42 protein-coding genes, 1 tRNA gene and 1 pseudogene are annotated in these 47,223 nt (G+C 58.4%); 12 read left to right on the plus strand and 32 right to left on the minus strand.

Going from position 1 to position 47,223, the window contains the following annotated elements; all coding sequences use genetic code 11:
• Positions 1–334 precede the first annotated feature (334 nt).
• Together tyrS and ABRP93_RS07960 are read right to left on the minus strand one after the other, a co-directional pair.
• Positions 335–1,621 carry a tyrosine--tRNA ligase gene (gene tyrS, locus ABRP93_RS07955; RefSeq protein ID WP_349887568.1) on the minus strand — a complete coding sequence of 429 codons (1,287 nt, stop codon included), beginning with the start codon at positions 1,619–1,621 and terminating at the stop codon, positions 335–337.
• Positions 1,622–1,690: 69 nt separating this feature from the next.
• Positions 1,691–1,882 (minus strand): Trm112 family protein, encoded by a 192-nt coding sequence (locus tag ABRP93_RS07960; RefSeq protein WP_349887569.1) that lies wholly within the window; start codon positions 1,880–1,882, stop codon positions 1,691–1,693.
• Between the two features lie 245 nt (positions 1,883–2,127).
• Here ABRP93_RS07960 and thiC point away from each other — a divergent pair, with 245 nt between their 5' ends.
• The 6 genes from thiC to ABRP93_RS07990 are packed head-to-tail and all read left to right on the plus strand — an operon-like array spanning position 2,128 to position 8,028.
• Entirely contained in the window at positions 2,128–4,059 is a 1,932-nt protein-coding gene (gene thiC, locus ABRP93_RS07965) for a phosphomethylpyrimidine synthase ThiC (RefSeq protein ID WP_349887570.1), read from the plus strand.
• A complete protein-coding gene (locus ABRP93_RS07970; RefSeq protein WP_349887571.1) occupies positions 4,049–4,729 on the plus strand; it encodes a thiamine phosphate synthase in 681 nt (226 codons plus the stop codon). The genes thiC and ABRP93_RS07970 overlap by 11 nt, the downstream gene beginning before the upstream one ends.
• The gene (thiO, locus tag ABRP93_RS07975) at positions 4,722–5,843 is read left to right on the plus strand and encodes a glycine oxidase ThiO (RefSeq protein WP_349887572.1); all 1,122 of its coding nucleotides are present in this window, start codon (positions 4,722–4,724) and stop codon (positions 5,841–5,843) included. The genes ABRP93_RS07970 and thiO overlap by 8 nt, the downstream gene beginning before the upstream one ends.
• A 24-nt stretch (positions 5,844–5,867) precedes the next feature.
• The gene (thiS, locus tag ABRP93_RS07980) at positions 5,868–6,071 is read left to right on the plus strand and encodes a sulfur carrier protein ThiS (protein ID WP_023026570.1); all 204 of its coding nucleotides are present in this window, start codon (positions 5,868–5,870) and stop codon (positions 6,069–6,071) included.
• Between the two features lie 11 nt (positions 6,072–6,082).
• On the plus strand, positions 6,083–6,865 hold the full coding sequence (locus tag ABRP93_RS07985; RefSeq protein WP_349887573.1) for a thiazole synthase: 783 nt from the start codon (positions 6,083–6,085) through the stop codon (positions 6,863–6,865).
• Positions 6,865–8,028: a ThiF family adenylyltransferase gene (locus tag ABRP93_RS07990; protein ID WP_349887574.1), complete on the plus strand. Its 1,164-nt coding sequence runs from the start codon at positions 6,865–6,867 to the stop codon at positions 8,026–8,028. The genes ABRP93_RS07985 and ABRP93_RS07990 overlap by 1 nt, the downstream gene beginning before the upstream one ends.
• A gap of 57 nt (positions 8,029–8,085) precedes the next feature.
• Here the strand turns inward: ABRP93_RS07990 and argH are convergent, their stop codons facing one another.
• The 17 genes from argH to uvrA form a co-directional block, all read right to left on the minus strand.
• Complete coding sequence (gene argH / locus ABRP93_RS07995; protein WP_349887576.1) at positions 8,086–9,519, minus strand: argininosuccinate lyase; 1,434 nt, start codon at positions 9,517–9,519, stop codon at positions 8,086–8,088.
• 6 nt (positions 9,520–9,525) lie between these two features.
• Positions 9,526–10,746: an argininosuccinate synthase gene (locus ABRP93_RS08000; protein ID WP_349887577.1), complete on the minus strand. Its 1,221-nt coding sequence runs from the start codon at positions 10,744–10,746 to the stop codon at positions 9,526–9,528.
• 78 nt (positions 10,747–10,824) lie between these two features.
• Positions 10,825–11,307: an arginine repressor gene (locus ABRP93_RS08005; RefSeq protein ID WP_349887579.1), complete on the minus strand. Its 483-nt coding sequence runs from the start codon at positions 11,305–11,307 to the stop codon at positions 10,825–10,827.
• A 2-nt stretch (positions 11,308–11,309) separates the two neighbouring features.
• The gene (gene argF, locus ABRP93_RS08010; RefSeq protein WP_349887580.1) at positions 11,310–12,230 is read right to left on the minus strand and encodes an ornithine carbamoyltransferase; all 921 of its coding nucleotides are present in this window, start codon (positions 12,228–12,230) and stop codon (positions 11,310–11,312) included.
• Entirely contained in the window at positions 12,227–13,405 is a 1,179-nt protein-coding gene (locus ABRP93_RS08015; RefSeq protein ID WP_349887581.1) for an acetylornithine transaminase, read from the minus strand. Before ABRP93_RS08015 ends, argF begins: the two co-directional genes overlap by 4 nt.
• Positions 13,402–14,337 (minus strand): acetylglutamate kinase, encoded by a 936-nt coding sequence (argB, locus tag ABRP93_RS08020; protein WP_349887582.1) that lies wholly within the window; start codon positions 14,335–14,337, stop codon positions 13,402–13,404. Before argB ends, ABRP93_RS08015 begins: the two co-directional genes overlap by 4 nt.
• An 8-nt stretch (positions 14,338–14,345) precedes the next feature.
• Positions 14,346–15,515 (minus strand): bifunctional glutamate N-acetyltransferase/amino-acid acetyltransferase ArgJ, encoded by a 1,170-nt coding sequence (gene argJ / locus ABRP93_RS08025; protein ID WP_349887596.1) that lies wholly within the window; start codon positions 15,513–15,515, stop codon positions 14,346–14,348.
• 28 nt (positions 15,516–15,543) lie between these two features.
• Complete coding sequence (argC, locus tag ABRP93_RS08030) at positions 15,544–16,587, minus strand: N-acetyl-gamma-glutamyl-phosphate reductase (protein ID WP_023026550.1); 1,044 nt, start codon at positions 16,585–16,587, stop codon at positions 15,544–15,546.
• A gap of 202 nt (positions 16,588–16,789) precedes the next feature.
• On the minus strand, positions 16,790–19,306 hold the full coding sequence (gene pheT, locus ABRP93_RS08035; protein WP_349887583.1) for a phenylalanine--tRNA ligase subunit beta: 2,517 nt from the start codon (positions 19,304–19,306) through the stop codon (positions 16,790–16,792).
• Positions 19,307–19,329: 23 nt separating this feature from the next.
• On the minus strand, positions 19,330–20,376 hold the full coding sequence (pheS, locus tag ABRP93_RS08040) for a phenylalanine--tRNA ligase subunit alpha (protein WP_023026546.1): 1,047 nt from the start codon (positions 20,374–20,376) through the stop codon (positions 19,330–19,332).
• 120 nt (positions 20,377–20,496) lie between these two features.
• On the minus strand, positions 20,497–21,303 hold the full coding sequence (locus tag ABRP93_RS08045; protein WP_349887585.1) for a TrmH family RNA methyltransferase: 807 nt from the start codon (positions 21,301–21,303) through the stop codon (positions 20,497–20,499).
• 95 nt (positions 21,304–21,398) lie between these two features.
• Positions 21,399–21,809 (minus strand): TM2 domain-containing protein, encoded by a 411-nt coding sequence (locus ABRP93_RS08050; protein WP_349887586.1) that lies wholly within the window; start codon positions 21,807–21,809, stop codon positions 21,399–21,401.
• 163 nt (positions 21,810–21,972) lie between these two features.
• A complete protein-coding gene (gene rplT / locus ABRP93_RS08055) occupies positions 21,973–22,356 on the minus strand; it encodes a 50S ribosomal protein L20 (RefSeq protein ID WP_023017886.1) in 384 nt (127 codons plus the stop codon).
• A gap of 56 nt (positions 22,357–22,412) precedes the next feature.
• Entirely contained in the window at positions 22,413–22,607 is a 195-nt protein-coding gene (gene rpmI / locus ABRP93_RS08060) for a 50S ribosomal protein L35 (protein ID WP_239269865.1), read from the minus strand.
• A 35-nt stretch (positions 22,608–22,642) separates the two neighbouring features.
• Entirely contained in the window at positions 22,643–23,164 is a 522-nt protein-coding gene (infC, locus tag ABRP93_RS08065) for a translation initiation factor IF-3 (RefSeq protein WP_081443661.1), read from the minus strand.
• A 270-nt stretch (positions 23,165–23,434) separates the two neighbouring features.
• Positions 23,435–24,250 (minus strand): serine hydrolase, encoded by an 816-nt coding sequence (locus tag ABRP93_RS08070; protein WP_349887588.1) that lies wholly within the window; start codon positions 24,248–24,250, stop codon positions 23,435–23,437.
• A gap of 104 nt (positions 24,251–24,354) precedes the next feature.
• Complete coding sequence (gene uvrA / locus ABRP93_RS08075; protein ID WP_349887589.1) at positions 24,355–27,195, minus strand: excinuclease ABC subunit UvrA; 2,841 nt, start codon at positions 27,193–27,195, stop codon at positions 24,355–24,357.
• Between the two features lie 64 nt (positions 27,196–27,259).
• Between uvrA and ABRP93_RS08080 the strand changes: the two genes are divergently transcribed.
• The 3 genes from ABRP93_RS08080 (at position 27,260) to ABRP93_RS08090 (ending at position 31,356) form a co-directional block, all read left to right on the plus strand.
• A complete protein-coding gene (locus ABRP93_RS08080) occupies positions 27,260–27,862 on the plus strand; it encodes an MBL fold metallo-hydrolase (RefSeq protein ID WP_349853197.1) in 603 nt (200 codons plus the stop codon).
• Between the two features lie 77 nt (positions 27,863–27,939).
• Complete coding sequence (locus ABRP93_RS08085) at positions 27,940–28,956, plus strand: DoxX family protein (RefSeq protein WP_349853196.1); 1,017 nt, start codon at positions 27,940–27,942, stop codon at positions 28,954–28,956.
• A 141-nt stretch (positions 28,957–29,097) separates the two neighbouring features.
• Entirely contained in the window at positions 29,098–31,356 is a 2,259-nt protein-coding gene (locus ABRP93_RS08090; RefSeq protein WP_502879654.1) for a HelD family protein, read from the plus strand.
• An 89-nt stretch (positions 31,357–31,445) separates the two neighbouring features.
• Here ABRP93_RS08090 and ABRP93_RS08095 read toward each other — a convergent pair whose 3' ends face one another.
• The 7 genes from ABRP93_RS08095 to rpsA form a co-directional block, all read right to left on the minus strand.
• Positions 31,446–31,886: a universal stress protein gene (locus tag ABRP93_RS08095; protein WP_005282685.1), complete on the minus strand. Its 441-nt coding sequence runs from the start codon at positions 31,884–31,886 to the stop codon at positions 31,446–31,448.
• An 83-nt stretch (positions 31,887–31,969) separates the two neighbouring features.
• A complete protein-coding gene (locus ABRP93_RS08100) occupies positions 31,970–32,422 on the minus strand; it encodes a universal stress protein (protein ID WP_005280318.1) in 453 nt (150 codons plus the stop codon).
• Positions 32,423–32,571: 149 nt separating this feature from the next.
• Entirely contained in the window at positions 32,572–34,665 is a 2,094-nt protein-coding gene (uvrB, locus tag ABRP93_RS08105; RefSeq protein ID WP_349887591.1) for an excinuclease ABC subunit UvrB, read from the minus strand.
• 39 nt (positions 34,666–34,704) lie between these two features.
• Complete coding sequence (locus ABRP93_RS08110) at positions 34,705–35,067, minus strand: DUF4259 domain-containing protein (RefSeq protein WP_349887592.1); 363 nt, start codon at positions 35,065–35,067, stop codon at positions 34,705–34,707.
• A 75-nt stretch (positions 35,068–35,142) separates the two neighbouring features.
• Positions 35,143–35,745 (minus strand): dephospho-CoA kinase, encoded by a 603-nt coding sequence (gene coaE, locus ABRP93_RS08115; RefSeq protein ID WP_284851541.1) that lies wholly within the window; start codon positions 35,743–35,745, stop codon positions 35,143–35,145.
• A gap of 73 nt (positions 35,746–35,818) precedes the next feature.
• Positions 35,819–37,867, minus strand: coding sequence for a glucose PTS transporter subunit IIA (locus ABRP93_RS08120; RefSeq protein WP_296088574.1), 2,049 nt, complete (start codon positions 37,865–37,867; stop codon positions 35,819–35,821).
• 313 nt (positions 37,868–38,180) lie between these two features.
• Complete coding sequence (rpsA, locus tag ABRP93_RS08125; RefSeq protein ID WP_239269876.1) at positions 38,181–39,644, minus strand: 30S ribosomal protein S1; 1,464 nt, start codon at positions 39,642–39,644, stop codon at positions 38,181–38,183.
• Positions 39,645–39,893: 249 nt separating this feature from the next.
• On the opposite strand from rpsA, the gene ABRP93_RS08130 reads away from it, so the two are divergent.
• A complete protein-coding gene (locus tag ABRP93_RS08130) occupies positions 39,894–40,625 on the plus strand; it encodes a class I SAM-dependent methyltransferase (RefSeq protein WP_349867268.1) in 732 nt (243 codons plus the stop codon).
• Positions 40,626–40,635: 10 nt separating this feature from the next.
• Entirely contained in the window at positions 40,636–41,103 is a 468-nt protein-coding gene (locus ABRP93_RS08135; RefSeq protein WP_237792053.1) for an RDD family protein, read from the plus strand.
• Here ABRP93_RS08135 and ABRP93_RS08140 read toward each other — a convergent pair.
• The 3 genes from ABRP93_RS08140 to polA are packed head-to-tail and all read right to left on the minus strand — an operon-like array spanning position 41,067 to position 45,068.
• Positions 41,067–41,438: a hypothetical protein gene (locus ABRP93_RS08140; RefSeq protein WP_005280309.1), complete on the minus strand. Its 372-nt coding sequence runs from the start codon at positions 41,436–41,438 to the stop codon at positions 41,067–41,069. The two genes, ABRP93_RS08135 and ABRP93_RS08140, sit on opposite strands and share 37 nt — an antisense overlap.
• A 38-nt stretch (positions 41,439–41,476) precedes the next feature.
• Positions 41,477–42,415: a DNA glycosylase AlkZ-like family protein gene (locus ABRP93_RS08145; protein WP_349867266.1), complete on the minus strand. Its 939-nt coding sequence runs from the start codon at positions 42,413–42,415 to the stop codon at positions 41,477–41,479.
• 4 nt (positions 42,416–42,419) lie between these two features.
• Positions 42,420–45,068 carry a DNA polymerase I gene (gene polA / locus ABRP93_RS08150; RefSeq protein WP_349867265.1) on the minus strand — a complete coding sequence of 883 codons (2,649 nt, stop codon included), beginning with the start codon at positions 45,066–45,068 and terminating at the stop codon, positions 42,420–42,422.
• A gap of 144 nt (positions 45,069–45,212) precedes the next feature.
• On the opposite strand from polA, the gene ABRP93_RS08155 reads away from it, so the two are divergent.
• Positions 45,213–45,286 (plus strand) — tRNA-Leu (locus ABRP93_RS08155).
• 146 nt (positions 45,287–45,432) lie between these two features.
• On the opposite strand, the gene ABRP93_RS08160 is transcribed toward ABRP93_RS08155, so the two are convergent.
• The 3 genes and pseudogenes from ABRP93_RS08160 to ABRP93_RS08170 form a co-directional block, all read right to left on the minus strand.
• Positions 45,433–45,876 (minus strand): DDE-type integrase/transposase/recombinase, encoded by a 444-nt coding sequence (locus tag ABRP93_RS08160; RefSeq protein ID WP_349867263.1) that lies wholly within the window; start codon positions 45,874–45,876, stop codon positions 45,433–45,435.
• A 125-nt stretch (positions 45,877–46,001) separates the two neighbouring features.
• Positions 46,002–46,380, minus strand: a pseudogene (locus ABRP93_RS08165) (transposase).
• 273 nt (positions 46,381–46,653) lie between these two features.
• Positions 46,654–47,223: IS3 family transposase (locus ABRP93_RS08170; RefSeq protein ID WP_349887594.1), on the minus strand; the 570-nt coding region annotated here is incomplete at its 5' end.

The following is a 47,223-nucleotide window of genomic DNA, read 5'->3' on the forward strand; positions in this document are numbered from 1 at the left end:
GGCCAACAGACCAATCAACACACAACCATGCACACAAAAATAAAAAATAAGTACATTGGCACACTATTGAGTTCTCAAACAACATCCACACACCACAAGAAAATTAACCAAACGTTAACCTCTCATCGGCGGCTCGTACTAACTTACCCAACAACCTGAACCAAGTCAAATCCTTGAACCAAGCCAGTACAAAAAGTCACTAAAAAGTAACCAACCGGCTACCTCCCGGCGACTTGGATAAACCTACACCCCACTCCAAGAAACACACAAATCCCCTGGCAAAAGCGTAAAACCGCAATTACCAAGGGATCAGTTAACAGCCAGGGCGCCGTCACTAGGAGGGATTCACAACCCGTGCCCCGGCGAAGCGTTTCTTGCCCTTACGCAACACCAGCCAAGAGCCATGCAGCAGGTCTTGGGAAGACGGTGACCACTCGATGTCCTCGATGCGCTGGTTATTCACGTACGCGCCACCTTCACCCACAGTGCGGCGCGCGGCACCCTTGGATTTCTCCAATCCCGACTCAACCAACAAGTCTAGGATGGTGACCTGCGTGCTGACCTCAACCACCTCGGTTTCCTGCAATGCAGAAGACAACGTGGCCTCGTCCAAATCCTGCAGTTCTGCCCTGCCGAACAGCGCCTGGGAAGCCAACTCCACTGCTTCGGTGGCCTGCGCCCCGTGCACGAGGGTGGTCATCTCCCGCGCCAACACGCGTTGCGCCTCACGCTTGTGGGGCTCCTCCTCCACCTTGCGCTCCAGCTCCGCGATTTCGTCCTGGGTGAGGAAGGTAAACCAACGCAGGTAATCGATAACCACGGCATCACCGGCGTTAATGAAGTACTGGTACCAGAAGTACGGGCTGGTCAGCTCCGGATCTAGCCACAGTTTGCCGCCACCGGTGGATTTGCCGAACTTATTGCCCTCGGCATCTGTCACCAGCGGCACCGTCACGCCGTGCACCTTCGCACCGTTTACTCGCCGGTTCAGATCCACACCGGAAACGATGTTACCCCACTGGTCGCCACCTCCAATCTGCAGCACACAGTCGTATTCGTTGTGCAGGTGCACAAAGTCGTTGGCTTGCAGCAGCATGTAGGAAAACTCGGTGTAGGAAATACCGTCGGATTCCAAACGCCGCTTCACGGTATCGCGGTCCAGCATGGTGTTCAGCGAGAAGTTCTTGCCGATATCGCGTAGGTATTCGATGACGTTTATCTGGCTAGTCCAGTCCGCGTTATTCACCATTACCGCCGGGCTGGCAACTTCCCCTGCATCGGTGAAGTCCACGAAAGCCGCAAGTTGGGTCTTGATGGCCTGCATGTTCTCTGCGATCTGCTCTTCTGAGAGCATGGAGCGCTCCCCCACATCGCGTGGATCGCCAATCATTCCCGTCGCGCCACCGGCCAAGGCGATGGGACGGTGGCCGAATTGCTGGAAGCGCTTCAACATGATCAGCGGCACCAAGTGGCCGGCGTGCAGCGAGCTGCCCGTCGGGTCGAAACCGCAGTATAAACTGATTGGATTCTCTGCGGCCTCCCTCAGCGCCTCCAGATCCGTGGACTGGTTAATCAGCCCGCGCCATTGCAGTTCGTCAATGATGTTCGTGGTGTTGCTCATACGAAGGTGTTCCCTTTGCTCCCTATTATTTGTTCTTTTTGGGGTTATTTCTTTGCAGGGCGTGCGGTTCTACTTATCCGCAGCCAATGGGCAATACTCCCCGGGCCAGTCCGTAGCCTCGTCGACTAGCAGGACGGGAATGCCGTCCTGCACCGGATAGGCCTTGTTCAGCCGGGGGTTCACCAAATAGTCACCGTGATCCTCCAGCGGTTGCCTGTCGATGGGGCACACGAGGATCTCTAGGAGCTTCTGATCAATCATGCTGCTTAGTTTAGCCCCTGCCCCAGACATCCCACCGCGTGACTCCCTGGTGTTGCTTGCCGATGCCCCCTTCGGTCAATCACCTAGCCCATAACTTCACTCTCGGGTGGTGTGCGTTACAGTGGAAAGTGCAACCGAACACGGGCGCTCGAGGTATCGAGCTGAGATCGCGCTGTATGCCCGCGCGAGTACCGCTAGAACCTGCCTGGTTAGAACCAGCGAAGGAAGAATGAGGAGAGTCATTTATGACGGATACGTCGGCCCAGCACACCCGCACTACCATCCCGAACGACGAGTACGGTGCGGAAATCCACCCGAAACACAGCTTCGCCCCCATCGAAAAGCAGGTGGAATCCTTCGGCAAGACCTTCACCCTACAGGTGCCGGAGACCGAGGTTCAGCTGGACGATTCCCCTACCGGCCCGAACGCACCGCAGAAGCTCTACCGCACCCGCGGCCCGTGGGCCGAGCCGACCGAAGGCCTAGAGGCCCTGCGCAGCGAGTGGATCGAAGCCCGCGGCGATGTGGAGGCCTACGAGGGGCGTCGTCGCAACCTGTTGGACGACGGTAACCGCGCCCTCAAGCGTGGCGAGGCCAGCGATGAGTGGAAGGGTATAAGCCGCGAGACGCTGCGAGCCAAGGAAGGCAAGCGCGTAACCCAGATGCACTACGCCCGCCAGGGTATTATCACCCCGGAGATGGAATACATCGCACTGCGCGAGCACTGCGATGTAGAAAAGGTGCGCGAGCAGGTTGCCTCCGGTAAGGCAATCATCCCGAATAACATCAACCACCCGGAGTCAGAGCCGATGATCATCGGCAATGCCTTCAACACGAAGATCAACGCCAATATCGGCAACTCCGCCGTGACCTCCTCTATCCGCGAAGAGGTGGACAAGCTACGCTGGGCTACCCGCTGGGGCGCAGATACCGTGATGGATCTATCCACCGGTAACGACATTCACACCACCCGCGAGTGGATCATGCGCAACTCTCCGGTGCCGATCGGTACCGTGCCGATCTACCAGGCACTCGAGAAGGTCGACGGCGTGGCCGAGGACCTGACCTGGGAAATCTTCCGAGATACCGTGATCGAGCAGTGCGAGCAGGGTGTGGACTACATGACGATCCACGCTGGCGTGCGCCTGCCCTTCGTACCGCTGACCACCAAGCGCGTGACCGGCATCGTCTCCCGCGGCGGTTCCATCATGGCCGGCTGGTGCCTGGCCCACCACAAGGAATCCTTCCTCTATGAGAACTTCGACGAGCTGTGTGAGATCTTCGCCAAGTACGACGTCGCGTTCTCACTCGGTGACGGCCTGCGCCCAGGTTCTATCGCCGACGCCAACGACGCAGCCCAGTTCGCCGAGCTAAAGACCATCGGCGAGCTGACCCACCGCGCCTGGGAATACGACGTGCAGGTCATGGTCGAAGGTCCGGGCCACGTGCCGCTCAACATGGTGCAGGTCAATAACGAAAAGGAGCAGGAATGGTGCGGCGGTGCGCCGTTCTACACCCTGGGACCGCTGGTTACCGATATCGCTCCCGGCTACGATCACATCACCTCCGCCATCGGTGCGGCCAATATCGCCATGGGTGGTACCGCGATGCTGTGCTACGTCACCCCGAAGGAGCACCTCGGACTGCCGAATAAGGACGACGTGAAGACCGGCGTGATCACCTACAAGGTCTCGGCGCATGCCGCGGACGTCGCCAAGGGCCACCCCGGCGCCCACGAGTGGGACGATGCGATGAGCAAGGCGCGCTTCGAGTTCCGCTGGCACGACCAGTTCGCCCTGTCCCTGGACCCGGAAACCGCCCAGTCCTACCACGACGAAACCCTGCCCGCGGAGCCGGCAAAGACCGCCCACTTCTGCTCGATGTGTGGACCGAAATTCTGCTCCATGCGCATCAGCCAGGACATCCGCGACGCATTTGGTGAGAAGATCGACGAGGCTCTGGCCACCAACCACGAGCAATCGCTGGTCAAGGACCTCGGCTTGCCGGGCTTTGGCCGCCAGAGTGTGGACGAAGAGGGCGTCTCAAATGCCGAAGGCGAAGAAGAAATGGCCGAGGAGTTCCGCCGCGCGGGTTCCAAGCTGTATCTGAACCGCAGCGAGGCCAAGGAAGTAGCTGAGGACTTGGAAAAGGAAGCAGCGGGACACAGTGCACGGTAACCTACTGGACTTGCGGTGCTACCACGTGACGGGCGCACCGCAGGAAAAGGTCGTACAGGTTGCCGCGGCAGCAGCCGCCGGTGGCGCGGGCGTGATTCAGGTTCGCAGCAAGCCCATCAGCGTGCGCGATTTGACCGCCCTGGCCATCGACGTTGCCGCAGCAGTCGAGGAAGCCAATCCGGCGACGCGTGTGCTTATCGATGACCGAGTCGACGTAGCCGCCGCGCTCATGGGCGAGCACAACATCCACGGCGTGCACATCGGCCAGGACGACCTGGACCCGCGCTTGGCGCGGCGAATCCTTGGCGAGGATGCGATCATCGGGCTGACTACCGGCACCCTTGATCTAGTGCAGGCTGCTAACGAGTACGCCGATGTGATCGACTACATCGGAGCTGGACCGTTCCGCCCCACGCCCACGAAGACCTCCGGCCGCACCCCGCTGGGGTTGGATGGTTATCCCCCACTCGTGAGTGCATCGGCCGTTCCTGTGGTGGCAATTGGAGACGTGCAGGCCGCCGACGCCGAAGCGCTGGCCCAAACCGGTGTGGCTGGAGTGGCGATTGTGCGTGCCTTTATGGACTCCGATGATCCAGCTGCGCTGGCAGCCACGGTTGTCGATGCCTTCGATCGGGCGAACGCGAACGCAGCAAACGGTTCCCATGAATAATACCGAGCACGCCATAATCGGCGCAGGAATCATTGGGCTTACCACCGCATTCGAACTGGTAGATGCGGGCGTGGACCCGCAGAAAATCCTAGTGGTAGATCCCAAGCCCATCAGCGGTGCCACGTTCGTGGCTGGTGGCATGCTGGCTCCGGTTGCGGAGGTGCAATACCGGCAAGAACCGCTGTACCCGCTGATGGTGGCTTCGGGCGAGATGTTCCCTGACCTACTGGCCAGGTTGGCTGGCAAAACCTCAGCGCCGACCGGCCACCGCAGTGAATCCACCCTGGTGGTAGGGGCTGACCGCGCCGATGGCTTACACATCCGCGAGCTGCTGGCGCTACAGCAGAAACACGGCATGGATGCCCACGCGCTGCCACTTCGGCAGGCCCGAAAGCTTGAGCCGGGCTTAAGTCCCCAGCTGGCGGCCGCGGTGGAGATCCCGGGCGACCACCAGATCAACCCGCGCATGTTTAGCGCGTGCCTGCTGGAATACCTGCAGCACGCCGGGGTTCGCTTTCTGTCCACGGCAGCAATGCGCATCGACGGACAAAATGTGCAGCTTGCCGATGCCCGCATGGTCACCGCCGACATGATCTACCTCTGCAACGGGCTGGGCGCCAAGGAGGTGGACGGCTGGTTCGAGGGCGCTAATCCCCTGGCACTTCGGCCGGTGTACGGCGACATGCTGCGGCTGCGGGTGCCTGAAGAGCTAGAGCCAATCACCCGGGTGGTGCGCGCATTCGTGGAGGACCGGCCGGTATATGTCATCCCCCGCACCGATGGCACCATCGCCGTCGGGGCGACCAGCCGCGAAGACAACCGCAAGGGGCCTGCCGTAGACGGTGTGCACACGCTTCTTAGAGATGCCATCCGCGTGGTTCCTGGGCTGGAGGAATGCGAGTTCATTGAAGCGATCGTTGGAGCCCGGCCCGGCACTCCCGATGACCTTCCCTACCTGGGCAAAGTACGCGACGGGCTAGTGGTCTCTACCGGATACTTCCGCCACGGAATCCTCCTGTCCGCCTTCGGGGCTAAGGTAGGTGCCCAGTTGGGGTTGGGCACGTCCCCGGGGTTGGACATCTCGGCCTGCGATCCACTACGCCACGCCCGATAGCCACAAAAGAAAGGAATAAGCACCATGGAATACACGGTTAATGGAGAACCCCGCAGCAACGATGAGCACATCACCGTGGCCGCCATCGTAGAAGCAGAAACTGGCGACGCCGCGCCGAAAGGCGTGGCCGTAGCCGTCAATGGCGATGTTGTCCCAGCCAGCAACTGGTCTTATGAAGTCTCCAACGGCGACGTGCTGGATATCCTCACCGCCGTGCAGGGCGGTTAGGAGCTTTAGCCATGCTTACTATCGCAGATAAACAATTCGATTCGCACCTAGTAATGGGAACCGGCGGTGCCAGCAGCCAGGCTATGTTGGAACAATCCCTGGTTGCCAGCGGTACGCAGCTGACCACCGTGGCCATGCGTCGGCACAGTGCCACAAGCTCCGGTGGGGAGTCCGTCTTCGAGCTCTTACAGCGGTTGAACATTGACGTACTGCCCAACACAGCTGGGTGCCGCACCGCCCGCGATGCCGTTACAACCGCCAAGCTAGCCCGCGAGGCGCTGGGCACCAATTGGGTGAAGGTGGAGGTTATCGCGGATGATCGCACGCTGCTGCCGGACGTGGTGGAGCTCGTAGATGCTTGCGAGTTGCTGGTTGCCGAAGGATTCGTGGTGCTGGCATACACGAGCGACGATCCGGTCATCGCCAAGCGGCTAGAAGACGTTGGCGTGGATGCGGTGATGCCATTGGGCTCGCCCATCGGCACGGGCCTGGGCATCCTGAATCCGCACAATATCGAGCTGATCTGTTCGCGTACCCACGTGCCCGTGCTGCTGGATGCCGGTGTGGGCACGGCCTCCGATGCTGCACTGGCCATGGAGCTGGGGTGCGATGGCGTGCTTCTCGCCAGTGCCATCAACCGCTGCCAGGATCCCCTGGCGATGGCCACCGCAATGAAATTCGCCGTGGAAGGCGGCCGGTTGGCCCGCCAAGCCGGCCGCATTCCAAAGCGACAGCACGCCGTAGCCTCGTCATCGTTCGAGGGGTTGGCTAGCTGGGAAGACAAGGTCCTGTAATGAGCCAACTGCCCCGCGAAGAGTTGCACAGGGTTGCCCGCCAAACGCTGTTGCCTGGCTTCGGCATCGCCCAGCAAGAGGCGCTGCACTCCACCCACGTCTTCGTCATCGGCGCTGGTGGTTTGGGCTGTCCCCTGATGCAGCAGCTGGCTGCAGCCGGCGTGGGTGAGATCTCTGTGATCGACGACGACACGGTGGATCTGAGCAATATCCACCGCCAGATTCTATTTGGCGCCCACGATGTGGGAAGGCCCAAGGTGGACGTCGCAGCCGAAAAGCTCCAGCAACTGCAGCCCGGCATCGTGGTGCATGCGATTCGCGACCGACTTACTGCTGACAATGCCGTGGACTACCTCCGCGGGGTGGACATCCTAGTGGATGGTTCCGACACGTTTACCACCAAGTTCCTAGCAGCCGATGCCGCGGAGATCACGGGCACCCCGCTGGTATGGGGCTCGGTGCTGCGCTTCCGGGGCGACTGCGCAGTGTGGTGGTCTGGGCCCGGCGCCGAGTCGGGCGTGGGCATGCGCGACCTCTATCCCCTGCAACCCGACTCCGATTCCGTGCCCGATTGCGCCACCGCCGGTGTGCTGGGCGTGACCACCAGCGTGGTCGCGGGCCTGATGTCCACCGAGTTGATCCAGTTTGCAACCGGCATGAACCGCGACCGGGTGGGTCTGTTGAGCATCTACGATGCCCTGACTGCCTCCATCACTCACTTCCGCGTGCCCCGCGACCCGGCACGCGAACTAACCACCCAGCTGCAACATGACTACGGTGGTGCTGCCTGTTCCGTGCCGGAGGACGATGATACCGATGCCGAGATATTCGACAAGCTGCGCGATGGGGCCGCGGCCATCGATGTGCGTGAAACCGGTGAGGCCGCCATCGATGATTTCTTTTTTGACGCCACCGCCAAGCATTACCATCTACCGACCTCCGTGTGGCTGGAAGATCCAGAGGCAGCGCGCTGCCTGCTTGATTCCCTGCAGTCCGAGGGACTTAGCGACGCGTGGTTGTACTGCGCCTCCGGCAAGCGCTCGGCCAGCTTCATCTCAGCCTTCGCCGAAGAGGCCGAACGGCGCGGCATTACATTGCACAACGTCGCAGGCGGCATCAGGGGCCAACCCGCAACGTCTCATGGAATGCCATCCTCTCATTGATGAGGGCATTTTTATCTTTTAGATAAGCCAGGGCCCTTGTCTGTCGCCCTTCTAGTTCTACGTGCGCACTGGCTTGGTAGCCCACTTACGCGCCGCGGCGGCATGCTGACGGACGGTTTCGCGCTGTTCAGTAACGCGGACGCCGGCGGTCCCGCCCTTGGTTGTGCGGGAAGCGACCGCACCATCAATGGTCAGGACCTCGCGCACCTCTGGGGTCAGCCGCTTGTCGACGCCCCTAAGTTCCTCATCAGTGAGATCCACCAAGTCCACTCCCCTCTCTTCGGCGATGCGTACGCATGCACCAGAAGCCTCGTGTGCTTCGCGGAAGGGTACGCCTTGGCGCACCATCCACTCTGCTAGGTCGGTGGCCAAGGTAAATCCGCGTGGCGCCAACTCGCGCATCCTGTCCTCATTAAAGGACAAGGTGGACACAAGCCCGGTCATCGATGGCAGCAATAGGTTGAGCTGTGCCACCGAGTCCACGATGGGTTCTTTGTCCTCTTGCAAGTCGCGGTTATAAGCCAGCGGCTGTGCCTTGAGCGTGGATAGCAGCCCAGTGAGGTTGCCAATCAGGCGCCCGGTCTTGCCGCGGGTAAGTTCCGGGATATCCGGGTTCTTCTTTTGCGGCATGATGGATGAGCCCGTCGACCACGCGTCATCCAAGGTGACGTAGCCATATTCCGGGGTGCACCAGTAGATGATCTCTTCTGCCAGCCGGGACATGTCCAGGGCGATCTGCGCCAGCACAAAGGCCGTTTCTGAGGCAAAATCGCGGGACGCGGTGCCATCCAGGGAGTTTTCCGCTGCGGAATCGAACCCGAGCTCTGCGGCGATAGCTTCTGGGTCAAGCTGCAGGGAGGAACCTGCGAGCGCACCCGAGCCATACGGGGATACGGCTAGCCGCTTATCCAGGTCCTGCAGGCGCTGAATATCGCGCAGCAGCGGTTGAGCATGGCCCAATAATTCGTGGGCAAGCAAGATGGGCTGCGCGGCCTGGGAGTGCGTCTTGCCCGGCATGATGGCCTCGGGATGCGCGGCGGCTTGATCCGCTAGGGCATCGACAAGCTCGGAGACTTGCAGGGCCGTATCGCGGATGGCATCGCGCACCCACATGCGAAAGAGGGTGGCAACTTGGTCGTTGCGGGAACGTCCCGCGCGCAGGCGGCCGCCTACCTCGGGCCCGACGATGTCGATGAGGCCGCGCTCCATGGCGCCGTGCACATCTTCATCGGTGGGTGCTGGGACAAATTCGCCCGAAGCTACCTTCTCCCCGAGCTCGGTGAGTCCGGAAAGCATGGTGTCTAGGTCGGCATCGGAAAGCAGCCCTGCCTTGTGCAGCACCTTGGCATGCGCCTTCGAGGCGAGTACGTCGTAAGGAGCAAGGACCCAGTCAAAGTGCGTGGACACCGAGAGGGCGAACATCGCCTCGGAAGGGCCGCCTGAGAACCGGCCGCCCCAGAGCGCGCCTTCGTTAGTCTTGTGTGGTTCCATCGGTGCCTATTTTTCTGCGCTGGTGGGGAAACCGCCGTCGCGGTCACGCTGGTTAGAAATCTGGGTGGACAAGCCGTGCAACTGGACAAAGCCCTTAGCTGCGGTCTGGTCAAAGGTATCGCCGGTGTCATAGGTGGCCAGATCGAAGGAGTACAGCGACTGGCCAGAGCGACGGCCGGTGACGGTCGCGGTACCTGCGTGCAGGCTCAGGCGGATATCGCCAGTGACGTTTTCCTGGGACTCCTCAATGAAGGCATCCAGGGAGCGCTTGAGCGGCGAGTGCCACAGGCCGTCGTAGACCTCCTCGGACCACCGCGCATCCGTCAGGCGCTTGTAGCGCGCCAGCTCGCGCTCCACGGTGACATCCTCCAGCGCCTCGTGGGCCTGAATGAGCACCATGGCGCCCGGTGCCTCGTAAACCTCGCGGGACTTAATGCCCACCAACCGGTCCTCTACCATGTCCAAGCGGCCGATGCCCTGGGCACCAGCGCGGCGGTTGACCTCTTCGATGACCTGCAGCGGGGTCAACTTCTTGCCATCGACTGCAACCGGAACACCCTTCTCAAAAGAAATGATGATCTCATCCGGAGCATTGCCCAGGCCCGGGTCTTCCGTATATGCGTAGAGATCCTTTGTCGGTGGGTTCCACAGATCCTCTAGGAAACCGGTTTCTACCGCACGGCCCCATAAGTTCTGGTCAATGGAAAATGGCGAGGCCGCAGACTGCTCAATCGGAAGGTTAATCTCTTCCGCAAAATCGATGGCCTTATCGCGGGTCCATGCATAATCGCGCGCCGGGGCGACGATCTCTAACGATGGATCCTGGGCACGGAAGGACACCTCGAAGCGCACCTGGTCATTGCCCTTACCGGTACAACCGTGGGAGACGTGCGTTCCGCCGTGCTCCTGCGCGGCTTTCACGAGGTGCTTGGTAATAAGCGGGCGGGAAATGGCAGATACCAGCGGGTACTGCTTCATATACTTGCCATTCGCCTTGATGGTGGGCACGCAGTATTGCTCCGCAAACTCATCTTTGGCATCGATAACGATGGACTCCACCGCACCGCAATCGAGCGCGCGCTGGCGTACGGACTCCATATCCTCGCCGCCCTGACCCAAGTCAAGGGAGACGGCAACAACGTCGCCGCCGGTCATCTTTGCCAGGTATGGAATGGCTACCGAGGTATCGAGGCCACCGGAATAGGCCAAGACTACGCGTGCAGACATGCTAAGACTCCTTCATTGATTGAAAATAATTCGGTTAATTAAATAATATACGAGCGGGTGTGAGAATGCCACTATTCTTTAAATATTCTGCGCCTTCAGCTTTTCCGCCAATTCCGCGCCGGTGACTCCCTCGCGCGCCAGCACAAAAATAGTGTCATCACCAGCGATGCACCCCACTACATCGTGCAGGCCCACACGATCGATAAAGCTGGCGAGATATTGCGCCGCGCCCGCTGGCGTGCGCAACATCGCGATATTCATCGAAGAATCGTGGGAGACCACCAATTCATCCAACATGCGCCGCAGCTTTTCGCGCGGTCCGCCTACTTGGTCTTCGAATTGTTCCAGCTCGCCTGCAACCATATAGTACGAGCGCCCACCGTCTCGCTTGACCTTCTTAGCGCCCAGCTCATCAAGATCCCGCGACAGCGTGGCCTGCGTGATATCGATGCCTTCTGCCAATAAGAGCTCCGATAATTGCACCTGGCTCGTGACGCGGTTGCGATCCAAGATTTCCAAAATCTTTGCCTGCCGGGCATTTCGAGTGCTCGGGGTGCTCATCGCTAGCTGTTCTCCTTATTAATATCGAGCAGCCACACCAGCAGTGCCTTTTGGGCATGCAGGCGATTTTCCGCTTCATCGAATACTCGGGACTGCGGCCCGTCGATGACCTCTGCTGCCACCTCGTTGCCACGATAGGCCGGCAGGCAGTGCAAGAAAATAGCGTCGCCCTTCGCCTTTGCCATCACGTCTTCGGAGACCTGATAAGGCAAAAACGGCGTGCGCCTGTCCTGCCCATCGTTTTCCTGGCCCATAGACACCCAAGTATCCGTTATGACTACATCGGCGCCGGCTACTTCCGCAACGTCATCGGTAACCGTAACGTTACCGCGCTGCCGTGCGCGCTCGACAAATTCGGGACGAGGCTGGAACCCCTCCGGCGAAATGATGGAAATATCCATGCCAGCGGTAGCAAAGCCAATCATATAAGAATTAGCCATATTATTATTGCCGTCCCCAAGGTAGACCGCCTTGCGGCCAGCAAGATCGCCAAGGTTTTCCCGGCAGGTCAGAAGATCGGCCAAAATTTGGCAGGGATGCAGGTCATCAGAAAGAGCATTGACCAGTGGAACCGTCGAAGTCTCCGCCATCTGTTCCAGGTTGTCGTGGGCATATGTGCGCCAGACGATGGCCTCCACGTAGCGGGACAAGACCGCGCCCGTATCCTGGTAGGACTCGCCCTTGCCCATCTGCGTGCCCGAAGAATCAACGGTAATCGCGCTGCCGCCCATATGCGCAATTCCGGTTTCAAAGGAAAAGCGGGTGCGCGTGGACGTCTTATCAAAGAGGACGGCTATCGTCTTTGGTCCCTCCAACGGGCGCCGCGCGAATGGATCGGCCTTGAGCTTAACCGCGAGATCGAGGACTTCTTTTTGTTCCTCCGGGCTAAGGTCATCATCGGCTAAGAAATGGCGCAAGCTCATACTAATTCCTCCACAACGGTGCGTAGCTTTTCTAGGGCAGTATCAATTTCCTGCTGGGAAATGACCAGTGGCGGAGTAAGGCGCAAAACGTTCTCGCTCGGGGCATTGAGGATTATCCCTTGCTCAAATCCACGCTTTACGGCCTCGCGAGCCACCGGCGCATTTAATACAACACCTAGCATAAGACCTCGGCCGCGCACCTCGCTGACCCCGGGAATCTTTTCTACTTGCTGCGCTAAGTGCTCGCCCTTGGCGGAGACCTCATTCAAGAACTTCTCATCGAGTGCATCGAGTACTACATTGGCCGCAGCGCACGCCACGGGGTTTCCGCCAAAGGTGGTCCCGTGGGAACCCGGCTGAAATAAATCCTTGGCGCGACCGCGGGTGATAGTGGCGCCGATGGGCAATCCGGCGCCGAGGCCCTTGGCCATGGTGATGACATCGGGGGAAATTCCCTCAAACTCGTGCGCAAAGAATTGCCCCGTGCGCCCTGCCCCGGCCTGGACCTCATCGACGATGAGCAAAATACCGTGTTCATCGCATAAATCAGCAACGGCCCGCATAAAACCGGCGGGAGCGGGGATAATTCCGGTCTCACCCTGAATCGGCTCGAAAATGATGGCGGCGGTATCCGCGGCGTCTTGCTCCACTAATTGGCGCAGGTAGTCGATATCGCCGTAAGGATAAAATTCCACGCCACTTGGCAGTGGGCGGAATGCCTTTTGCTTATCGGGCTGCCCAGTCATGGCCAAAGAGCCCATTGTGCGCCCGTGAAAACCATGGTGCGCGGCGAGGATGCGCCGCCTACCGGTGAGCCGCGCGAGCTTGAATGCCGCTTCGTTTGCCTCTGAGCCGGAGTTGCAGAAAAACACGCGCGCGTCGCTATCGCCTACCCGCTCAATGAGCTTTGCCCCAGCGTCGAGCACAGGTTGGGTGGCAAAAAGATTGGAGGTATGCACAAGGGTGCGGCTTTGCTTGGCAACGGCATCTGCTACCTCCGCATTGCCATAGCCCAAGGAATTCACGGCGATGCCGGCCAGCAGGTCAATGTAGGTTTTCCCGTTCTCATCGGTAACGGTAGCCCCCTCCCCGGACACCAAGCCGAGTGGCGGCTCACCGTAGGTATTGGCCAGCGTTTCTGACCATCGGCCGGTTAATTTTTCTTGTGCGCTCATGCGATATCGTCCTTCCTGAACACTGTGCCTTCGGGATAATCGTGCTTTTCGTAATCATCGGGCAGGACCATCGTTCCAATGCCGCCTGGGGTTAAAAGCTCAAGGAGTACGGAATGGCCTATTCGGCCGTCGATGACGTGCGCGGCGGATACCCCGCTCTGCACGGCATTGAGGCAGGACTCCATTTTGGGAATCATGCCGGAGCTCAGGCCGGGAAGCAGCCCAGTAAGCTCATCGCTTTCGATTTTGGAGACTAGGGAGTCTTTATTCGGCCAGTCGGTATAAAGGCCTTCCACGTTGGTCAAGATGACAAGGCGTTCTGCTCCCAATGCGCTCGCTAGCGCACCCGCGGCGCTGTCGGCGTTGATGTTATATACCTCGCCATCGGCTCCTGGCGCGATGGTTGAGACCACCGGGATGCGGCCGGCTTCGATGATGTCATTGACGGCTGCCGGGTTGACCTCCACGATATCGCCCACCATCCCGATATCGGTCGCCTCTCCTTCTACTTCCACAAACCGCTTGGTGGCGCGGAAAAGTCCAGCGTCTTCGCCACTTGTGCCCACGGCGTAGGGCCCGTGCGAGTTGATGAGGTTTACTAGTCCACGGCCGACTTGGCCAAAAAGGACCATGCGCACCACATCCACGATTTCGGGCGAGGTGACGCGGAAACCGCCCTTAAACTCGCCTTCGATGCCGAGCTTATCCAGCATGGAATTGATCTGCGGGCCGCCGCCGTGGACGACAACGGGCTTTGCGCCGATGGTGCGCAGAAACACCATATCCGCCGCAAAGGCTTCCTTGAGTTCCTCATCCACCATGGCGTTGCCGCCATACTTGACGACGACGATTTTATCGCGGAAGTGTTGCAACCACGGCAGGGCTTCAGCCAGCACCGTAGCGCGTTCTTGATTATTCAGTCCGGGAAACATTTCTCCTCCTAGGAGCTATACGCCGAGTTGATCTCAACGTAGGAGTAGGACAGGTCCGTCGTGCGGACAAAGGCCGTACCTTCACCGCCGGTGCCGAGATCCACGCGGACATCGATATCTGCCCCGCTCAAGTCCACATCGCGGGCCCCGGGCGCGCCCGTCGAGTGCTCGCATACCGGCTGGTCATTGAAATAGACGGAGATGTTGTCTGGGTCCATGTCTGCATCCGCCATGCCGACGGCGGCCAGTACCCTGCCCCAGTTGGGATCGGAGCCGAACATGGCGCACTTGAATAAGTTATCCCGGCCCAGGGTGCGAGCGGCATTGAGCGCCTGCTCATCGGAGCCCGTGCCTTCAACGGTGATCTTTACGCGCTTTGTCACTCCCTCAGCATCGGCTTGGAGCTGATCCGCAATATCCGCGCAGACCTCTAGGATTGCTTGGTACAACTCTTCTTCGCTGGGCTGTACGCCGGAGGCCCCGGAGGACATGACAATCACGGTGTCATTGGTAGAGGTTGAACCGTCCACGTCCAAGGTATTAAAAGTCTGTGCGCAGGCCTTTTCCAGCGAGCTTTGGAGGACCGCCGCGTCAGCGACGGCATCGGTAGTAATGCAGACCAACATCGTGGCTAGCGACGGCGCCATCATGCCAACGCCCTTGCCCATAGTGCCCACGGACCATCCATCGCCTGCAAAAGCGGATTCCTTGGGGACGGTATCCGTGGTCATAATGGCTGTGGCGGCATCATTGCCGTGCTGTGGAGTCGTACCCACGTGGTGCACGACGTCAGCGATGCCCGCAAGCGCATTCTCCATGGGCAACGGCTCGCCGATAAGCCCGGTAGAACAGATGGCAATATCCTGCACGGCGATATCCGTGCGATGAGATACGGCGTCCACCATTGCGCGCGCATCGGCATCGCCTTGCGCGCCATTGCACGCATTGGCATTGCCGGAGTTGATGACTACGGCGCGCAACTGGCCATCCGCTACCGCCTCGCGGGAGACCTTTACTGGGGAAGCCACCACGCGGTTGCGCGTAAACACCGCCGCCGCATCCGAGCGCGGGCCCTCATTGACGATCAAAGCTAAATCCGATTTTCCGGAAGGCTTGATTCCGGCCTTTACCGCGCCGGCACTGAATCCGGCGGGTCCTGTGATTCCTGGTGTAGTCATCATTTCCTCCTCTGTATTGTGCGCAGCCCTAAGGGGCGACTGCGGCTTGGGGCAATCCCAAAGTTTCTGTCCATCCCAGCGCAAGGTTCATACATTGCACGGCGGCACCGGCGGTACCCTTGCATAAATTGTCTAGCGCCGCGGTAATGATGAGGCGGTGGGAATTTTCATCGACGTGGGCTTGGATATGCACCATGTTCGTGCCCACCACGTTCTGGGTTTCCGGTTGTTGGCCTTCTGGCAGCACGAGGCAGAAGGGCTCTTCGGCATAGAATTCCTCAAATGCGGTGCGCACCTGCTGCTTGCCGATGCCCCCTTTCAGCTCCGCCGTAATCGTCGCCAGAATCCCACGGGGCATGGGCGCAAGCACCGGGGTGAAACTCACAGACACCTCATCGTGGGAAAATGGTTGCAGGTTTTGCACGATTTCTGGGGTATGCCGGTGAGTGCCGCCCGGTTTATACGCCTTCACGTTTCCCATGGTCTCCGCGCCCAATTGCGCGACCGACGCCTTCTTTCCCGCTCCGGAGACGCCGGTAATGGCAATCACGGACAGGGTTGGCTCCACCAGCTCGCGCGCAATGGCGGGCAGTGCCCCCAAGGTAATGGCCGTGGGGAAACATCCCGGCACGGCTACCCGATTTGTACCTCTAAGGTTTGACCTGTTTTCCGGGATTTCCGGGATGCCATACGGCCACTGCCCCGCATAGTTCCCGCCGTAATAGGCTTTCCAGTCGCTCTCCTCGCGGAGCCGAAAGTCGGCGGCGCAATCGATGATCGTGACCTCATCGCCCAATTGCTCCGCGAGCCGCGCCGAGTGTCCATGCGGCAAGCCCAAGAATACGACGTCATGTCCTGCAAGTTCCTCGGGTGTCGTTTCGGCGATAACGCGCTCTGCCAGTTGCGGCAGGTGCGGCATAATTTCTGCGACGCGCTGGCCCACCTGGGAATTTCCCGTCAAGGAACCAATGCGCAGGTCACCGGAGTGATAGGCAGGGTGGGATAGCAGCAAGCGCAGTATCTCTCCGCCAGCGTATCCTGTGGCCCCTGCCACTGCTACTGAAATCGTCATACCCGAAACTATAGCAAGAAATACGCTCCACTGTATGTTATTCAGTGAATTGGATTACTTTTCGCAGCTCACAAGGCGTGAAAATAATAAACATCTGCATGAAATAGCATAACGGCGAAGACCCAAGACCCGAGTGGCTTATGTGCCACCAAAGTCTGGTTCTTCGCCGTTTAATGCAAAGGGCTGGACTACTGGGTCTGCCCTATGCTCGCATTTCTGCGCCGAAGCGCTGCTTGGCCAATTCGGCGGCTGTAGTGCGGTGCTCGTTGACCTCCTCATCGGTCAAGGTACGGTCTGCAGCGCGGAATTGCAGCTGGAAAGCTAAGGATTTTTTGCCCTCGCCCAATTGCTCACCGCGGAAAATATCGAAGAGGTCGACCGACTCGATGAGGTCGCCTGCTCCCTCTTCTACCGTGGCGCGCACCTTTTCCGCTGGGATATCTTCATCTACCACCAGCGCGATATCTTGGTGCAAAGCTGGGAATGCAGACAGCACCGGCGCTGGGAAGCGCTCCGTCAACGGCAGCGCCGTGATATTAAGCTCCATCGCACACGTGCGCGGCGGCAAGTTGAGCGCCTCAAGAATCTGGGGGTGCAATTCGCCGGCGTAGCCCACGATGTCATCTGTTCCTGGCACCTTGATGGCGGCGCACCGGCCTGGGTGCCACGGCAGGTGTTGCGCGGCTTCGACCTCGATATCAAGGCCCGCGGCGCGGGCAACCAGACGTGCGGATTCGATGGCATCCGCATAAGTGTAATCGCGGCCTTCGCCCCACGGGCCCTCGTGTTCCATCTTGCCCGTAGCGACGGTTGCCACGTGCAAGGGCTGATCCGGGAGGGTGCGCAGGAGTTCTTCCACAACTTCATCGCCAGGACGCTGGGCAACGGAAGGCATCGGTGACGATTCTGCGCGCTTGAATGCCACCTGCTGCAGGCCATACAGCGCCAGATCCTTGCGGCCGCGAGCTACGTTGCGGCCCAAAGCCTCAAGCGTTGCGGGAAGCAAGGTCGTGGCCAAGATGGCTTTGTCAGACTCCAACGGGTTCTGCACTGCCACGGTATTGCGGCGGGCATCGTCAGCGGCAAGGCCCCACACATCAAAGGTGTCGTTTGCGATAAACGGCGTGGGCAATACCTCTGCGTAGCCGGCATAGGCCAAACCGTGGCCGATGGCGCGGCGGCGCTTTTGCGCTGGGGTCAAACCTCGACCGCCTGCTGGCGTAGGCAGAACGGTGGGGATATCTTCTAGGCCTTCTAGGCGCAAGACCTCCTCGATGAGGTCAACGTCCATGGAAATATCGGTACGCCAGGTCGCGGGTGTGACCTTAAGTACCAAATCCGATTCTGCTTCGACGGAGCAACCGACTTCTTCGAGGCGGGAGATAACGGTCTCGCGGGAGTACTCCACACCGGCGTATTCGCTCGGCTTTTCCGCACGCAAACGAATAGCCTGTGGCTGAGCAACCTCACCGACGAGGGTGCGACCCTTGTCAATCGTTCCGCCCGCGATGGAGTGCAACAACGCACACGCAATATCGAGGGCCACCTCGACGATGGCCGGATCGACGCCGCGCTCAAACCGGCGCGATGCCTCAGAAGAAAGCTTGTGCCGGCGAGAGGTGCGGGCCACGGTAATGGGATCCCAGATTGCGGACTCGAAGTAGACATCGGTGGTCTGGTCAGAAATCTCTGAGCTCGTGCCGCCCATGACACCGGCCAATGATTGGATGCCGTTGTCATCACAGATCACCACGTCCTCACCAGCGAGTTCGCGAGTGACGTGATCGAGAGTCTCAAACTTCTCGCCTTCGTGTGCATTGCGCACCGTAAGGTCGCCTGCGATTTCATTGGCATCGAAGGCATGCATCGGGGCGCCCAAGAGCAACATGACGTAGTTGGTCACATCCGTTGCCACATTGACGCTGCGCTGACCGCACAGCATGAGTTCGCGTTCCATCCAAAATGGGGTGCGTGCCTGCGGATCGATGCCGGTTACCTTGCGCACGCCAAATCGCTGCGCCTTGGTTTCCTCGCGCAGATCGATGTTGAGAAGCGATCCTTCGGCCTCTGGCACAGCAGAGGTATCGATTCCGGCGACCGCTGGGGCATCGGCGACGTCCTTAAACTCCAGATCGAAGGCCGAGGCGATCTCGCGGCTTAACCCACGCGCGGATAGTGCGTAGCCGCGGTCTGGGGTGATATTCACGTCAAAATCGGTATCGGAAAGGCCGATGACTGGACGGGCGTCTTCGCCCACCATGTCCGCAACTTCCTCTCCCAGCACGATGATGCCGTTTGCCTGCGCACCAAGGCCCAGCTCAGCAGCGGAGCACATCATGCCATTGGAGATGTGATCATAGGTTTCGCGCGCTGCGATTTTGAAGCCGCCGGGCAGCTCTGCGCCGGGCAGGGAAACTACGACGTAGTCGTGCAAGCGGAAGTTACGCGCGCCGCAGATAATGCCCTGCAATTCACCGGTACCATTGGCCTGACCGACGTTGACCTGGCAATACCGAATGGGCTTTTTGAATTGCGTAAGCTCTTCGATTTCTACGACCTGGCCAATGACCAGTGGTCCAGTAGTCTCAGGGATAGGCTCATATCCCTCGGTTTCAAAACCTACACGGACAAAACCAGAATCCATATCGGCAGCGGACACGCTCCAATTCGGATTGGAAGCGCCAAGGATACGGGTAACCCAGTCTTGGGAAATAAGCATGATGTATCTATCCTTTCTGGGTTTTAAGCCTGTACGCCAAAGGGCAAGGTGAAGCGGACATCGCCTTCGACCATGTCGCGCATATCGGTTAGTCCATTGCGGAATTGCAGGGTGCGCTCAAGGCCCATGCCGAACGCGAAACCCGTATATTCTTCCGGATCAACGCCTACCGCGCGCAGCACATTGGGGTTTACCATTCCGCAACCGCCCCATTCAATCCAGCCGGCGCCGCCCTTTTTATTGGGGAACCACACATCTACCTCAGCAGAAGGTTCCGTGAACGGGAAGTAATTAACGCGCATGCGCGTCGTGGTTTCGGGGCCGAAGAGCACCTTGGCCAGGTGCTCAAGCGTTCCGCGCAGATGAGCCATGGTCAGCCCCCTATCCACGGCGAGCCCCTCCACCTGGTGGAAGACCGGGGTGTGAGTAGCGTCCAGCTCGTCCGTACGGAATACGCGCCCCGGACAGGCGATGTACAGGGGCACATCGCGCTCGAGCATCGTGCGCACCTGCACCGGCGAGGTGTGCGTGCGGAGAACTTGCTTGGAGCCTTCCTTGCCCACGTGGAACGTATCCTGCAGGGTGCGCGCTGGGTGATCCGGCTTGAAGTTCAGGGCATCGAAGTTAAAGTACTCTGCCTCGATCTCTGGGCCGTCGGCGATTTCCCACCCCATGCCAACGAAAATATCGGCAATGCGCTCCGATAAGGAGGTAATGGGGTGCAGCGCACCCGTTTGCGCCCGAGTCGTAGGAATGGTCACGTCAACGGTTTCGGCCTTCAGCTGGGCCTCGCGAGCCTGCTGCTCCAATTCGTCCTTGACCTGCGAAAAACGTTTTTCCATCTTGCCGCGGGCCATATTGACGGCCTTGCCGGCGGATTTGCGTTGTTCCTTGGGGATTTGGCCGAGGGATTGGCGGGCTTGCGGGATATACCCGTTTTCGCCTAAGTGCTCGCGGCGGGCAGCGGTGAGATCCTCTAGCGTCTCTGCTGCTTCGAAGGCTGCGATAGCCTTATCGGCCGCGGCCCCGAGGGCCTGTTCGGTCAATTCGATCTGCGGTGTATCGGACACGTACTTCGTACCTTCTTCTCGCGCGAAAACTAACGCGTGCAATCATACTCTGTCACTAGGACACGGACGGTCCCAGGGACCCCTTTTTCATTCGCTACAGCGGATAAACGCGATTGCGGCCTAACTCTGTTCCTGTGCCTTGGCGGATTCGTACAAACAAATACTGGCCGCGGTGGCAAGGTTGAGTGACTCCGCGCGCCCCCGCAGCGGGATGCGCACCCGCATATCGGCCTCTTCAAGCAGCTCGCCCAGCCCGTGGGCTTCATTTCCGAAGAGCCAGGCGGTGGGTTGGGTGAGGTCGGCATCGGCAAGCTCTACTTCCCCATCTGCGGCCGTCGCGACGATTTGCATGCCAGACTTGCGCAATTGGCCGAGAACGTCCTTGATATTGGGATCGCGCGCAACCGGGACGTGGAATAAGGAGCCGGCCGAAGCGCGGGCAACCTTGCTGCCTAAGGGATCCACGGTCTCGCCGGCGAAGATCACGCCGTCGGCGCCCATCGCGTCCGAAGTCCTAATCAACGTCCCCGCGTTCCCGGGCTCCGAGGTAAGTACCGGCACTGAAATCAAATTCGGCTTTCCATTGAGAATCTTTCCTGCAGACCACAAGACCGAGGAACTGCACAGAGCAAAAATTCCCGTCGTTGTCGCGGTATCGGCTAGGTGCTTTGCGGCCTTGTCCGTAATGGGATGGACGTAGACATCCATGTACCCGCAGGCCGTGACAATCTCCGCGAAGCGCTCTGCGGCCTTTTCCGTCACGAATACATCCGTGGCCGCACCTGTAGACACCGCGGCGTCCACGGCATTTTCGCCCTCGATAATGAATTGCTTGGCCTTCTTGCGGTTAGCAGCTCGGTGCAATTTCGCCGCGTTAACAATGCGCGGAGTGCGTTCGGTAAAGGCGGACTCAAAGTCTAAATTCATAGGCTCTACTCTACCTTGGCCCCATTACTGCTCGTTTCGCACCTTAGGCATGACAAAACCCTGCCAGAAATCCGGCAGGGCCTTGGCGCAATCGCTTATTTCTGAAGGGGAACTCCGCGCGCGTCTTTGTCATAATCACCCACACCAAGGAGAATCATGAAGAACTCAACAAGTACCCAGATTCCCAGCACGGCCCAGAAGAGGATGCCCAACAGGAACCAGAAGGTAAACCAGCCGAGGATATTGAGCGACAACTGCACAATGGCATAAGTAGTGCGTCCAGTGTAGAAGTTATGCGCACCGACGCTGCCCAAGAAGAAGCACAGGAGCAAGGTAGCAACCCAAGACTTCTGGTTACCTGCAGCTACATATTGTTGCTGCGGATAGCCCTGCGGCGCATAACCACCGGATTGGAACTCCTGGGAGTAATACGGCCGGTCCTGGCCAGAAAATTGACTCGAACCGGGGTTGCCTTCTGGTTGCTCACGGTTATAAGGGCTCGTCATGACGCGGAGTTCTCCTTGGAAATGCTGGGGTTATAGGTTCATCAATCTAGCACACAGCGTGCACGACTTTGGCGAGCATCAGGCGTTGAAATAGCACGAAACCCACCCCACGCCGGGGATTAACCGGTGATGGAGTGGGCGAGCAGCTGTGTAGCTGAAAAGCTTACGCAGCCTTCGGTGCGTTGACGTCCTCGGGCAGGGCAGCCTTGGCGGTCTCGCACAGTGCGGAGAAAGCCTCGAAGTCGTTGACGGCAAGCTCGGCGAGGATCTTGCGGTCTACCTCGATCTCGGCCAAGCGCAGGCCGTGGATGAGGCGGTTGTAAGTGATGTCGTTCATGCGGGCAGCAGCGTTGATGCGCTGGATCCACAGCTTACGGAACTCAGACTTACGCGCGCGGCGGTCGCGGTAAGCGTAGGTCATAGAGTGCAGCCACTGTTCCTTGGCCTTACGGTACAGGCGGGAACGCTGACCGCGGTAGCCCTTGGCGGACTTCAGGATCGCGCGACGCTTCTTCTTTGCGTTAACTGAGCGCTTTACTCGTGCCACAGTAATACTTCCTTAAATTCTGATTGAGATGGTGGATGTGGGTTGATTGGGCGCTTTTAGGCGCGACCGAGCAGGCGCTTGACGCGCTTGGTGTCTGGCTGGGAGACGGACTCGGTGCCCTTGAGGCGACGGGTGCGCTTGGAAGGCTTGCCCTCCAGCAAGTGGCGGCGGTTTGCCTGCTCGCGGCGCAGCTTGCCGGAACCGGTCACCTTGATGCGCTTTGCGGTGCCCTTGTGGGTCTTCTGCTTCATGAGTATAAGTCCTTAAATCCTACGTGGAATATGGTTTACTTTTTGCCCTTACGAACCGGACCCAAAACCATGGTCATATTGCGACCATCCTGCTTGGGGCGGGACTCAACTACGCCAACCTCAGCGACGTCATCGGCCAACCGCTCCAAAAGCCGGAAACCCAGCTCCGGTCGCGATTGCTCGCGGCCGCGGAACATGATGGTCACCTTGACCTTGGATCCCTTTTCCAGGAAGCGAACTACGTTACTCTTCTTGGTCTCATAATCGTGATCGTCGATCTTCGGACGGAACTTCTGTTCCTTCACCACGGTCTGCTGCTGGTTCTTACGAGATTCGCGAGCCTTTTGGGCCTGCTCATACTTGAACTTGCCGTAGTCCATGATTTTGGCAACTGGGGGCTTAGCCTTTGGAGCAACCTCGACCAAATCCAGGTCAGCTTCATAGGCAAGCTTGCGGGCATCATCGGTGCGGACGATACCCACCTGTTCACCACCGGGTCCGACAAGACGGACCTCGGGTACTCGGATACGCTCATTAATGCGAGCTTCAGCGCTGATTGTGGTTCTCCTCGATTAGGGGTTTTGGGTAATGAGTTCACCTACCGTGGACCACAAACGAATCTAACCCGGTCTGCCACTGGCAGCCGGGAGATCTCACAGAGCCAGACACTAATGTCTGGTTACCTTTACCGTTATCCAACGAGCTTTAAGTTCGCGGCATCGGGTGGGAGAATCTCCGCTTGTGACCCAGGTTCCTGCAAAAGGTACCTTGGGCGGTAGTAGGTATGAGACTAGCAGCCGCTGCCACTCAAGGCAAACCGCGGTGAACTAAGCATCCTCGCAGGTGGAATCGGGCCCTAGATTTTTATCTTCAATGGATTTGTCGATGACCTTGAGGACGTCATCGGCAAGATCATCAATCGCGGCGGAGCCACTTTCATAATCCTCGCCTTCGACGACGACGCTTAGGGCTACCCCTACCCTTTTACCATCCTTTTCATGCACGCCGAATTGCCGGAAGGTGTAGTCATCGCTATTTTCATCGAGTCCCCAGCCGCTTTTTGCCCGGGTGCTTGTGTGTTTGGAGAGGCCAACGTTTTGCCATTCCACGATGTCATTTAAAACCTCATGGACGTATTCGGCTTCCTTGATACAGGGCAATTGCGCTCCAAAATTTGCTTGCTCCTGCAATGGCCAGGTGGAGTACCCAAAACCATCATCGTCAATGGAGGCTTTCGAGCCGTGCTCGCGCAAGAGTTTTTCCACCGCCTCTGAGGCCACACCTTCTTCCCACTGAACCTGCGACCACAATGCGTAAGCGGCGTCATTATCGGACTCTTTGATGGCCAAATCCACCAAGGACGGATCGGCTCCGTCCTGCAGTGCCGCAATGGCGATGGGCACTTTGATGGTGGACCACACGGGGCCTTCGCCTTTGTCTCCTGCAGAGATTTTTTGTTCACCAGCGGAGATGGCTACCCCAACCTTGGCGTCATAGTCCTTGGACACTGTCTTAACAGCGCGGTCTAGGTCGTTGGAGATCGCAGCATTCGCATTATCGCTAGCGCTTGCCGATGCCCCCTCCCCCGCCGTGTCCGTGGCTTGCTCGGGGGACGAGCAGGCCACCATGGCGGCAAGAGGCACCGTGGCCAGTATCGCTCCTAATCTCCGCCGCAGGTTCATTCCCCACAGACTAGCCTAAGTTTTAAAAGGAGGACAATTTTTCACAGAAACTATCCTCTTAGCTTTTAGGACAGCATTTCTTTGAGGTAACCGCCGGTATAGGAGCCTTCCACTTGTGCGACCTTTTCCGGCGTGCCCTGTGCGACCACGGTGCCACCACCGGCGCCACCTTCTGGCCCCATATCCACAATCCAGTCCGCAGCCTTGATGACGTCGAGGTTATGTTCAATGATGAGGACAGAGTTTCCCTTATCTACCAAACCTTGAATCACTAGCATTAACCGGCGAATATCCTCAAAGTGCAGCCCGGTTGTCGGCTCATCCAAGATGTAGATGGTGCGTCCATTGGTGCGTTTTTGCAGCTCCGAGGCGAGCTTCACGCGCTGGGCCTCACCTCCGGATAAGGTAGTGGCAGCTTGGCCGAGGCGGACATAGCCCAAGCCGACATCGACAAGCGTGGCCAAGTAGCGGTGGATGGAAGTAATGGGCTCGAAAAACTCCGCGGCCTCCGAGATGGGCATGTCCAGCACTTCCGCGATGTTTTTCCCTTTGTAGTGGACCTCCAAGGTCTCGCGGTTATAGCGCGCGCCCTCGCAGACCTCACACGGAACATAGACATCCGGCAGGAAGTTCATCTCGATTTTGATGGTGCCATCGCCCTGGCAGGCCTCACACCGCCCGCCTTTGACGTTGAAGGAAAAACGTCCGGCCTTGTAACCGCGCACCTTCGCCTCTTGGGTCTCTGCAAAAAGATTACGAATCTTATCAAAAACACCGGTATAGGTAGCCGGGTTGGAACGCGGGGTGCGGCCAATCGGACTCTGATCCACCTGCACCAGCTTATCCAAGTGCTCGATGCCCTCTACGCGCTTGGCGCGTCCCGGAACCTGCCGGGCGCGGTTGAGGTTATTAGCCAGCGTCTTGGCCAAGATTTCATTGACCACGGTGGACTTGCCTGATCCGGACACACCAGTAATGCACACCAGCACGCCGAGCGGAATCTCGACATTGATTCCCTTCAGGTTGTTTTCCCGTGCCCCAACTACTTTTAAGGTGCGGTCTTTATCAATGTCGCGACGGTGATCGGGAACGGCCAAAACCTTGGAACCGGACAGGTACTGCCCCGTTAGGGACTCTTCTACCGCCTCCACGCCAGCGGGCTCGCCTTGGTAGACCACTTCGCCGCCGTATTCGCCGGCGCGCGGGCCCACATCCACCAGCCAATCAGACGAGCGGATGGTGTCTTCATCGTGTTCCACCACGATGAGCGTATTGCCAATATCGCGCAGGCGCTGCAAGGTTGAAATCAGACGGTGATTATCGCGCTGGTGCAAACCGATGGACGGCTCGTCCAGCACATAGAGCACACCGGCGAGCCCGGATCCAATCTGCGTGGCTAGGCGGATGCGCTGGGCCTCGCCACCGGACAGGGTCGAAGCGCCGCGATCCAGGGTGAGATAGTTAAGTCCCACGTCCAATAAGAAGCGCAGGCGCGCTTGTGTTTCCTTTAGCACCGCCCCGGCGATAATTTCCTCGCGGTGGCCCAAGACCAGCGAATCTAAAAATTCCGAGGCATCCTCGATGGACAGGGCACTCAGTCCCGCGATTGACTGTTCGCCATGCGAGGTCGATGCCAGTCGCACGGCGAGGATTTCCGGCTTCAGCCGCGTTCCCTTACACGTGCTACACGGCACCCGGCGGGTGTATTGCAGCAGCCGATCCTTTTGGGACTGCGAATCCGTGGTATCTAATTTGCGGTGCAGAAAGCCAACGGCTCCTTCAAAAGGCGCGGTCCAATTGCGCTGGCGCCCATAGCGGTTCTTATAGCGCACCCGCACTTCGGTTTCAGTGCCGTAAATCAAGGCATCGCGCTGTTGCTTCGTGAGCTCGCTGACGGGGGTCTGCGGATCAAAGCCCATGGCCTTGCCCAAACCTTCCACGAGTTTGACAAAGTACCGGGAGTTCGGGCTCGAATGCCACGGCTGCACGGCATCGACGGCTGGGGCATCCGGATCCGGAATCAGCAGATCCACGTCCACTTCGAGCTTAGTGCCCAAGCCATCGCAGACCGGGCAGGCGCCAAAGGGGGCGTTAAAGGAAAACGCGCGCGGCTCGTACTCCTCGATGGTAAGTGCATGGCCATTGGGGCAGGCCGCCTTTTCAGAATAAGTATGCGTGAGTTCCTCTTTATCAACGAACTCGATGGTGACGAGGCCATCGGCAAGCCGCAAAGCCGTTTCCACGGAATCGGTCAGGCGTTGCTTCTGGGAGGCTTTGACCTGCAACCGGTCCACCACCACCTCGATGGTGTGCTTAACCTGCTTCTTCAGCTTTGGCGGATCACTTAACTGGTGGGTCTCTCCATCCACGCGCACGCGGGAGTAGCCCTGTGCCGAAAGGTCTTGGAAGAGGTCAACAAACTCGCCCTTGCGCTTGCGCGCTACCGGGGCAAGCACCTGAAACTTCAGCTTTTCTTCCTGCTCCAGCACGGAATCGACGATCTGCTGCGGCGTCTGACGCTCGATGACGGCATCGCACTTGGGGCAGTGCGGCGTGCCGGCGCGCGAGAAGAGCAAGCGGAGGTAGTCGTAGATCTCCGTAATCGTGCCCACGGTAGAGCGCGGGTTATGGTTCGTGGATTTCTGATCGATGGACACCGCCGGCGATAAGCCACCGATGTATTCCACGTTGGGTTTATCCATCTGGCCCAAAAACATCCGGGCATAAGAGCTCAACGATTCCACGTAGCGGCGTTGGCCCTCCGCAAAGATGGTATCGAAGGCCAGCGAGGACTTACCGGAACCCGAAAGCCCAGTAAAAACCACCATTTTATCGCGCGGAATATCGATATCCACGCCCTTGAGATTGTGTTCCCGTGCGCCTCGCACAATCAATCGTTCTGCCACTGCGCTCCAGCCTCCACATCATAGATTTTAATCTCCCCTTGAATGTACCCGTAAGCTGGAATGTATGACTAACGAGCTACATCTTCACCAAATCTCCGTTTCGGAGATGGACAATAACTGTTACCTGCTCACCGCCGGCGATCAAGGCTTGCTTGTCGATGCCGCCGATGACGCCCCCGCCATCCTCGACATGGCGCGCGAGGCCGGCGTTGATATCACCGCCGTTCTCACCACGCATCGCCACTGGGATCACGTGCGGGCTCTCGGCGAGGTTTTGGAGGCAACCAACGCAAAACACTACGCCTCCTTTATAGATTCGCCCGCCATTCCAGAAGACGTGGACGTTGAGCTGCGCGAGGGCGATTCCATCGACTTTGCCGGCATGAAATTGCCGATCATCATCCTGCGTGGCCATACCCCCGGCGGCGTCGCGCTTGTGGCCACCGTTGACGGTGTCACCAACCTCTTTGTGGGAGATTCCGTATTCCCCGGTGGATTGGGCCGAACGACCTCTGAAGGCGACTTTGTGCGGCTATATAAGGACGTCACCAAGCGTGTCTTCGAAGAGTTCCCAGATAACGCCATCATCCGCCCGGGTCATGGCAAGCCCACCACCTTGGGGGAAGAACGCCCCAAGTTGGGTGATTGGTGGGAGCGCCGTTGGTGATCTAGGCGGCTATTTCAGCGTATAATGGTCAATCACACGATTGGTCTAGAACAACGAGCTAAGGAGCTTAAAGGACTATGATTCGCAAGTTTGCCCGCCCCATGCTGGCATCGGTATTTGTATGGGAAGGTGTAGACGACCTGCGCAATGCCTCGGAGCACACCAAGGAAACCGAAGGCTTCCTCAAGACCCTGCGCAAGTTCGTCCCCTCCGGGTACAAGAACCTCATTCCCAATGATCCGGAGCTAGCTACCCGCGCCCTCGGCGGCGCAAAGATCGGTGCAGGTACCACCTTGGCTCTGGGCAAGGCACCGCGCACCTCCGCAGCCGTGCTGGCTGCCGCTACCCTGCCCAACTTGGTGGGCAAGAATAACTTCTGGGCCGCAGATAATAAGAAGGACAAGGAAGACCGTCGCAACGGCTTCATTACCAATACCGCCCTGCTCGGCGCGCTCTTTATCACCACCCAGGACACAGAGGGCAAGCCGTCCCTGCGCTGGCGCGCACAGAAGGCCGGTGAGCGCACCAATAAGAAGATTCAGCAGGCGCTGCCCACCAAGTCTGAGTCCCAGGAAAAGCGCGAGGAGCTTTCCGCTCGCGCCAACGAGCTGTCCAACAAGGCCGGCGACTGGTTCAACGAAACCTCTCAGAAGGCGCAGGCCTACGTGGATGACAACAAGGATGACTGGCAGTCCACCGGTCGCGGCCTGCTGGATACCGCAAAGTCCTATGTTGATGACGCCAAGGACTACGTCGATGACAACAAGGAAGACTGGCAGGATTCCGGCCGCGGCTTCTTGGACAATGCGAAGTCATTCATCGAGGACTCCGTAGATAGCGCCAAGTCTTACGTTGGCGACAACAAGCAGGAATGGCTGAAGTCCGCTGAGTCCAACACTAAGACCGCCCGCAAGGGTGCCGTCAAGGCTGCGAACAAGGCACAAAAGCGTGCCGATGACGCAGCCTCGAAGCTCGACAAAGCAGACTCCAAGCGCGCTGCTAAGAAGGCTTCCAAGCAGGCAGATAAGCTGCAGAAGAAGGCTAATAAGAAGATCGAAGCCGCTATCAAGAAGATTGAAAAGCGCGCTAAGTAATTCGCCTTAACCCTCGCACACGGCCCAGCCCTACGCTGGGCCGTTGTTCTTTGTCACGGCAAGGTCTAAACTCGAACCTCCCCTACGCGGCACGCGGATGCGCGCCCACCCATATTTTCGTGTTTCATTCTGAGGAGTCTTGTGAACTCTGCACCGAAGAATTCTCCAGCCAATCATTCTCCCGCTGATGCAACTTCATCTAGCCGCGCGGAAAACGCTGGAATTTCTGCCATCGAAGCCGAGCAGAACTATGTCGATGGCCTCTTTGACCGCCTCGATGACGAGGTAGCCGCGGCAAACGCGCGCCTAAATGAGGTCCAGGCCGAGGTCGACCCGGCGACTCCCGATGCTGATGCCTTAGTGCGCCGCGAAACGGAATACCACGGCTTGCAGGCCAAATTGGACCGCCTCAACGTCGCACAGATGGGGCTCGTCTTTGGCCGCATCGATATCGATGCCCCCGGCGATAACCCGACGGAAGAAGGACTCGATCGCCGCTATATCGGCCGCATGGGTTTGGATGCGCGCGAAGAAAACTACCGCACCCTGCTGCTGGATTGGCGCGCGCCCATGGCTCGCCCCTTTTACCTCGCCACTACCGCACAACCTGAAGGCGTACACACTCGCCGCCAGATCCGCATGACCGGGCGCACGGTCACTGATGTCAATGACGAGGCCTTAGATGGCCCAGGTGTGCGCGAGGAAGAAGCAGGCGTGGCAAGCGAATCCGCCCTGTATTTTGCCATGCAACGCGCCCGCACGGGACACATGACGTCCATCGTGGAAACCATCCAGCGCGAGCAGGACGAAATCATCCGGGATAATACCCGCGGCGTCATGGTCGTAGAAGGCGGTCCCGGCACCGGTAAAACTGCCGTCGCGCTACACCGCGTTGCCTACCTGCTCTACACCCACCGCGAGCAGCTATCTTCCACCGGTGTACTCATCATTGGACCCAATACCAACTTTTTGGACTATATTTCCCGCGTGCTGCCCGAGCTCGGCGAGACCGGCGTCGTGCTCTCCACCATCGGTGGGCTATTCCCCGGCATCACTCCCACCCATACCGAGGGGCTTGTGGGCCGCGAAATTAAGGGCAGCGCGGCCATGGCGGAAATCCTGAGCGCCGCCGTCAAGGATTATCAGCAGGTGCCAAGTGAGCCCCAGGACATCACCGTAGATGGCCTGACCCTGACCATCACGCCGTCCATGGTGAAGAGGGCGCGCACCCGCGCTCGCCGCTCACGCAAGCCGCATAATCAGGCGCGCGAGGCATTCATCGAGCACTTCGTGGAGGATCTCGCCCAAGAGATGGCCACCAAGGTGGGCACGGATCCCCTGTGCGGGGAAAACCTCCTAAGCCGCGCGGATGTGGACCAATTCCACGATGATCTTGCCGTTGATGAGTCCGTGGTGGGATGCATCGATGATTTTTGGCCCGAGCTCGATCCCTCTGAGGTACTCGCCGCTTTATTGTCTTCCCGCGAACACATTGCCTCGGCTGCCCGTGGCTACGATGAGGAGACCCAAGCCGCCTTGTACCGCGCAGACGGCTACGCCTGGACCGATTCCGATGCCGCGCTTTTGGATGAGTTGGCCGTCCTCATCGGCTTGCCCAATCCTGAGGAGAAGAAGGCAGCCAAGGATGCCGAGTGGCGCGAACAGATCGCGGATGCAGAAGATGCGCTGGATATCCTATCCTCCTCCGAATCCACCGATAACGATGATGACATGTTTGAAGCGGAGATTCTTTCGGCGCACGACGTCATCGACGCGGAGACCCTAGCGCAGCGTCAAGAGGTACGGGATACGCGCACCACCGCGCAGCGCGCGCGGGAGGATCACACGTGGGCGTTTGGCCATATCATCGTGGACGAGGCGCAGGAACTTACCCCGATGGAATGGCGGATGCTCTTCCGCCGCTGCCCGTCCCGGTGGATGACGTTGGTTGGCGATACCTCGCAGACAGGCTCTCCTGCCGGCGTGGATGACTGGGGCGAGGCCTTGGAGCCGTTCATCGCCCAGCGCTTCCGCCACCACCTCCTTACCGTCAATTACCGCACGCCCGAGCCCATTACCGAGCTTGCCAATGGCCTGTTGGCCTCCATCGATCCGGAAGCCACCCCGGCCATAGCCATTCGCGACGGCGTGCCGGTGCGCCGGCTTGCCGATGCCGACTTCACCCCCGGCGTTACCACCGAAGACGATGGCCGCCTGACCGCGGTCATTGATGCTACGAACGCCGAAGCAGTCAAGGGCCTCGAGTTCGACCACGTTATCGTGCTTAACCCGCGCGAGATTGTCGATGCCTCCCCGCAGGGGCTGCAGAACCTGTACGTCTGCATCACCCGGGCCACGCAAACGCTGACCCTAGTGGGAGATACGTCCGGCGTGCTCTAGCCCACTGGGATCACAAAACCCACCGCGCGGCTCCAGTGAAGGACTCGCTGCGGTGGGTAAGGCGAAAGCCGGTCAGGCGAAGGCCTAGATTAATTAACGGTGTGAACAATCATGACGTCACAATCGGACTGACGCGCCACATCCGCTGGCACAGAGCCGAGTAGACGACCGGTCAGGGAATTAATGCCGCGGTTACCAACGATGAGCAGGTCTGCATCATTGTCATTGACAATGGACATCAGGGCTTGCACCGGCGTGCCAGGGCGGACGGCGGTTTCTACCTTGGAAACCCCGTGCTTTTCCGCTTCTTCCTTGCCTGCCTGCAGGTTGGCTTCGGCTTTCTCATCACCAAGAATAGTGACGGAATCCTGACGCAAGGTCTTCGAAGCCTGCTCTTGATTCTCGTAGTAAGCACAACCGATGATCAGCGTGGCATCGAATGCAGCGGCAATCTTGGCTGCTCGCTCCACGGCGAGGAGGGAGGACTTGGAACCGTCAGTACCGACAACAATCGTGCTGTAGTCGCTCATGATGACCTTTCTTTGTGGGTGTGTACCCTAACTATTCTAGTGTGCCAACTTGGCGTTACTGCAAGTCTAACAATGAAAAGTGATTAACGTTTTTCACTCGTATTAACCACCACGACATCCACCTTGGATTTATGGGTAAGTTCCGTCGGCACCGAGCCAAAAACGCGCCCGCGCACGGAATTAACGCCGCGATTGCCCACGACCAAGAGCTCAACGTCGTATTTCTCCGTGACCTCGATTAAGGCGTTGACGGGGTCACCGGGGGTGGTGACCACTTCAATGTTTTCCGCACCTTCGGACTCGGCAATCCGCTGCGCATTCGTGAGGTAGGTATCGGCCATTTCTTCGCTGACCACCGGTAGCCTGGAGCCCTCACCGCTGGGGGCGCCGAGCATGGAGCCAGAATGGTTATAGGCTGCGGAGACGATGATGAGCTTGGCATCGTATGCCCGCGCCATGGATGCAGCCGAGCGCACGGCGCGCAGGGAAGTTTCGGAGCCATCGGTACCGACGGCGATGGTGTGATACGTAAGCATGATTCTCCTTGCTGGTGAATTACTAGGTCGGCACATTGAACCGGCTTTTAGTCGCCCCCAGTATAGTCAGGACGCCGGACCAATAAGCCGATCGTTGCAGTAGTGCGCACTTTTAGGGGGAGCCTGTTACTGAGACACTGCGAGCGGCGTTAAATTCCGGCTTCCTTTAGGCCGCGCAGCTCCTTCTTCAAATCAGCAATCTCATCGCGCAGCCGGCCGGCTAGCTCGAATTTCAACTCGCGCGCGGCAGCGCCCATCTGTGCCTGCAGGTCATTGATGAGCGCCTCAACCTCATCGGTGGCCATGCTGGACACGTCGCGCTTTTCCACCACAGCCGAGGGATCCGACTCCGGCGCCTCTTCCCCATTGTTTTCATAGACCTGATCCAAGATATCGGCGATCTTCTTGCGCAGGGGCTGCGGATCCACGCCGTGTTCCTTGTTATAGGCAATCTGCTTCTCGCGGCGGCGCTCCGTTTCATCGATGGCTTCTTGCATCGAGTCGGTGATTTTATCCGCATACATGATGACCTCGCCCGATACGTTACGCGCGGCGCGGCCAATGGTCTGGATGAGCGATGTTGTCGAGCGCAAGAAGCCTTCCTTATCCGCATCAAGGATGGCCACGAGCGAGACCTCAGGCAAGTCCAAGCCCTCGCGCAAGAGGTTGATGCCCACGAGCACGTCGAATTCGCCCTGGCGCAATTGGCGCAGCAACTCCACGCGCTGCAGCGTATCGATATCCGAGTGCAGGTAGCGGACCTTAATCCCCTGCTCCAAGAGGTAATCCGTCAGGTCTTCTGCCATGCGCTTGGTCAAGGTGGTGACCAGAACGCGCTCCTTAGAGGCAATGCGGCCGCGGACCTCATCAATGAGGTCATCGATCTGGCCCTTGGTCGGTTTCACCGTGACCTTAGGATCGACCAGGCCAGTCGGGCGAATGACCTGCTCGACAAACTCGCCGCCAGAGGAGGTCATTTCGAAATCGCCAGGGGTAGCGGACATATAAACGGTTTGACCAACGCGCTCTTCAAATTCGTCAAAGGTCAGTGGCCGGTTATCCACCGCGGAGGGAAGGCGGAAGCCAAACTCCACCAGGTTTCGCTTGCGCGACATATCGCCTTCGTACATGCCGCCGATCTGTGGCACGGTCACGTGGGACTCATCGATGATGGTAAGAAAGTCCTCCGGGAAATAATCCAAGAGCGTAGCTGGCGCGGACCCAGCCGGGCGGCCATCCACGTGACGGGAGTAGTTCTCAATGCCGGAACAGAATCCCACCTGCTCGATCATCTCTAGGTCATATTCCGTGCGCATGCGCAGCCGTTGCGCTTCTAGGAGCTTGCCGCGGTTTTCTAGATCCTCGAGGCGCTCAGCCAACTCTTCCTTGATATCGGCCACGGCCTTTTCCATGCGCTCTGGGCCGGCCACGTAGTGCGTGGCGGGGAAAATGCGCACTTCATCGACCTGCTCGATAACATCACCTGTCACTGGGTGGATATAGTACAGCGAATCAATATCATCGCCGAAGAACTCGATGCGCACCGCGCGTTCCTCGTACGCCGGAATGATATCGACCGTATCGCCCTTGACGCGGAAGGTACCTCGGGTAAAGCCCACATCGTTGCGCTCATATTGGATATCCACCAAGAGCCGGAGGAAACGGTCCCTGTCGAGCTCCTCGTCGACGGCGATAATCACCGAGCGATCCAAATAGGATTGCGGGGTACCCAAGCCGTAGATACACGAGACCGAGGAGACCACCACGACATCGCGCCGCGAGAGCAGTCCAGAGGTGGCCGAGTGGCGCAGGCGCTCGACGTCCTCATTAATGGAGGAGTCTTTTTCGATATAGGTATCGGTCTGCGCGATATAGGCTTCTGGCTGATAATAATCGTAATAGGAGACGAAGTATTCTACCGCGTTATTGGGCAATAATTGGCGCAGCTCATTGGCCAGCTGTGCGGCCAAGGTTTTATTGGGCGCCATGACGAGCGTGGGTCGCTGCTGCTTTTCAATCAGCCACGCGGCCGTCGCGGATTTACCAGTACCGGTTGCACCCATGAGCACAACGTCGCGCTCGTCGCGGTTGAGGCGCTCATCAAGTTCCTTGATGGCCGCAGGCTGGTCACCAGCGGGTTCATAATCAGAAACGACCTGAAACTTGCCGGGGGTGCGTTCTACCTCGCCGACGACTCGGTGTTCAGAGTTTGGAATAAGGGGATGTTCAGCAGCAAAAGCCATGCCCGCTATTCTACTGCTTGGACGCTCCTGCTAGCCATTTCACGGCAGCGAGGCCTGGGCGGTGTGCAACCACTGGTCCAACTCCCCTGTCGGTTCCCAAAGCGCGTAGACCGACGAGGACTCAGAACACATCGCTTGGTTGATGCGCCGGCGCAGCCACGCCTTAGATTGCGGCGTGTACAGGGACGCTAGATCCGTCGAGGCTACGCCGTCTGGCAGGCCATCGGCAGGCAGCTTCGTCAGCGCCCCTAACGCGATGACCGCTTCGGCTTCATCGGAATCGAGCACTCCAGTGCCGCACGAGCGCTGAAAGTGCCGGAGATCAAAAGAACCATCCCGCAGGCTATCGAGTACGTCTCGCGCCGCGTGATTATCGAATGGTCCAGTGCCCCAAGTTCCCACGCTCAAATAGTGTAGGGGCCAAAAGTAAACGTTAATAGGAAAATGCGTTAACGCTACTTACCAAAAAGGTTAAGGTTAAGAAGACGCCGCTTCGATCTCATCGCAGACCTCAGCCGCGCGCTCTGCCAATTGTTCCTGCGTGCCGTTATTGTCAATGACATGGCTTGCTGCTGCAAGGCGCTTGTCATCAGAAATCTGGGCGTTAATCCTTTTGCGCGCGTCTGCCTCATCGAGTCCGCGGAACTCCACGAGGCGACGCACCCTCTCTTCTGGATCCACGTCAACGACGATGACAAAATCCATATCCCCGTCAAGCCCATTATCAACCAGCAACGGCATGTCATAGACCGTAAAATCAACGCCTTCTTCGCGCGCGGCGGCGAATCGCCGCTGGGTCTCTTCTTGGATGCGCGGGTGGGTAATCGAATTGAGAAGCTCGGTGTGCTCCTTGTCCACGAACGCGCGGCGGGCAAGTTCCTTGCGGTCGAGGCTGCCGTCTTCCTGCAGGATGTCCTCGCCGAATTTCTCCGCTAGCTCGGCCAAGGCCGGTTGGCCAGGCTTGACGATGTCCCGGGCAATACAATCTGCATCCACCACCCGCCAGCCGCGCTGGGCGCACAGCTTCGCTACCGTAGATTTCCCGCTGCCGATTCCCCCGGTTAATCCGATTAGCTTCATAAGACACCAGGGTACGCGAAAAGGAGCCCGGCACGACTGCCTGGGCTCCTTGCTGCGGAATTTAAGAGTGCCTTTAGGACTCGAGTTCTTCTTCCGGCTTTGGATGAACCTGCAAGAGTTCATCGCTTGGGGTGACAGCGCCGGTAGCGCCGCTCACGGAACCAAATTTCTTGGCGTTAGTAACAACGACCGGGGTAATCAGGTTGTAGTCCTTGGACTTGATGAAGTCTGCGTCAAAGCTGATGAGCTTATCGCCAGCGGAAACGCGCTGCTTCTTTTCCACGTGGACATCAAATCCCTCGCCGCCCAGTTCCACGGTGTCTAGGCCAACATGGATGAGCAGCTGTACGCCGTTATCCAGGTTCAGACCGATCGCGTGGCCGGACTTTTGGACGGTGAGCACGGTACCATCGGCAGGCGCGTAGACGGTATTGCCGGTTGGCTTCACGGCAGCGCCCGGCCCAAGCTTGGCGCCGGCAAAGATGGGATCCGGTACCTCAGACAGGTCCACGGCCTCGCCCTCCAGAGGAGAGTCCAGCTTGATGATTGCCTGTTCTGCTTCCTTGGTGGCGATTCCGGTGGCAGCAGCAACCCCTGCAGCCTGTGCATTCTCGGAACCGTCGGACTCATCATCGGATCCGCCGATGATGCGGGACTCGGAGCGGCTAGCAACCTCTTCCACAGTCTCGTTATTTTCGCGGGCGATGCGCTCAAGATCGGCTTGCTTTTCCTCTGCGGTGCGGTAGCCAAACAGCAGCGTGAGGGAGAAGGAGGTGAAGAATGCCACGGCGATGCCGATGATGTAGCCCACCGGCGGGGTCATGGCTGAGGTGGTCAAGATGGAGGTAAAGACGAAGGCGTTAGCGCGGACATCGAAAAGCCCCATGACCGCACCACCAATGGCACAACCCGGCAGCAGGCGGTAGTAGGTGCGGCGGAAGCGGAGCAAGATGCCGTAGAGGGACGGCTCCGAAATACCGCCGAGCATGCCGGCCGCGAATGCACCGACGGAAACCTGGCGCATGGAGTTGTTCTTCTCCTTCATGGAGATGACCATCACGGCGCCGGTGACGCCGAAGCAGGCAAAGTTCCACGCACCCATGGGGCCTTGGATGAAGTCGTAGCCGTAGGTGGTGATGTTTTGAATCATGATCACGTTGAGCGGCCAGTGCAGGCCCATGGGCACCAGGAATGGGTACAGCAGCGGAATGACAATGGCCAAGATGAACGGCGAGAAGTCATTGATCTGGAACAGTACCCAAGAGATGCCATTGCCCACGCCGATGCCGAATGGGCCGAGCAGGAAGGCCGTAGCCGGAATCATGATGAGCAGCGAGAAGAACGGCACGAAGACCATGTGTACGGCGCTCGGGATGATCTTCTTCAAGCCCTTTTCCACCCAGAACAGGCCGATGGCCGCCAAGATCGGTGGGAATACCTGGGAGCCGTAAGAGTTAATCACCAGCGGCAGGCCGAAGACGTTGACGGTATCGCCCTGTTCACCCAGGGACATGAATTCCGGCGTGAGCAAAGCGGCCGGGATGGCGGCCGAGACCCACATATTCGCACCCAGCTTCTGCGCGGCGGTAGCACCCACCATCACCGGCAAGAAGTAGAAGACCGACTGGAACATCGCGTGGGCCAAGCGGTAGCCCTCGGGCTGTTCTTCCAACGGCGCGCGGAAGTCTTGGATGCCAATGGTATCCGCCAGCACCAGCAGCGTGATGATGAGGGAGGCACCAAGCAGCGCCCACAGAATCGGGCGGAAGGTATCAGAGAGGAACTCGAAGCAGTAGTCGATCCAGTCGTACTTACCGCGCACGCCGTCGTAGTTCTTCTTGGATGAGGAGCCCTCCTCATCCGGCGGGTTTACCCCAGGGTCCTTGATGATTTCGCCGTAGTAGTTGGCCACGCCGCCACCCATGACTACTTGGTAGCCATGCGTACCCTGCGTGACGGAACCGAGAACGGCCGTATCGCTTTCCAGCTTTTCCTGATCTACTTTCCCCACATCAGCGAGTTGAAAACGCAGGCGCGTCGCACAGTGCGTCAGCGACGTGATGTTATCGGCGCCGCCCAAGCTATCGATGATGTGTGTGGAAGTGTCCTTCACAGATGCCACTTCAAACTCCTTGCATAAAGACAAAACAATAGTCAGTACTCAACTGGCTATTACGTCACACTTGGATTATAAGTGAGAGGCAACACAAACAAAAGCCCAATTTAGTGGTCTTAAGTGGGGATAGTTGTCTTTTTTGCAGGCGCCTTTGCTTTGCCGCAGGTCAAGAACCCGCAAACGAAAAATACCGGGCAATCGTTTGCATATACTGTCATAAAACTCACAAAGCCGCGTCCTGTCTCCCCGAAGGAGAAGGACGCGGCTAGTGCAGCTGCGTGGAGTTAGGGACTATCTCACCCTAAGCTCCAAAGGCGTCTTAGTTGCCGGCGAGCTTGTCTCGCAGTGCGGCGAGCTGCTCGTCAGAAGCCAAGGATCCGCCGGACTCTGCCTGAGTCTCCGATGCCGGAGCTGCATCGGAGGAGTCAGAAGAGTAGTTGGAGGATGCTTCAGCGGACTCTGCAGCCTCTGCGGCTGCAGCGCGGTTGCGCTCGATCTGAGCGGTGTGCAGGTTGAAGCGGCGCTCGGACTCTGCGTAGCGTGCCTCCCAAGCCTGACGCTGCTCGTCGAAGCCTTCCTTCCACTCGTTGGTGTCCGGGTCGAAGCCTTCTGGGAACACGTAGTTGCCCTGCTCGTCGTAGGAGTCAGCCATGCCGTACTTGGACGGATCGAACTCTTCGGAGTAGTCCTCGTCAGCCTGCTTGACGGACAAGGAAATACGACGACGCTCGAGGTCGATGTCGATGACCTTGACCATAACTTCCTGGCCAACGGTGACAACCTGGTCCGGAACCTCGACGTGGCGCTGAGCCAGCTCGGAGATGTGAACCAGGCCCTCGATTCCTTCCTCGACGCGAACGAACGCACCGAACGGAACCAGCTTGGTGACCTTGCCCGGCACGATCTGGCCCACAGCGTGGGTGCGGGCGAAGACGCGCCATGGGTCTTCCTGGGTTGCCTTCAGGGACAGGGAAACGCGCTCGCGGTCCAGATCAACGTCCAGAACCTCAACGGTTACCTCGTCACCAACGGTGACAACCTCAGATGGGTGGTCGATGTGCTTCCAGGACAGCTCGGACACGTGAACCAAGCCGTCGACGCCGCCAAGATCGACGAAGGCGCCGAAGTTGACGATGGAAGAGACAACGCCCTTGCGGACCTGACCCTTCTGCAGCTGGTGCAGGAACTCGGAACGGACCTCGGACTGGGTCTGCTCCAAGTATGCACGGCGGGACAGGACAACGTTGTTGCGCTGCTTGTCCAGCTCGATGATCTTAGCTTCCAGCTCCTGGCCAATGTAGGGCTCCAGGTCGCGGACGCGACGCATCTCAACGAGGGAAGCAGGCAGGAAGCCGCGCAGGCCGATGTCCAAGATGAGGCCGCCCTTGACAACCTCGATGACGGTACCGGTAACCGGCTCTTCCTTGGCCTGCAGCTCCTCGATGGCGCCCCAAGCGCGCTCGTACTGTGCGCGCTTCTTGGACAGGATCAGGCGGCCTTCCTTGTCCTCCTTGGTCAGGACAAGCGCGTCAACCTCATCGCCGACCTCGACAACTTCATCGGGGTTGACGTCGTGCTTGATGGACAGCTCGCGGGAAGGGATAACGCCTTCGGTCTTGTATCCGATGTCCAGCAGTACCTCGTCGTGGTCAACCTTGACGACGGTACCCCCGACAATGTCACCATCGTTGAAGTACTTGATGGTGGCGTCTACAGCTGCGAGGAAGTCCTCTGCGGTTCCGATATCGTTGATCGCAACCTGAGGGGTAGTAGAAGATGGCATATTGTAAAAATGCTCCGAATAAATGTAGGAAATCGTTCGTGGACAACTGCGTGTCTCTCGAATTAAAAGCCCATCTGCGCTGCACAAATACAGGAGATAGAGGCCACATTCGATCCCGCCGCGTGATTGCCCCAAGCTTTCCTACAATAGCCTGCAACAACCCGTGGCATAGACATGCTTGTAAAAGCCTACATCTGTCCAGCTTATACGGCAAATATTGCACGCCAACCAGAAAGGTAACCCACCCCAGTGACTTCGCCTTCTCACGCCAATCAATCCCACTGGGACGGTGATGCGGCCAACTACCATGCCGAGCACCCCGAGTACCTTTCCTCTTTTTACTGGTGCCCAGAGATGCTGCACGAGGCCGATGCACAGCTGCTTGGCGATGTCTCCTCTGCCGCCGTCCTCGAAATCGGCTGCGGTTCTGCCGCCTGCACCCAGTGGCTCAGCACCCGCGCCCGCTTTGTCACCGGCTGCGATATTTCCCGGGGAATGCTCTCCCACGCAGATCCCGGGTTGGCGCTCATCCAAGCCGATGCACTGGCACTGCCCTACGCCACCGATTCCTTTGACGTGGCGTTTTCTGCGTTCGGCGCATTCCCCTTCCTTGCTGATCTCGATGCCGCGCTCGCGGAAGTTGCCCGTGTTGTGCGCCCAGGCGGGCGGTTCGTCTTCTCCGTGACCCACCCAATGCGCTGGATCTTCCCCGACGATCCCATCAGCCTTACCGCAGAAATCAGCTACTTCGACCGCGCCTACCTGGAACACGATTCCGCTGGGACGCTCACCTACGCCGAGTTTCACCGCACCATCAGCGGTTGGTTCCGCGCGCTCCAAGGTCGCGGACCATTCCTCATCGAGGACATCATCGAACCGGAATGGCCCGAAGGCTTAGATACCGCCTGGGGTCAGTGGTCTAGGCAGCGCGGGGAAATTTTCCCTGGCAGCATGATTTTCATCTGCCGCGCCTACAGCTAACGTGGACAACATGATTGCCGAAAGACTGGGAATTTTCCTGCGCCGCGCCGTGGCTTGGTGGATCGACGCCTTTCTCGTGGCCGCCATCGTCACCGTGGTGCGGTGGCTGATTAATGCGCTTGCCGGTTCCCCCTTATCCGGCCGCCCCGAAGAGATCTACGAGGCGGTCGCTCTCGCCGTGGTCTTCTATATCTACCGCGTGTGGGTGGAAACGAAAAAGTTTACGTCCCTGGGCAAATGGTCGATGCAGCTCGAAATCATCCCGGCCCGCTCGCCGTTTGTCACCGCGTGCCTGCGCAATTCGTGGCTGCTGCTCACGCCCCTGACGCTTACCGGCTGGAACATCGACGGCATTATCCTTGCGATTTTAGGCCTTTCGGTTTTAGCCATCGGCCAAACACCCTTTGACCTCTTGGCCGGTTGCCTAGTGGAAAAGCGACCTCAGGAGGATTCCACAGCGATGCGCGGCCAGAGGTAGTACACCACGGCAGCAATAGTAATGAGCGCAAATACCCACGAATACGGGAAGGCCACGGCAATGACAGTTACCGCAATCATTACACCGGCCGCCTGAATTCGGTAGCGCCACGGGTTCTCGCCTTCTCTGGCGGCGTTGCCAGCAGAAAGGAAAAACCCAAAAGTTATAACCGCATAGAAAATGAAGTAAGATTTATCGCTGCTTACTGCTTCTTTTAAGCCGCTCTCAGCAATTTGTCCCGCCGGGTATGCGACCATGACTGCCCACGTAGTCTCAAAAAAGCGCAAGACGTAGGGATGGGACTTCCAGGTAATACGTTTTCCGAGAAACTCCATGAAACTACTTTAAAATCCTCATCTGCTTCACGCACTTCTCAGCAGTCTTTCCACTGCCGTTCCACGCGGCGTGACGCGTAGGCGGGAATACCCCAGTCCTCAATCCCCTGCTTATTCCACATGCCGCGCACTTGGCCGTCAATAACGATGGCGCGGCGGAAAATGCCCTGGTTCCCGGGAACGACCGCGTGGTGCATATCCGCTGACATGGCAAAAAGTCGATCTTGGTACCCCAAAATGTATTCATCAAAGGCGCCCAATAGCAGCACCGATTTCTTCCTTCTCACCTCTGGCAGCTCCAGCACCTCTGTAGAGACCAGCTCCTCGCCTTCCCTACCTATCCGGATGAGGTCATCCGGCAAATTCTCCGCTGCGGGACGAATGAGCTTTTGGGGCAGCTTGGACCACCACGCAAAGTCTTGCAGCGTCGCCGGACCATGGGTGCGAAAATAGCGCGTCATCAATTCCGTCGTGGCGGCCACCGAGTCGCCGTTAAAGAGGGCCTCCAGGCCGTCTAACTCCACCGGAGTAATGAGCTGCTCTTCGCCTGCATAACACGCATGCCCGCTTTCCATGGCGATGCGTACCACGTGCCAGAAAGGTAGCTCGGGCAAGGCCCGGGCGGCGCGTGCTTTCAATTCTGCGCGCGTTAATGGGGCATCGATAAGCTGCAGCACGGCTTCCCGTACCGCTGCATCGCCTTTTCGAGGCTTCGCACATAGCTCGGTTATCCAGCCCATATCCTTGACGGAGGCGGCGAACAGCGTATTGCGCATCGCATAGCCGCGCACGATCTCGGACTTATCCGATTCATCCGTTGCGCGCAGCGCCAAGGACCGGCGCACCGAATGCAGGTCCTGGCCTTGCGTAACGCCAAAGGCGCGAACCGCCTCTGCAGCGGTGTGCCAGCGTTGGGCCGTGAGCCCCTGGGCGGCCAAGCGCATGCGGGCGCGTTCGCGCCGGTTAAGCGTCATCATCGAACTAGTGGGCCGCGGCGTCCCAATCCGTGCCGGCGCCGGCAGAGACTTCGAGTGGCACGTTCAGCTCGATGGCAGAATCCATCTCGCGCTCAAGAATCTCGCGGACTTGATCGGCCTCGCCGGGGGCGACTTCCACCACCAATTCATCGTGTACCTGGAGCAAAACACGAGATTTCATGTCTCGCAACGCACGGTCCACGCGAATCATCGCGACCTTGATGATATCCGCGGCCGTTCCCTGGATCGGGGCGTTGAGCGCAGCGCGCTCCGCGTTTTCACGGGCCAGCCGGTTATCGGAGTTGAGCTCTGGCAGGTAACGGCGGCGGCCAAAGAGCGTGGCCGTATAACCATCCTTGCGGGCTTGCTCCACGACATCATCCAGGTACTTCTTCACGCCGCCAAAGCGCTCGAAGTAGCTTTCCATGATGGACTTGGCTTCGCCCGCCGGGATTCCCAGCTGCTGCGAAAGTCCAAACGCGGACAGACCGTAGACCAAGCCATAAGACATGGCCTTTACCCGGCGGCGCAGCTCAGGGGTCACCTGGTCCACGGGTACATCGAAGACCCTAGAACCAACGAAATTGTGCAGGTCCTCGCCGGCCTTGTAGGCCTCAATCAGCCCGGGATCGGCAGACAGGTGCGCCATCACGCGCATTTCAATCTGCGAGTAGTCCGCGGTCATTAGCTGCTCAAATCCCTCGCCTACGATAAACGCCGAGCGAATCTGGCGGCCGGCCTCCGTGCGCACCGGGATGTTTTGGAGATTGGGCTCCGTCGAGGACAAACGCCCCGTCGAGGTCACCGTCTGGTTAAAGGTGGTGTGAATGCGCCCATCCGGCTGGACGGTCTTGATAAGGCCCTCGAGCGTGGTCTTCATCTTCTGGTACTCGCGGTGGGCCAAGAGGTGGTCCAAGAACGGGTGCGGGTGCTTGATAGCCAGCTGCTCGATTTCCTTCGCGGCCGTGGAATAGCCCGTTTTCGTCTTTTTCGTCTTGGGCATATCGAAGGTCTCAAAGAGCACCTTTTGCAGCTGCTTAGGAGAATTTAGGTTGAGCTTGTCATCGCTAGCAAGTTCCCGCGCGGAACGTTCTTGCTCCGCCACCTGCTCCACAAAGGCATCCTTTTGGGTTTCCAAAATGTCTACATCGACCGCAATGCCCGTAGCCTCCATGCGTGCCAGGATGGTCACCAGCGGCAGTTCCAGGTCGGTGTACAACTCGAACGAGTCGATGTCCTGCAGCTCCGCGGTGAGTTTTTCCGCCAGCTCCATGATTGCCGCCGCCTGTTCTACCAGGGAGGAACTATCGAGCAACGACATCTGCTCCGTGGCGGCGCCGAGGGACTTTTGAAGGTGGCGCTGGTAGACATCGGAAAGCTCGTAGGTGCGCTGGCCTGGGCGCAGGATATACGCCGCCAAGGCCGTATCGTGCGCAAGCCCGTTGAGCTCAATGCCGCGCCCTGCCAGCATGTGGAACGCGGCCTTTGCGGCGTGGAAATACTTAGGGGCCGACGATTCTAGCCACTGGACCAAGGCCTTTTCCTCATCGGCGGAAAGCTCCCCGAGTTCCACCTGCAGGCCATGATGGTTGCGGTCCACAAACGCGATGGCAGAGGCATCGCTTTGGCCCGGGGTACCCTCACCTTGCACATACACGGCTACGTGCTCGCGGTTAGGTAACCATTCGCTCAGGGAGGCGTCATCGATGGTGAGCTCGACATCTGGGGAATCCGCAACTTGCTCAGCGGCCTCAGCGCCATCGTTGGGAATGGCCGCTAAGACACGATCGCGCAGGTTGGTGCCAAACTCTAGCTCATCGAACTTCGCAGCAACATCGGCAACCTTGGCTTCCCTGAATGCCAGATCATCTGGACCGACGTCTAAGTCCATATCTGTAATCATCTGGGTAAGCTTCCGGTTCATCTGCACCTGCTCGATGCGTTCGCGGAAGTTATTTCCCACCACGCCATTGATTTCTTCGGCGTGGTCTACCAATGTAGCCAAGTCTCCGTACTTGACTATCCACTTGGTGGCGGTCTTTTCTCCCACCTTGGGAATGCCGGGGAGGTTATCGGAAGGGTCGCCGCGCAGAGCAGCAAAGTCGGGATACTGCACGGGGGTAAGCCCGTATTTATCCTCGACGGCCTCCGGGGTAAACCGGTGCAGCGTGGATACTCCCTTCATGGGATAGAGCACCGTGGTCGAATCCGTAACCAGCTGCAGATAATCCCGGTCACCGGTGACAATCAGCGTCTCGTAGTCCTGCGCCTGAGTGGCAAGGGTGGCCAAAATATCGTCGGCCTCGTAGTTTTCACGCGAGAGCGTCGTAATACCCAAGGTCTCTAAGGTATCGCGGATAATATCTACTTGGCCCTTAAATTCTTCCGGCGCGGCCTCGCGCTGCGCCTTATACTCCGGGAACATCTCCGTGCGGAAAGTCTTCCGGCCGACGTCAAAGGCAACCGCGATAGCATCCGGCTTTTCCTCAGAGACGATATTGGACAGCATGGATAAAAAGCCATACACGGCATTGGTGTGCTGGCCGCCGGAGGTAGAAAAGTTTTCCACCGGCAGGGCATAAAAGGCACGAAATGCCATCGAATGGCCGTCAATGAGCAAAAGGCGGGTCTTATTGGAAGTCACCTGCCCCATACTAGGCAACACCGTGGACACGGCGATACCCCACCCAACTTCACCGCATTGAGCAGGGCTTTTTACGGGGAGGGGACCCCAATTAGGAATTGCGCCAACCCCTGCGCTAGTATTTCCAACAGTCAAAGGCGCTCGCTTTTGATTGCCCCTGTAGCCCAATTGGCAGAGGCAACGGATTCAAAACCCGTCCAGTGTGAGTTCGAGTCTCACCAGGGGCACATTGCAACCCCGCTTCCTTTCGGATAAAAATCCACGGAGGAAGCGGGGTTTTGCCCGCATATCCGAATTTGTTGAGTTGTGGGGTTCGCGAACTAGACAACATTTAATGTTGGCGCGGTGAGGTTTCCAAGGTTTTCTCTTCTACTTAAACGGAACAGATCCTGGGACACTTCACAATCGCTTGGTTGAGTGCTTGCAGCGGTAATGCCTCGGTGCGCATCGAGTCCGATAATGCCCATCCAACTATCCGTCGGGAGTAAACGTCAGTGACAAACGCGGTGTACACAAAGCCTTTCTTCGTGCGCACGTAGGTAATGTCGGCCACCCACAGCTTATTCGGGCCTTGGGCTTTGAACTCACGCTCGACCAAATCTGGGCGCAGACCCGGCACGTTAGGCTTACGGGTTGTGATTGGTGATCCGCCTTTGCCTGTGCCAGAAACACCGGCCAGGCGCATCAGCCGGGCGGTTTGCTCACGGCCGATATCTATTCCGTCACGGTGAAGCGCGTGCCACATTTTCCGCACGCCGTAGACACCGTAATTATCCCGATGAACAGCACTAATGCGTTCAACTAGAACAACCGTCACGAAGGCGACGAGCGCTTAGCCCACGGGCTTTGGACTGGCGATAACCACGCGAGGTGATGAACCCACCAGCCCGGTTATTTTTCAACGTCTTGCAGATGAACTCGACAGAGAAATGATTCCGGTATTTATCGATTAACCGGATCATTTCCGACGTTTGGGGCCTGGCTCCGACGCGAAAAAGCTGACGCAGCCTTCAGCAACTCATTAGTGTCGCGTAGCTCTTGATTTTTACGGCGTAGCCTGGCATTTTCGGCGGCCAAATCTTCAGGCACTGGTTCTGGGGTGCTTCCTGCACGGCGAGCCTGTTGGGTCCATTGACGAGCTGTGTGCCATGAAACCCCGAGCTTTGGAGCTACTGCCTGGCACGCGGGGTGCATTGACATGTTTTCCGCCAAGATGCGGTCTTCCACGAGACGGACCACGCGGTCCTTTGCATCTTGGTCAAATTTTCTTGGCATGTTCCAGATTTTCCCATCTACTCAAACGGAACAAAACCTGGGACATTTCATTTGGCAACACGTCGTCGATGCGTCTACTTGGTACATCAGCTTGCTCTAGCTTAGCCTCGGCGTGAGCATGGTCGCGGTATTCTGTCCAGTTTAATGGTTACTCTGGCAATGGCTCTGGAACGAATGGAAAGCGTTAGAGAGTCCTTAGCAGTTCCAAAATACGCAGAAACTTAAGTGGAAATAGGTTCTTCTGCGGTTACAGTTAGTCCCTCTAGACTTCAATCTAGAGGGGGCCCGACCCCCGGAAAGTGGACACATCGGGGGCTAGCTATGCTGCTTTGGTCAGTATAGCCGAAGTCTCGGTTTCAAAGACATCAGGAGCTACAAGATTGCACCAGGAGTGCCGCCTGCGCGTGTTATAGCGTATGCACCACCGGAAGACCTCTTGGCGGCAGGTAATTGAGTTGTCAAAGACTTTCCGATCACGCAAGACTTCACGCTTTAAGGTGGCGTTAAACGATTCTGCCAGGGCGTTATCAGCACTCGTACCTACCGCTCCCATGGACTGGCGTACACCAAGTTGGGCGCAGTGGTCCCTAAATACCTGTGAGGTATACACACTGCCGTGATCGGAATGGAAAATTGCCCCGTTAAGGCTTCCGCGGACTTTTCTGGCATGAGACAAAGCTTCGATAACCAGCGATACCCGCATGTGATCCGCGAGTGCATGACCGACAAGTTTGCGAGAGTAGACGTCGATGACCGTGGCAAGGTACATGTTCTTGCCACCCTTACACGGCAGGTAGGTAATGTCGCCGACATAAACGCGGTTTGGCTCTTTAGCTGTGAACTTGCGGCCTACTAGATCTGGCATGACGCGGTGACCAGGCTTATGACG

It is taken from the genome of Corynebacterium sp. KPL2850, from assembly GCF_040225855.1.
Lineage (GTDB): Bacteria > Actinomycetota > Actinomycetes > Mycobacteriales > Mycobacteriaceae > Corynebacterium.

Bases quoted from the DNA above. Each gene is read 5' to 3' on its own strand.
- coaE (WP_284851541.1), bottom strand. From the start codon at position 35,745: ATGAAGCTAATCGGATTAACCGGGGGAATCGGCAGCGGGAAATCTACG.
- thiC (WP_349887570.1), top strand. From the start codon at position 2,128: ATGACGGATACGTCGGCCCAGCACACCCGCACTACCATCCCGAACGAC.
- ABRP93_RS08005 (WP_349887579.1), bottom strand. From the start codon at position 11,307: ATGAGCACCCCGAGCACTCGAAATGCCCGGCAGGCAAAGATTTTGGAA.
- tyrS (WP_349887568.1), bottom strand. From the start codon at position 1,621: ATGAGCAACACCACGAACATCATTGACGAACTGCAATGGCGCGGGCTG.
- ABRP93_RS08015 (WP_349887581.1), bottom strand. From the start codon at position 13,405: ATGAGCGCACAAGAAAAATTAACCGGCCGATGGTCAGAAACGCTGGCC.
- ABRP93_RS08000 (WP_349887577.1), bottom strand. From the start codon at position 10,746: ATGTCTGCACGCGTAGTCTTGGCCTATTCCGGTGGCCTCGATACCTCG.
- ABRP93_RS08100 (WP_005280318.1), bottom strand. From the start codon at position 32,422: ATGCTTACGTATCACACCATCGCCGTCGGTACCGATGGCTCCGAAACT.
- ABRP93_RS08145 (WP_349867266.1), bottom strand. From the start codon at position 42,415: ATGATGACGCTTAACCGGCGCGAACGCGCCCGCATGCGCTTGGCCGCC.
- ABRP93_RS08135 (WP_237792053.1), top strand. From the start codon at position 40,636: ATGATTGCCGAAAGACTGGGAATTTTCCTGCGCCGCGCCGTGGCTTGG.
- pheT (WP_349887583.1), bottom strand. From the start codon at position 19,306: ATGCTTATTTCCCAAGACTGGGTTACCCGTATCCTTGGCGCTTCCAAT.
- polA (WP_349867265.1), bottom strand. From the start codon at position 45,068: ATGGGGCAGGTGACTTCCAATAAGACCCGCCTTTTGCTCATTGACGGC.
- thiS (WP_023026570.1), top strand. From the start codon at position 5,868: ATGGAATACACGGTTAATGGAGAACCCCGCAGCAACGATGAGCACATC.
- ABRP93_RS08140 (WP_005280309.1), bottom strand. From the start codon at position 41,438: ATGGAGTTTCTCGGAAAACGTATTACCTGGAAGTCCCATCCCTACGTC.
- thiO (WP_349887572.1), top strand. From the start codon at position 4,722: ATGAATAATACCGAGCACGCCATAATCGGCGCAGGAATCATTGGGCTT.
- ABRP93_RS08050 (WP_349887586.1), bottom strand. From the start codon at position 21,809: ATGACGAGCCCTTATAACCGTGAGCAACCAGAAGGCAACCCCGGTTCG.
- ABRP93_RS08095 (WP_005282685.1), bottom strand. From the start codon at position 31,886: ATGAGCGACTACAGCACGATTGTTGTCGGTACTGACGGTTCCAAGTCC.
- ABRP93_RS08080 (WP_349853197.1), top strand. From the start codon at position 27,260: ATGACTAACGAGCTACATCTTCACCAAATCTCCGTTTCGGAGATGGAC.
- argC (WP_023026550.1), bottom strand. From the start codon at position 16,587: ATGACGATTTCAGTAGCAGTGGCAGGGGCCACAGGATACGCTGGCGGA.
- argB (WP_349887582.1), bottom strand. From the start codon at position 14,337: ATGTTTCCCGGACTGAATAATCAAGAACGCGCTACGGTGCTGGCTGAA.
- rpsA (WP_239269876.1), bottom strand. From the start codon at position 39,644: ATGCCATCTTCTACTACCCCTCAGGTTGCGATCAACGATATCGGAACC.
- ABRP93_RS07985 (WP_349887573.1), top strand. From the start codon at position 6,083: ATGCTTACTATCGCAGATAAACAATTCGATTCGCACCTAGTAATGGGA.
- argF (WP_349887580.1), bottom strand. From the start codon at position 12,230: ATGAGCTTGCGCCATTTCTTAGCCGATGATGACCTTAGCCCGGAGGAA.
- argJ (WP_349887596.1), bottom strand. From the start codon at position 15,515: ATGACTACACCAGGAATCACAGGACCCGCCGGATTCAGTGCCGGCGCG.
- rpmI (WP_239269865.1), bottom strand. From the start codon at position 22,607: ATGAAGCAGAAGACCCACAAGGGCACCGCAAAGCGCATCAAGGTGACC.
- ABRP93_RS07990 (WP_349887574.1), top strand. From the start codon at position 6,865: ATGAGCCAACTGCCCCGCGAAGAGTTGCACAGGGTTGCCCGCCAAACG.
- ABRP93_RS08085 (WP_349853196.1), top strand. From the start codon at position 27,940: ATGATTCGCAAGTTTGCCCGCCCCATGCTGGCATCGGTATTTGTATGG.
- uvrB (WP_349887591.1), bottom strand. From the start codon at position 34,665: ATGGCTTTTGCTGCTGAACATCCCCTTATTCCAAACTCTGAACACCGA.
- ABRP93_RS08045 (WP_349887585.1), bottom strand. From the start codon at position 21,303: ATGAATTTAGACTTTGAGTCCGCCTTTACCGAACGCACTCCGCGCATT.
- ABRP93_RS07960 (WP_349887569.1), bottom strand. From the start codon at position 1,882: ATGATTGATCAGAAGCTCCTAGAGATCCTCGTGTGCCCCATCGACAGG.
- argH (WP_349887576.1), bottom strand. From the start codon at position 9,519: ATGGAACCACACAAGACTAACGAAGGCGCGCTCTGGGGCGGCCGGTTC.